This is a genomic window from Novosphingobium sp. GW835-FHT14H07, from assembly GCF_058793515.1.
Genome location: NZ_JBXAFX010000016.1, coordinates 1 through 57,671, shown reverse-complemented (window position 1 = coordinate 57,671; position 57,671 = coordinate 1). Strand labels below are relative to the sequence as shown.

Sequence of the window (57,671 nt, the reverse complement as noted above, 5' to 3'; positions counted from 1 at the left end):
ATGATGCATCGCCCCGCGCGAAACCTGCGCGCGCTCCGCCACCTGGGCGGTCGTCAGGCCCTGGTAGCCACCTTCGACCAGGCAATCGACGGCCGCCTCGAGCATCTTCAGTCGCGTCTGCGCCGACTTGCGTTGCTGCCAGCGCACCGGCTCGCCCTCGCCCAGCGAGGTCGGCCGCATCGCGGCAAGCATGCGCTTCTGCATCGTGGAGCCAGCCATCGTCATTGTCCTGTCATGCCCGGGTTTGCCGCGCAAGACCGCCTGACAAAACGGCCAGTTTAATCCGACGGGCGACGGAGAGCATAAAACCGGCAGACGCGCCGGTTATACCGAATCGCGCTGACAGGAGCGGCGACACGGCCATGCCGGCGCCTTTGGGAGGGATCGAGATCATGACAAAACGGAACAGGCCTTTCATGACGAGCAGCCTTGCGGCTCTCGCCATTGCCACGCTGCCCGCCGCAGTCCAGGCACAGGACGCACAGTCGCCTCAGGCGCAAGCCGATGAAGCCCCGGCAGGAGGCCTCGGCGAAATCGTCGTCACTGCCCAGAAGAAGGCCGAGAGCATCCAGTCCGTGCCGATTTCCATTGCTGCTGTCGGCAGCGAGACGCTCGCGGCCTACAATGTCACGACGCTGCAGGCACTTCAGGGCTCGGTCCCCAACGTCCAGATCGACAACTTCGCCAATACCCCCAACAATGCGGTGTTCACCATCCGCGGCATCGGCGTGATCGAGCCCGACCCCTATGCCGGCAACACCGTGTCCATCGTGGTCGACGGCGTGCCGCAGTTCTTCTCCATGGGTGCGCTCCTTGATACCTACGACACCAACCGCGTCGAGATCCTGCGTGGGCCGCAGGGCACGCTGTTCGGCGCCAACACCACCGGCGGTGTTGTCAACGTGGTGACCAACCAGCCTACCGGTGAATTCGGCGGCTATGTTCGCGGCACTTATGGCAACTGGAACCGCTTCGACATCAACGCTTCGGTCGAGGCGCCGCTTGCCAAGGATCTCGTCAGCGTCAAGGTTTCGGGCATCCACACCCAGCGCGATGGCTGGACCACCAACGTGTGGAACGGCGAGGACATGGGCCGCAAGAATGTCGATGCGGTGCGCGGCCAGCTCTATATCACGCCCAGCCCGGACCTGAAGATCACGCTGCAGGGGGAATATGTGGAAGCCCGCAACGGCGCGCCGATCGTCGTGAATGGCGGTCTGCCGGGAGAAGGCAACTACGTACCCGAAGGCACGTTCTGGAACGGCGCCAAGCTGCCCATGTACCGCAGCCCCTGCGCGGTCCCCAACCAGCCCTGCAAGGCGCCGGACAAGTACTTCTCGGGCAACAACGAAGTGCCCGACCGGTCGGACATGACGACGAAGTTCTTCATCGGCACGATCCAGTACGACAATACGCCGCTGGGCGATATCACGGCGATCACCGGCTACAAGAACTTCACCCTGTTCGAGTACACCGACCAGGACGGCACGGCGAAGACCAACAACGCCACGCGCCGCCGCACCCGTGGCTGGCAGTTCAGCCAGGAACTGCGCAGCGCGTTCTCGGCCGGTGACAGCTTCAACGCTGTGGCGGGTCTGTTCTACCTGAAGACTCATTACAACCACTACCAGATGTATCATCTGGACTTCGCCCTGCCCGGCCTCGTCCAGTTCAACCAGCAGTTCCAGGGCACCGAATCCTTCTCGGCCTTCCTGCAAACCTACACCCAGATCACCGATCAGCTGAAGTTTTCGGCAGGTATCCGCTACACCCACGACGAGGTCGATGCGCGCTCCACCCTCGATTACGGCGTCGGCGCTCCGGCGCTGACTTCGGACAACTTTGCCGTGATTCCCACCATCGTTGTCGGCGGGCAGACCGTGCAGCAGGGCCGCGACCTGCGCAACGATCCGCACGACATCGACGTTGGCGGCAAGAAGGGTTGGAGCAACGTCGGCTGGAAGATCGGTCTGGATTATGAAGTCGGCCAGAACCAGCTGATCTACGCGAGCTGGGCGCGCGGCTTCAAATCGGGTGGGTTCACCGGCCGCATCGGCGTGGCCGCTGACGGTGACACGCCGTACAACCCGGAGAAGGTGGATACCTTTGAAGTGGGCCTCAAGGCCGACTTCCTCGACCGTCGCCTCCGCACCAACTTCGCGGCGTTCTATACCAACTATCGCGACATGCAGGTGGCGCAGATCTACTTCGATCCGGCGACCAACGTGCAGGGCAACCGCATCCTCAATGCGGCCAAGTCCGAGATCAAGGGCTTCGAACTCGAAGTCCAGGCCATCCCGGTCGAGGGCCTGACCCTGCGCGGCTCGCTCGCCTACCTTGACACCAAGTACAAGAGCTTCCTGTACTATGATCCGGTGGCGGCGAAGTTCATCGACCTCAAGGGCTTTGCGCTGCAGAATGCGCCGAAGTGGGCCTCGACCCTGGGCGCCAATTTCACCCACGAGTTCGCCGGCGGGTCGAGCGTCATGGCCGACGTCAGCTGGATGTATACCGGGCAGAAGTTCTATACCGCCGTGGTCAACACCCCCCGCTCCTCGATCCAGCCGACCTATTACGTAGACGCCCTGCTGACCTATTACGGCCCGGACAAGCGCTACTCGATCGGCCTGTGGGGCAAGAACCTTTTCGACAAGCGCTATATCTCCACGGTCTACGACAGCCCCGGATACATGGGTCTCGTTGGCTATGCCCCGCCCCGCCAATTCGGCGTGACGGTCGGCTACAACTTCTGACCTGACGGAATCCTCCCTGGCCCCGGTCGTTCCACACAGACGACCGGGGCACTTTTTGTTTGCAGACACGAAGGACAGACAATGGCCAATGGCAAGATGGAAGGCCGCGTGGCGATCATCACGGGCGGCGCATCGGGGCTCGGCGCGGAAGATGCCCGCCTGCTCGCCCGCGAAGGCGCAAGGGTTGTCATCACCGACATGCAGGAAGACCTGGGCCGGGCAACCGCCGCGGAAATCCCGGGTTGTGTCTTCATGCAGCATGACGTGCGAGACGAAGGCCGATGGCACGAGGTCATCGCTGAAACCCTGCGCCTGTTCGGCAGGCTCGATACGCTGGTCAACAATGCAGGGCTCGTGCGGTTCGGTACGATTGAGGACCTGCCCTACCCGGATTTCCGTCTCCAGACCGAGGTCATGCTGGGAGGCACATTCCTGGGATGCCAGGCGGCGATCCCGCACATGAGCAAGGACGGTGCCGGTTCCATCATCAACATGGCGTCGATCGGCGGGATCAAGGGCATCAGCGCCATCCCCGCCTACGCCGGAGCAAAGGCCGGGATCATCGGCATGACCCGCTCGATCGCGGTCCACTGCCGCGAGCAGGGCTATCGCATCCGCTGCAATTCGATCGCGCCGGGCGGCATCGTCACGCCGATGACCGCACAGGCACTGGCCGAACTCCCGGCCGACAACGCCGGTCTGGAACAGGCAAACAACCACGGAATGGGTCAGCCCATCGATATTGCCAACATGGTGCTGTATCTGGCGTGCGACGATGGCCGCCACATCACCGGCACCAACATCGTCATCGACAATGGTGAGACGATGGGCTGATCGTTGTGAGGGGGCGGGGCAGAGGCATGTCTCCCCCGCCCCCGGCGGCTGATACACAAATCCTTTCCAACCATTTGTGGTAGCGCTATCGTCTGAGTAATCAGGCGGAAGAGTCTGGAGCAACCGGGAAAGGAAATACGTGAAAAGATCGAGCACCATGACTCGAAGGCAAGGCCTTGGCATCATTGCTGGCGGCGTTGCCATGCTCTCACGGCCCGTGGTCGGCCTGGCGGCGACGCCACCGCTATCCCTGTCCGCTCTGGCCGCCGCAAAGGGCATGCGGTTTGGCTCGGCCGTCGCCGGTGGTGGTGGCGGATCCTGGAGAAATCCCGCGCTTGCCGATTTGCTCAGGCGCGAATGCGCCATTGTGGTCGCCGAAAATGAGATGAAGTGGCAGGCCATCAGGCCCTCGCCCACTTCATTCGATTTTGCGGCGTTTGACGGGATTGCGGCCTTCGCTGCGCAGAACCAGATGAAGTTGCGCGGCCACACGCTGCTTTGGCATCGACCGAAGTGGATGCCGCGCTGGCTGGAAAGCCATGATTTCGGTTCGCGGCCCGCAACCGCCGCAGCGGCAATGATGACCAATCACGTCGAGACTGTCTGCGCCCGCTATCAGGGCCGGATCGTATCCTACGACGTGGTCAATGAAACCGTGCTGCCCGAGGATGGATCGCTGGCCGAGACAGCGCTTTCGAAGGCCATGGGCGGGACCGAGGCGCTGGTCGACCTTGCGTTTCGCACGGCGCGCAAGGCTGCTCCGGGCGTCGAGCTGGTCTATAACGACTACATGAGCTGGGAGCCTGGCAACGCCCTCCACCGCAAGGGTGTGCTACGATTGCTGGAAGGCTTTCGCAGACGCGGCACCCCGGTCGATGCGCTGGGCGTGCAATCGCATCTTATCGCACCCTTGCCCGATCCCGCCCACCGCCGGGAATGGCAGCGTTTCGTGGATGACGTGGTGGCGATGGACTACAAGCTCGTCATAACCGAGTTCGACGTGCGCGATCGCGACCTGCCTGTCGACATCCCCAGCCGGGACCGCACAGTGGCCGACACCACCAAAGCCTATTTCGAGATGATGCTCGATTATCCGCAGCTGAAGGACGTGCTCGCGTGGGGCCTGGTCGATGCCTACTCATGGCTGCAGGGCTTCGAGCCGCGTGCGGACAAGGCCGAGGCGCGCGGGTGCCTGTTTGATTCCGCGTTCAAGCCAAAACCGGTGCATGCTGCCTTGGCCCAGGCTTTCAGCGCGGCCAGACCCCGGGCCTGAACTGTTCACAGCCGGGGGACATTGCCCCCGGCCATTCACTCAGTGGTTGTCGCGCGGCAAGCCCATCGTCTGGGCAATGCGCTGGTACTTCTCTGCGCCTTCGAGAATGGCGCCGTGAGAGAGCTGACCGACGCGCTCACGCTGGATCTCCTGCCACGGCGTTTGCGAGGCCGGGTAGGCATAGCCTCCTGCCACCTCAAGCGCTGTCCGGCGCGCTGCCAGTTCTTCATCGGAAACCAGCATGTTGGCGGTGCCCTTGCGCAAGTCGATCCGCACGCGATCGCCGGTCTTGAGTATGGCAAGGCCACCCATTGCCGCCGCTTCCGGGCTGGCGTTGAGGATCGAAGGGCTGCCGCTGGTGCCTGACTGGCGCCCATCGCCAATGCAGGGCAGCGCGGTCACACCTGCGCTTATGAGATAGGAAGGGGCCCGCATGTTGACCACTTCGGCCGCGCCGGGATAGCCAATCGGCCCGGCCCCGCGCATGAACAGCAGCGTTTCAGGCGTGATACCCGTCGCAGGATCATCGATGCGCGCGTGATAGTCCTCCGGGCCATCGAACACGACCGCCGGGCCTTCGAAGGCATCGGGATCGTCCGGGTTCGACAGGTAGCGCGCCCGGAATTCGTTGCTGATCACGCTGGTCTTCATGATCGCGGAATCGAAGAGGTTGCCCGAGAGCACGATGAAGCCGGCATCCTTGACCAGAGGCTGGTCGTACGGACGGATCACCTTCTCGTCCTCGATCACCGCATCACGGCAATTCTCGCCCATGGTCTTGCCGTTCACGGTCATCGCGTTTTCGGCGATGAGGCCCTGTGCGATGAGCTGGCCCACCACCGCTGGCACGCCACCAGCGCGATAGTAGTCCTCGCCAAGGTACTCGCCGGCAGGCTGCAGGTTGACCAGCAACGGCACCTTGTGGCCGAGGCGCTGCCAGTCGGTCAGCGGCAGGTCCACTCCGACGTGACGCGCTATGGCGGCCAGATGGATCGGTGCATTGGTCGACCCGCCGATCGCCGAATTGACGACGATGGCGTTGTGAAACGCATCGAGCGTCATGATGTCCGAAGGCTTGAGGTCCTCGTGCACCATGTCGACGATGCGCTTGCCGGTGCGCCAGGCGCACTCCTGCCGGTCACGATAAGGGGCAGGAATGGCGGCCGACCCCGGCAGCATCATGCCCAGCGCTTCGGCAAGGCTGTTCATGGTCGTAGCCGTGCCCATCGTGTTGCAATAGCCGGTCGACGGTGCCGAACTGGCGACGAGCTTGATGAAGCCCTCCTCGTCGAGTTCGCCCTTGGCCATCAGTTCACGGCCCTTCCAAACGATCGTGCCCGATCCAGTACGCTCGCCCTTGAACCAGCCGTTGAGCATCGGGCCGACCGACAGCGCGATGGCCGGAATGTTCACTGTGGCCGCCGCCATCAGCAGCGCGGGCGTGGTCTTGTCGCAGCCAGTGGTCAGTACCACGCCGTCGATCGGATAGCCGTAGAGCGCTTCGACCAGGCCGATGTAGGCAAGGTTTCGGTCAAGCCCTGCGGTGGGGCGCTTGCCGGTCTCCTGGATGGGATGCACCGGGATTTCCAGCGCGATCCCGCCCGCCTCGCGAATGCCCTCGCGCACACGCTCTGCCAGCACGATATGGTGACGGTTGCATGGCGAAAGATCGCTGCCCGTCTGCGCAATCCCGATGATCGGCTTGCCCGAACGCAGCTCCTCAAGGCTCAACCCGAAGTTGAGATAGCGCTCAAGGTAGAGCGAGGTCATGTCGATATTGTCGGGATTGTCGAACCACGCGCGCGAGCGGAGCTTCGGGGCCTTTGGAGAGGATTCGGTCATTGCAGCTTTCAGCTATTCGAGTGGAGTTCAGCGCCGCTTCGGCGCGACGCTGACGCGGTAGATCATGGCGTGGCGATAGGGCTTGCCCGGATCGACACGTGTGGACACGAACTTGGCCTGGTTGGGGGCATCCGGAAACTTCTGCGGTTCAAGCGCGATCCCGTCTCCCATGCGGTAGACATGGCCCTGCTTGCCGAGCACCGTCCCATCAAGGAAATTACCGGTGTAGAACTGCACGCCGGGTTCGGTCGTCAGCACTTCGAGCACGCGGCCAGAAGCAGGGTCTTCCAGCCTTGCGGCAAGCTGCGGCGTCGCGGTAACGCCCTTGTCGAGCGCGAAGTTGTGGTCATAGCCGCGACCGATGGCGATCTGGTCGTCCCGTCCATCGCGCAAGCCGTTGGCAATGCGCTTGGGCCGACTGAAGTCGAACACCGTGCCCGCCACCTTGCGAAGCTCGCCGGTGGGGATCAGGGTGGCATCGACAGGGGTGTAGGTTGACGCCGGGATCATCAGCCGGTTGCCCATGGCACCCATCGGCGCCCCCTCCCCGGCCATGTTGAACAGCGCGTGGTTCGTCATGTTGACGATCGTCGGCTTGTCGGTCGCCGCTTCGAAGGTGATGCCAAGATTCCCGCGCTCGTCCAGCGTATAGGTCACCTTGGTATCGAGCTTGCCGGGATAGCCTTCCTCGCCATCGGCGCTGACGTAGGAGAGCACCACGCTCGCCACCGGGCCCGACTTGATCGAGACCACCTTCCAGTTGCGCTTGTCAAAGCCCTTCACGCCGCCGTGCAGCGAATTGCCGAGGTTGTTCTGGGCGAGCTGATAAGCCTTGCCATCAAGCGTGAAACGCCCCTTGGCGATGCGGTTGGCATAGCGGCCCACCGTCACGCCGAAGAAATTGGGCTTGGCCTCATAGGTCTGCACATCATCATAACCCAGCACGATGTCGGCTACCTTGCCATCGCGCGAGGGCGCCATCAGCGACTGCAGCGTGGCGCCATAGGTCAGCACGCGGGCAGAAACGCCATTGGCAGCCTTCAACGTGATTGCGAAAGCCTCGGTGCCGTCGGCCAGCCTGCCTGCGCTTTCCTGTTTCGCTTCGGCCGCGCTGACCGACTGGGCCAGCAGGGCAACCGGTGCGGCCAGTGCCAGCATCAGCAGGGTGCCGTTGTTCGGCTTTCCCGCAATCCTCATCCTCTCGATCCTTTCGGAGACGTGCATTGTCCTTGCGCCATTGACGGCAAGCGTTCGCGGATATAGTCCGACAAATAGAATTTGCGCAAGACGGTAAGCGTACCGCAGCGCGCACCGGGCAAGAGAGAGGAAGCGCAAGTCCATGCCGCCAGTGGCTTCACCCCAGGGAAATACCGCGATCGAAGGCGATTCCAACGTGCGCTACGGCCCTGCGCTGACCCTTCTGGCCAGCCTGTTCTTCATGTGGGGGTTCATCACGGTCATCAACAACACGCTGCTGCCACACCTGCGCAGCGTGTTCGACCTGAACTATACGCAGACAACATTGATCGAATCGGTGTGGTTCATCGCGTACTTCGTTGCCTCGATCCCCTCGGCAAAGCTGATCGAGAAGATCGGTTACCAGAAGTCGCTGGTGATCGGGCTGCTGGTGATGGCAGCAGGCGCGCTGGGCATGATGCTGGCGGCGTCGATCCCGTCCTATGGGGTAACCCTGGCGATGCTGTTCGTGATCGCCAGCGGCATTACGCTGCTGCAGGTTGCCGCCAATCCCTATGTCGCCGTGGTCGGCAGGCCGGAGACCGCGTCCTCGCGCCTGAACCTGGTGCAGGCGATGAATTCTGCCGGAACGATGCTTGCGCCGATGTTCGGCGCATACCTGATCCTCGGTCGCTCAAAGGGCGGCACGGCCACGTCCGATGTCGTACTGACACAGGCCGAGCGGCTGGCCGATGCGCAATCGGTGATCCTGCCTTATGGCCTCGTTGCCGTCGTTCTCATCGTTCTTGCCGCGATCATTGGCCGGTTCCCGCTCCCAGCCATGGGCAGCGCAACCCAGCGACTTGCGCCCGAGGAACGGGCAAAGCTTTCGCTGTGGAAGCACCGCAATCTCGTCTTCGGCATTCCGGCAATCTTCATCTACCTGATCGCCGAAATCGGTGTGGCGAACCTCTTCGTGAACTTTGTCAGCCAGCCGGAGATCGCCAACCTGACGCATGAGAAGGCCGGCCAGTATCTCACCTTCCTGTGGGGCGGCATGATGGTCGGGCGCTTCTTGGGCTCGGCCATCATGCAGAAGGTGGACGCAGGCCTGGTGCTTGCCGCATTCTCGGTTGGCGCCTTCGTGGTCATGCTCGTCACCGTCTTCACCACTGGCCCTGCCGCGATGTGGGCGCTGATCCTTGTCGGCCTGTTCCACTCGATCATGTTCCCGACGATCTTCACGCTCGGCATCAAGGGCCTGGGGCCCTTGACCGAGGAGGGTTCAGGCCTGCTGATCATGGCCATCGCCGGTGGCGCACTGGTCGTCGTGCAGGGGTGGCTAGCCGATGCCTATGGTCTGCAGACCTCTTTCCTGCTGACGGCTGCGTGTGAATTGTATGTGCTGTTCTATGCACTGTGGGGTTCAAAGACCACTGCCGATCCTGCCTGACGCATAGCTATGAACGCCCTTCGGCCGGATCGCACATGGTTGCGCTCCGGCCATTCTGATAATATGTCAGACTAAATCAGGAGATTTTCGATGACAGAATTCCGCTCCGTGGTAGCCGCCACGGGTGAGCCGACCGGTCCTGCCTTTGCGGTGCATGGCCCCGCTGAAGTCGATGCCGCCTGCGCCGCAGCTGCCGCCGCGTTCGACGTCTACCGCGCCACCAGCCGCGAAGAGCGCGCTGCCTTCCTCGAATCCATTGCATCAGAGATCCTCGCCATCGGCGATGATCTGATCGAAGCAGCAATGAGCGAGTCCGGCCTTCCCCGTGCGCGCCTCGAAGGCGAACGGGGCCGCACCGTGGGCCAGCTACGCCTGTTTGCAGACGTTGTCCGCAAGGGCGCCTGGCAGCAGTTGCGCATCGATCCGGCCCTGCCCGATCGTCAGCCCCTGCCCCGTCCGGACATCCGCCTGCGCATGATCCCGGTGGGGCCGGTCGCCGTGTTCGGCGCATCAAACTTCCCGCTCGCCTTTTCGACGGCTGGAGGGGACACCGCCTCGGCGCTGGCGGCAGGCTGCCCGGTCGTGGTCAAGGGACACCCTGCCCATCCCCGCACTGGCGAACTGGTCGCGGGGGCGATAGCCCGTGCAGTTGCTGCCTGTGGCCTGCCGGCCGGCGTGTTCGGCCATCTCGTGGGTCCGTCGAACGAACTTGGCGCGGCGCTTGTGCAGGATCCGCGCATTGCCGCAGTCGGCTTCACCGGCTCGCGCAGCGGCGGCCTTGCGCTCGTCCGCCTTGCCCAAGGCCGTGAGGTGCCGATCCCGGTCTACGCCGAGATGTCGAGCATCAACCCGGTGCTGCTCCTGCCCGAAGCGCTGAAGGCGCGGGGGGTGGCGCTCGGCACGGCGTTCGTCGGCTCGCTCACCATGGGTGCGGGCCAGTTCTGCACCAATCCCGGCCTTGTGCTGGCCATCGAAGGCGAAGGCCTCGAAGCCTTTATTGCCGCTGCCACCGAAGCCGTCAGGGCCGCGACTGCCCAGACGATGCTGACGGGCGGCATCTGCAAGGCCTATCAGTCGGGCGTCGCCGCGCTTGAAACCGCAACCGGCGTAGAAAAGCTGGCCGAGGGCGTTGCCGGCGACGCAATGCAGGGCCACGCCGCGCTATTCCGCACCACTGCGCAGGCATTCCTCGCCGACAAGGCTCTGGGCCACGAGGTTTTCGGCGCCTCTTCGGTCGTCGTCGTGTGCAGGGACGAGGTAGAACTCGCTACAGTCCTTGCCGGACTCGAAGGCCAGCTGACGGCCACCCTGCACATGGACGCCGCTGATGAAGCGCTCGCCGCGCGGTTGATGCCGGTGCTTGAACTGAAGGCCGGGCGCATCCTTGCCAATGGCTGGCCGACCGGCGTCGAAGTATGCCACGCCATGGTCCATGGCGGTCCCTTCCCGGCGACCTCCGACCCGCGCACGACCTCGGTCGGAAGCCTCGCGATCGACCGCTTCCTGCGCCCCGTCAGCTACCAGAACCTGGCCGCCGATCTGTTGCCGCGCGAACTGCGTGATGATGCGCGTGGCGACGGTGCGCCGCGCCTGATTGACGGCACGTTGACGCTCTGAGCGCCTGACAGGAGATCCCATCATGTCCCTCCGCCTCCTGCAGCACCGTGCCAGCGATGGAACGCGCAGTGTCATCCTGGCCAATGGCGCGGCCGCGCATGTCCTCGAAGGAGTTGCCCGCACCACGGACCTCGCCCGCCGCGCCATCGCCGCCGGAACGTCGCTGGTGCAGGAGGCGAAAGCCTGTCCGGTTGGCCCGTCAATAGATCTTGCGGCAGAGTTCGAAGCAGGCCGCTTCCTCGCGCCGATCGACCACGAAGATCCGGCGCATCTGGCCCTGACCGGCACAGGCCTTACCCACCTCGGCTCGGCCGAAGGGCGCGACAAGATGCATCGGGAGGCTGCAGCGGCTGCCCATCAGACCGATTCCATGCGCATGTTCCTCGAAGGGCTCGAGGGCGGCAAGCCGAGCGATGGCCGGGTCGGCCAGCAGCCCGAATGGTTCTACAAGGGTGATGGCAGCCAGCTGGTCGGACCCGGCGAACCGCTGGAGATGCCGGCATTCGCGCAGGACGGCGGCGAGGAACCGGAACTGGCTGGCATCTACCTGATCGGCCCGGACGGCACACCGTTCAGGCTCGGCTTCGCGCTTGCCAACGAGTTTTCGGACCACGTCACCGAACGCCACAATTACCTGTGGCTGGCGCATTCCAAGCTGCGCCGGGCCGCACTGGGCCCTGAACTGCTGATCGGCGAGGCCCCCACCGACATTCGCGGCACCAGCCGCATACTGCGCGATGGCGTGGTGCAGTGGGAAAAGCCCTTCCTTACCGGCGAGGACAACATGAGCCATAGCCTCGCCAACCTGGAGCACCACCACTTCAAGTACGAGTTGTTCCGGCGCCCCGGCGATGTGCATGTCCACTTCTTTGGCACCGCTACACTCTCATTCAGCGATGCAGTACGCACGCAAGTGGGCGACGTGTTCGAGATCGAGGCGGCGCCGTTTGCACTGCCGTGCCGCAATCCGCTGACGCAGACGGCAGGCGATGCTTCCGCGCCGCTCAAGGTGCAGGTACTCTAAAGGCATGGACCCGATCAGGATCGCCGTTATCGGCGTGGGCAAGATCGCCCGCGACCAGCACTTGCCCGCTATCGCTGGCAATGGCGCGTTCGGACTTGCCGCGACGGTCAGCCCGCATGACCCCGGCGTAGATGGCGTGCCCCATTTCGCCAGTCTGGACGAGTTGCTTGCGAGCGGTCCGGCCGTCGACGCCGTCGCGCTGTGCACCCCGCCACAGGTACGCTACGATCTGGCCAGCACCGCGCTTGCGCGCGGCGTCCACGTCTTTCTCGAAAAGCCACCGGGCGCGACGCTGGCTGAAGTCGCCGCGCTGGAAACGCAGGCAGACAAGGTCGGCGCCACGCTGTTCGCTGCCTGGCATTCGCGCTTTGCCGCCGGGGTTGCTCCAGCCCGAGCCTGGCTGGCCGAACGGCGCATCGACAATGTCGAGATCATTTGGCGCGAGGACGTGCGGGTGTGGCATCCGGGACAGGCGTGGATCTGGGAGCCGGGCGGCCTGGGTGTCTTCGACCCCGGAATCAACGCATTGTCGATCGCAACCCGCATCCTGCCCCGGCCGATCTTCCTGCAGTCCGGGACACTCGAAATCCCCTCCAACCGCGCCGCCCCCATCGCTGCCGACCTGAGCTTCCGCGATAGCACCGGCGCGTCAGTCCACATGGACCTCGACTGGCGGCAGACCGGCCCGCAAAGCTGGGACATCGTGGTGGAAACCGATGCCGGCACGCTCAAGCTGTCAAGCGGCGGCGCGGTACTGACGCTACCTTCGGGCACCAGCCATGACGAGGATCACGAGTATCCCGGCCTCTACGCCCGCTTCGCCACTCTGATCCGCACCGGCCGCAGCGACGTCGATGTAACCCCGCTGCGCCTCGTTGCCGACGCCTTCCTGCGCGCGACGCGGGTCAGCGTCGAACCGTTCGAGGATTGACCATGCCTGGCCCGGTGCGACGCGTTATCGGCGACTGGGGCAGCACCCGCTTGCGCCTGTTCCTCGTGGAGGACGGCGAGACGACCGCACGCTTGGATGGCCCCGGCGTGACCCAGCTGGTGGAACCGGCGGAGCGATCGCTGGCTCGCCTGCTCTCGGTCTGGCTGGCAGACGGTCCGATCAAGGCGATCACGCTGTGCGGCATGGTCGGGTCTCCCGCAGGCCTCGCCGTTGCTCCTTATGCCCCCTGCCCGGTCGATGCGGAGGGCTGGCACCATGGCCGCACCCGGCTGCGCGTGCTGGGCCACGATGTCGAGATCCTGCCCGGTCTCTCCTGCCGGACCGGCGATGGCGTGCCCGAGGTTATGCGCGGCGAGGAAACGCAGGTCTTCGGCGCAATGGCGCTGAATCCTGTCCTGCGCGATGGCGATCATCTCTTCGCCCTTCCCGGCACCCACGGCAAATGGGTCAGCACCAGCGACGGCACCATCACCGGCTTCCATACGGCTCCCACCGGCGAGGTTTTTGCCGCGATTACGGGCCACACCTCCCTGACCGGCCCGGACGCGCCCGGCGAGGGCAGCTTTGAGGATGGCTTCGGACGCGGGCTTTCCCGTTCGGCCGAAGCATTGCCGGGTGCTCTGTTCGAAGCTCGCGCGGCGCGCCTGCTCGATGGCCGCTCGCGCGATTGGGCCAAGGGCTATCTCTCGGGCGTGCTGATTGGGGCAGAGGTGGCGCAGTTCGGCAGAGGCGCGCGGAACGTGACATTGATCGGCGATCCCGCACTTGCCGCGCTTTATGCGACCGCGCTTGCACACCACGGCGGTTCATCGCAACTGGTCGACGGCGAACGCGCCGTCGTGGCCGGACTTGCCCAAGCCATAACACTTGCTGAAAGTCTGCGCCCGTGAAGGTCGAAGAAGTCCTCGCCGAAGGCGTTCCGCCCATCGTCGCCATCCTGCGCGGCATACGCACCGAGGAAGCGGTGGACATCGCCGCTTCCCTGGTCGAGGCGGGTGTGCGCCTGATCGAAGTGCCCTTCAACTCCCCTGATCCGTGCGGGTCGATCAGGGCCATGGTGAAAGCGCTGGGTGACCGCGCGTCCTTTGGCGGCGGCACGGTAACCAGCACGGATCTTGCCGAACAGCTCGCGGCGGCCGGCGGCACGTTCATGGTCTCGCCCAATACGGACGCCGCGGTCATTGCCCGGTCGCTCGAACTCGGCATGGACGTCCTTCCAGGGTTCCTGACGCCCACCGAAGCCTTCGCGGCACTTGGCGCAGGCGCGCGGGACCTCAAGCTCTTTCCCGGCTCCGTCCTGGGCAGCAGCTATATCAAGGCCATTCGGGAGGTCCTGCCGGCAGAAGCGCGCATATGGGCGGTCGGTGGCGTCGGCGCGGCCAATGTCGCAGAGTTCCGCGCGGCCGGGGTGTACGGGATCGGTGTCGGGGGCAGCCTCTACCGGCCCGGCGACGATGCGGCGACCGTGGCTGCGCGCGCAGCGTCCCTAGTGGCGGCCTGGAAGGCAGCTTCCTGATTTCTGCTTGAAGCAGTGCTTGCCAAGCGTTCACCTCGACGCTAATTAGAATGCATATTTCAGATTGCCGTCAGGTTTAGGTAGCGCTATCATCGCCGCAGCAATTACGCGAAAGGCCGGAAAACCGGCCTGCAAGGGGATGTCATGATGAAGGCGAGAATCACCACTGCTGCCCTGTGCCTGACCAGCGCGCTTGCGCTCGTCGCCTGCTCGAAGGCCGCGAACGAAGCGCAGCCCGCAAATGGTGGGGCACCTGCAAGCGCCTTCCGTGATCAACCTCTGGTCAACGAGATCTACACCGCTGACCCTTCCGCCCACGTCTTTGACGGCAAGATCTACATCTACCCCTCGCACGACATCGAAACGCCGACGCCTGACGACGATCTGGGCAACCAGTACGCCATGCGCGACTACCGGGTCTTGAGCATGGACAAGGTTGGCGGCAAGGTCACCGTCGGTCCTGTCGCGCTTGACGTAAAGGACGTGCCTTGGGCCTCACAGCAGATGTGGGCGCCCGATGCGGCCTACAAGGACGGCACCTACTACCTGTACTTCCCGGCGCGCGACAAATCGAAGGACAAGAACGGCCTCGGCGCGTTCCGCATCGGCGTCGCCACGTCGAAGAGCCCGATGGGCCCGTTTGTGGCCGAAAAGGACCCCATTCCCGGTTCGTTCTCGATGGACCCCGCGGTGTTCACCGACGACGACGGCACTGCCTACATGTACTTCGGCGGCATCTGGGGTGGGCAGCTTCAGCGTTGGGCCACGGGCAAGTATGATCCAAACGGCTCCGACACCGATCTCATGAAGGATGACCAGCCCGCGCTGTCCGGCAAGGTCGTCAAGATGAACCCCGACATGAAGACTTTCGCGGAGAGCCCTCGCGACGCGGTGATCCTGGGCGAAGATGGCAAGCCGGTACTGGGAGGCGACCACGAGCGCCGCTTCTTCGAAGCCTCCTGGGTCTTCAAAAAGGATGGCAAATACTACTACACCTACTCGACCGGCGACACGCACTTCCTCAACTACGCCATCGGCACTAGTCCGTATGGACCGTTCAAGTACGCCGGCCACATCCTCAAGCCCGTGCAGGGCTGGACCACGCACCACTCGATCATCCAGCACGATGGCAAGTGGTGGCTGTTCTACGCCGACACGCAGCTCTCCAACAAGAACCACCTGCGCAACGTCAAGGTGACCGAGCTGACCTTCAACCCTGATGGCTCGATCCAGACGATCGATCCCATGAAAGCGAAGTAAATCCCAATGTTCCTCGGCATCGATGTCGGCACCAGTTGCGTAAAGGCGGTCGTCACCGCCGAAACCGGGGAGGTCCTGGCGCAGAGCAGCTCGGACCTTACCGTTTCCCGGCCTCACCCGTTGTGGTCCGAACAGGCCCCTGCTGACTGGGTGGACGCAGCGCACAAGGCGGTGCTTGGCCTCGATGCCGCCTTGCGCAAGGGCGTGCGCGGCATCGGCCTTGCGGGGCAGATGCACGGCGCAACCCTGCTGGGCTCGGACGACAAGCCGCTGCGCCCTGCCATCCTGTGGAACGACGGCCGCAGCTTTGCCGAATGTGCGGAGATCGAGGCCGCCGAACCTCGCGCTCGCGAGATCACCGGCAACATCGCCATGCCTGGTTTCACGGCTCCCAAGCTGGCGTGGGTCCGCAATCACGAACCGGACGTTTTCGCCGCCACGCGGACGGTCCTGCTGCCCAAGGACTACGTCCGGCTCGCCTTGACCGGTGAAAAGGCAAGCGACATGTCCGACAGCGCCGGCACTCTCTGGCTCGACGTCGCCAAGCGCGCCTGGTCTCCGGAAATGCTCGCCGCCACTGGCCTTGACGAAAGCCACATGCCGCGCCTTCATGAAGGGCCTGACGTGACGGGCGTGCTGCGCGAAGATGTTGCCAGGGCCTGGGGAATGGACCGCGTGCCGGTGGTCGCAGGCGCTGGAGACAATGCCGCGGGCGCATTGGGCGTCGGCGTGCTGTCAGACGGGCAAGGCATGCTTTCGCTGGGTACATCGGGCGTGATCTTCGTGGCCAATGCGGCATTCCGGCCCAACCCGGCCGAGGCCGTCCACGCCTTCTGCCACGCCTTGCCGGGCGTGTGGCACCAGATGAGCGTGCACCTGTCCGCCGCCTCGTGCATCGACTGGGCAGCCAAGGCCTGCAACGTGCCGGGCCCTGCGGAGTTCTTCGCCCTTGCCGAACAGTCCGGCGCCGCCTGCGGGCCTGAGCTATTCCTGCCATACCTCTCCGGCGAGCGCACTCCGCACAACGATCCGCACATTCGCGCGGCGTTCCTCGGCCTCGGTAACGAAAGCACCACCGGACGCATGGCCGCCGCCGTGCTTGAGGGCGTGGCCTTTGCCCATGCCGACGGGATCGATGCCCTGCGCAACGCCGGTACGCAGATCGACGAGTTGTGCGTGATCGGCGGCGGCTCCCGCTCGGCGCACTGGGGGCGCATCCTGTCGAGCGTCCTCGGCGTGCGGCTCGTCTATCTCCACGGTGGCGAAGTCGGCCCGGCGCTGGGCGGCGCCCGTCTCGCGCAGATCGCCGTGACCAAGGCTTCCGCCGCCGAAGTCTGCACCCGCCCGCCGGTTCGTGCCGTGATCGAGCCTGATCTCGCCCTCGCCGCATCATTAGCGCCCAAGCGCGCCCGTTTCCGCGCAGCCTATGCCGCGCTCGCCCCGATCAAGGAGTAACTTGTATGTCCGCAGCCTATTTCGATGAATTCGCGACCGTCCGCTACGAGGGTCCTGACAGCACCAGTGATCTTGCATATCGCTTCTACGACAAGGACCGCATGGTCTTCGGCAAGCGCATGGAAGACTACCTGCGCTTTGCCGTGTGCATGTGGCACACCTTCTGCTGGCCCGGCAGCGACGTGTTTGGCGCTGGCACGTTCGATCGCCCCTGGCTCAACGGTCCGCAGGACGAAAGCGCCGCCCGCGCCAAGCGTGAAGCCGCTCTCGCCTTTGTCGAGAAGCTCGACCTGCCGTTTTACTGCTTCCACGATGTCGACGTGATGGCACCGGCCGAGAGCATCGGCGAATTCCGCGCCAGCTTCGCTCGCGCCGTCGATCACCTCGAAGAGCTGCAGGCCAGGCACGGCCGCAAGCTGCTGTGGGGAACGGCCAATCTGTTCGGCCACCCGCGCTACCTTGCCGGCGCCGCCACCAGCCCTCGCCCGGAAGTCTATGCGTGGGGTGCCAGCCAGGTGCGGGATGCTCTTGAAGCGACCCATCGTCTCGGCGGCTCGAACTATGTTTTGTGGGGCGGGCGTGAAGGTTACGACACGATCCTCAACACCGATCTCAAGACCGAGCAGGAAAACTTCGGTCGCTTCCTCAGCCTCGTGGTCGAACACAAGCACAAGATCGGCTTCAAGGGCACGATCCTGATCGAACCCAAGCCGCACGAGCCAACCAAGCACCAGTACGACTTCGATACCCAGACCGTGTACGGCTTCCTCAAGCGCTTCGGCCTCGAAAACGAAGTCAAGGTCAACATCGAGGCCAACCACGCAACGCTTTCGGGCCATACCTTCGAGCATGAAATCGCCATGGCCGGCGCGCTCGGGGTGTTCGGTTCGATCGACGCCAACCGCGGCGACCCGCAGAATGGATGGGACACCGACCAGTTCCCCAACTCGGTCGAGGAACTGACGCTGGCCTGCATCGAGATCGAGCGCGCTGGTGGTTTCACCGACGGCGGCTTCAACTTCGATGCCAAGGTCCGCCGCCAATCAGTTGATGCAGCTGACCTTTTCCACGGCCACATCGGCGGCGTCGATGTCATCGCCAAGGCCCTGCTGCGTGCCGAGGCGATCATCGCCGATGGTCGCATCGATGCCTTCCGCGCCGAACGCTATGCTGGTTGGAATGGCGAGCTGGGGGCAACCATCCGCAAGTCAAGCCTCGCCGAAATCGCGGACCTCGCCGTGGCGCAGGATCTCAAGCCGGCCCCGGTCTCGGGCCGTCAGGAATGGCTGGAGAACATGCTCAACCGGTTCTGATCAAACTGGTCTGAGTAAAAGCAGAAGCCCGCGGCACGAATGCGAGTGCCGCGGGCTTTTTACGCCTTCGACGTTGATAATTATCGTTGAAACCTCATCTTCTTTAACTCATACAATTGTAAGAATATGAGAGGATGACATGATTCGGACCTCCGCCTTTCTTGCGGCGGTGGGCGCAGTACTTTGCGCGTCTGCCACACCCGCAATTTCACAACCGGCCCCTTCGCTCGCCCCATACTTCGTGCCAGCCACAACCGGCAGCACGTCGGTTGACGAAGATGGCTTCATTCGCCGCTGGCTGCTGCTTGAGCCGATCACAAAGCCTAATCGCACCAACCAGCTCTTTACCAGCGACTACGTGCGCAAGGCCTTTGCTGAAGACCGACCCGCAGGTCTCGACCGCAAGCTGCCCAGTGAAGGCCAGACCGTTTCGCACAAGGGCGCTGCCCTCACCTGGCATGCGCTTGACGCCACGCAGTGGGACGCCAAGCTGTTCTACTTCGCCGCCGCCTACGGCAAGCCGACTTACGGCGTAATCTTCTGGGCAACGACGGTGATCGACGCGCCACGCGATATGCCCCAAGCTCACCTCGCCGTCGGCTCCAACTCCGCATCGATGTGGTGGCTGAACGGGAAGGAAGCCGCGGCCTTGTTCGGCGACCGTCGCATGGTCATGGACGATGTCGTCTCGCCCGCGCTCGGTTTGAAAAAGGGTCGTAACGTGCTGCACGGCGCGGTCATCAACGGCCCCGGCCTGTCCGATTTCGCGGTCCGATTCGTCGACGACAAGGGACAGCCGATCCGCGATCTCAAAGTTACCCTGCGCTGAAAGGCCTGTGATGAACACCAAGCTCCTCGCCGCCGCAGCTCTCGCCGGCATTGCCGCCCCGCTTCTCGCGCAGAGCAACCCCGTCGCGCAGATGGAGGGCGAGCCTTACATCCATGATCCCTCGACAATTGCGCATTCAGATGGTCGCTTCTACACCTTCGGCACCGGCAAGGGCGGCCTGGTGTCGTCTGACGGCTGGACCTGGAAAAGCGGGCCAGTTCGGCCCGGCGGCGGCGTAGCGCCCGACGTGATCAATCTGGGGGATCGCTACTACGTGGCCTGGGCCGTCGGCGGCGGCGGCATGAATGGCGGCCACAAGAGCGACGTGAAGATCATGTGGACGAAGTCGCTCGATCCCGCGTCCAGGGATTTCGGTTTCCACGAGGTCGGCACCGTGGCTTCGAGCGATGGCTTCGAGAACAACGATGCAATCGACCCGGCCTTCCTGCTCGCCGAAGGGCGCCTTTGGCTCAGCTACGGCACCTACTTCGGCGCGATCCGGATGGTCGAACTTGATCCAAAAACTGCCGAACGCCTGCCCGGCAACCAGCCCGTCGATATCGCGATCGACATGGAGGCAACCGCACTGCTTTATCGTGATGGCTGGTACTATCTGCTCGGCACCCATGGCACCTGCTGCGACGGGCCCAACTCGACCTACAATATCCGCGTCGGCCGTTCGAGGAGCCCGCTCGGCCCTTATGTCGACAACTTCGGCGTGCCCCTGCTCAAGGGTGGCGGCAAGCTGGTCTGGGGATCGAACGGCCGTGGTCGCGGCGCTGGCCATTTCGGCCTGGTTGAGCTCGGCGATGGCGTGGAAAAGTTCTCGTTCCACTACGAGGCCGATATGGACCGCTCCGCGCGCAGCGTTCTCGCAATCCTGCCGCTGACCTGGAAGAACGGTTGGCCAGTGGGACAGGAAAATCTGCGCCCCGGCACTTACGAGATCCAGTCCGAGCGCGGCGGCGCGCTGCAATTGGCGGTGGACGAAGTGCGCTTGCCCTGGTCGTGGACCGGTTTCGGCCCGCCCAAGGAGCCGGTCAAGCCCGTGCCGGATCAGACTCTGGAGCAGAACCAGGCCGTGTGGTCCAAGGGCACGATCGCGGTCGACATGGGTACGTACCAGGTCCGTCCCAATCAGCATTGGACAGTCGAACCTGCGACCGGTGCCGGGGGCTGGTTCGGCGCGCCGTATATGAAGATCGTCATCGCCGGAACGAACCGCGCTCTTGCCGCCACGCCGTCGGGCGATGTCGTGACAGTGCCGGAATACACCGGCGCACCCGAACAGCTCTGGCGGATCGACATGCTGCCGGATGGCACCTATCGAATCGTCCCGAAGACCACGCCCGATCCCATGAAGCCCCTGGCCTTGGCCGCTGTCGGGGCCAGCACGCCGCGGCTCGTCCGCTTCGACACGGCGTCCGAGGCTGGCAAATGGACCTTCCGTAGGCCATGACGGCAAAGGACTGACAGTTCGATAAGGGTGACCCCCCGACCATCGAACTGCTGGACTTTGCCGAAATTGCGCCCAAATAGGGCACAGGGGCGCAAGGAGCTGAAAGTGTCGCGAAGCAAGGAACAGGGCGGGGACGCGATCGACAGGTCTGACAAATCTTTACGCCTACACGGCAGCATCGCGCGCGATCTTGGTATTGCCATTGTCACCGGTAAATACGCCCCCGGCCACGTGCTGACGAGCGAGGTCGATTTTGCCGAGCGCAACCACATTTCGCGCACCGCCTATCGCGAGGCAATCCGTATCCTCGCCGCCAAGGGCCTGGTCGAAAGCCGCCCGAAGGCAGGCACCAAGATCACCGATCCGTCGCGCTGGCACATCCTCGATCCCGACGTTCTTGCCTGGACCTTCGAGGGCGAACCCAGCCAGGCCGCGATTGACGACCTGTTCGAGCTGCGACTGATCATCGAACCGGCGGCCGCCGAAATTGCTGCCACCCGCCGGACCGGTGCGCAACTGGCGCAGATGGGCCACGCGCTTGAGGAAATGGCCAAGCACACGCTGGCTTCGCCGCTCGGTCAGGCCGCGGACCAGTCGTTCCACACCACGCTGCTGAAGGCGACTGGCAACATGGCGCTGATCTCATTGGCCAGCACCATCTCGGCTGCGGTGCGATGGACCACGATCTACAAGCAGCGCAAGCGCAAGCTGCCGCGCGATCCCTTGCCAGATCACCGCGTGCTGTTCGATGCCGTGGCCGATGGCGACGGCCCTGCCGCCCGTGCTGCCATGCAGAAACTGATCGAACTGGCACTTGCCGATATCGATCCGCCGGCGCGCGCCTGAGGTATAGCCGTCTGCAGCTTTTCGCTGGACAGCCCAGTATTTAGTCATACTTATTATCCGGCGGCCTTACGCTGCCGGATATGGCTCTTGCACGCCGATCCGAGATCCAGAAAACACCATCGTACGATGGTCATCGGACTACGGGAAGCGGGATGCCAATCACACGCAGGCAGGCAATCGCAGCGGGTGCTGCTGTTGCTGGACAGGGAATTGTCGGACTTCCTGCCAAGGCTGCGCCCCCCGCGCCCCGGCAGGATGTGCTGTGGTATCGCCAGCCTGCCTCGATCTGGACCGAAGCCCTTCCGGTGGGCAACGGCAGGCTCGGAGCAATGGTCTTCGGCGGCACCACGTCAGAACGGATCCAGCTGAACGAAGACACGCTGTGGAGCGGCGGCCCTTATGATCCGTTGAACCCGAAGGCTGGTCCTCAAGCGGTGGAGCACATCCGCAAGCTGATCGCGCAGCGCCGCTTTGCCGAAGCGGAAGCCCTCGCCAACGACTGCCTGATCGCACGGCCTGTCTCGCAGATGTCCTATCAGACCTTCGGCGATCTCTTCATCGACATGGACCTTCCCGGCACGCCAAGGACCTATCGCCGCGAACTTGATCTCGACAAAGCCATCGCCACAACCCACTTCGCCACCTCCACCGGCACCATAACGCGCGCGGTACTGGCAAGCCCCGTCGATCAGGTCATCGCCATCCACCTCTCGGCCAGTCACGGCGTCACGCTGAATTTGGCCGTTCGTTTTGACACGCCGCAAGACGCGACGGTCCGCGCGGCCGGCAATGCAATCCACGCAGAGGGCCGCAATCGGGCAGATCACGGCATCCCCGCCGGCCTGGGCCTCGCCGCAAGGATCACCGCCAGCGCCCAAGGCGGAAGCGTCCGGACGGAGGGCGCCACGTTGGTCGTCAGTGGGGCCTCGCACGCGACCATCCTCGTCGCGCTCGCGACCAGCCACGCAGGCGATCCTGTCGCCACCGTCGCCCGCCAGATCGCCAATGCCAGCGCCCGGCCATGGGTGGCCTTGCGCGATGCTCACATCGCCGAGCATCGCCGCCTCTATCGCCGCGCAGCGCTTCACCTCGGCCCCGCCAGCCCCCTGCCTACCGACGAGCGCATCAAAGCCAATGTCGAAAGCGACGAACCCGCCCTCGCCGCGCTCTATTTTGCCTATGCCCGCTACCTGATGATCTGCTGCTCGCGCCCCGGCAAACAGCCCGCGAACCTGCAGGGCATCTGGAACGAGAGCACCAAGCCGCCGTGGGGATCGAAGTACACGATCAATATCAACACCCAGATGAACTACTGGCTGGCGGACCCAGCCAACCTCGGCGAATGCGCCGAGCCGCTGCTGCGCATGGTCCGCGAACTTGCGGTCAGCGGGGCGAAGACCGCCCGCGCCATCTATGGGGCAAGGGGCTGGGTTGCCCACCACAACACCGATCTGTGGCGCGCCTCCAGCCCGATCGATGGTGCCGCATGGGGCATGTGGCCGATGGGCGGCGCATGGCTCTGCAACGCGCTGTGGGACCGCTGGGACTATGGCCGTGACCGGGCATGGCTGGCCGCAATCTACCCCCTCATGCGCGGCGCGGCAGAGTTCTTTCTCGAGACCCTGCAGCCCTCGTCCCAGGGCCTGATCACCTCCCCCTCGATCTCGCCCGAGAACCGCCACCCGTTTGGCGCTTCGGTCTGCGCCGGCCCAGCGATGGACCGCCAGATCCTGCGAGACCTGTTCGATCGCACCGCAGCTGCCGCCACCGTTCTGGACCGCGACGCCGATTTCGCCGAGCAGCTGCGTCACGCCCGCTCCGCCCTCGCGCCTGACCGCATCGGCAAAGCCGGGCAGCTGCAGGAATGGCTCGAAGACTGGGACGAAGCTGCGCCCGAACAGGACCATCGCCACGTCTCGCACCTCTATGCGCTCTATCCCGGCCACCAGATCAACCCGGACGGCACGCCAGAACTGGCGAGGGCAGCGCGCGTCTCCCTCGACCGACGCGGTGATGAATCAACCGGATGGGCCACCGCCTGGCGGATCGCCCTGTGGGCGCGGCTGCGGGATGGCGAGCGGGCGCACAAAATCCTGCGCAGCCTGCTTTCGCCCGCGCGCACTTATCCCAACATGTTCGACGCGCATCCGCCCTTCCAGATCGACGGCAACTTCGGCGGCAGCACCGCAATGATCGAAATGCTGATGCAAAGCCGGGGCAGTTCGCTTCATCTCCTTCCCGCGCTTCCCCGGGCCTGGCCTTCTGGCAGTGCCCGAGGGCTGATTGCGCGAGGCGGGGTGGCAGTCGATCTTAAGTGGACGGAAGGACAACTCGTTCAGGCCGTGCTGCAACCGATGGAAAGTGGCACGGTCGAGGTGCGCCTGGGCGAAATCCGCCGCACCATCACTCTCTCTGCCGGGCGTCTTGTGACGCTGAAAGGCTCCACACTGGCGATAAGCTGAAACCGCTTGCGAACCCATGCGTTGCGCTGGCACTTGGGTGCATGCGGGTTCGGCCGCAGGATGGGGGAATGATGCTGGAGCGTAGCAAGATCGAAAAGGGCGGATTCGTCCTGTTTCTGGTACTTGTCACCGTCGGGTTGACGCTTGTCGTATCGCACTTTCTTGGCGCGATGCTGTGGGCGGCGCTGGCCGCGATCATGTTTCATTCGCTGAACGAGCGCCTGCTCGAACGGTGGCCGGAAAGGCGCAGTCGCGCTGCTGCAATGACGCTGCTGATCATCACCTTTGCGGTGATCATCCCTGCCATGCTGATCGGAACCATGGTGGTGGAACAAGCTTCCGGCGTATTCGCGCAACTGCGCACCGGTGAGCTGAATTTCTCCTCCTATTTCAAACAAGTACACGACGCTCTTCCGGTTCGGCTTCAGGACCTGCTCGGCAATGCCGGTTTTGGTACGTTCGAGACCGCGCAGAGCCGCATTTCCGAAGCCCTCGGCAACAGCGCCAGCGCAATCACGCAGCGCGCACTGGCCTTTGGCGCAAATGCGGCATCCTTCCTTCTTGCTTTTGCTGTAGGCCTTTACGTCACGTTCTTCATGCTGCGTGATGGATATGTGCTGGGTCCGCAGATTGTCCGCGCCCTGCCTCTTGCGGATTCGATCGCCGCCCAGATCGTCGAGCGGTTCGTCGCCGTGGTACGTGCCACGATCAAGGGCTCGGTGCTTGTTGCCTTGGCACAGGGCGCACTTGGCGCGATCACTTTCGCAATAGTCGGTCTGCCCGCCTCACTGCTCTGGGGTGCGCTCATGGCCATTGCCGCACTGCTACCCGCGATCGGCCCTGCCATCGTCTGGGGCCCGGTCGCGATCTACCTCTTCGCCACGGGTGCGATCTGGCAGGGCGCAGTCGTGATCGGATCGGGCGTCATGGTCATCGGCCTTGCCGACAACGTCCTGCGTCCGATGCTGGTCGGCCGCGATACCGGCATCCGCGACTGGCTGGTTCTGGTGACAACGCTGGGCGGGATCGAGTTGCTAGGCCTTTCCGGCATCGTTGTCGGCCCGGTGGTCGGGGCCCTGTTCCTCACCGGCTGGCAGATCCTGACCGAACAAAGACTGGCGCTTCACCCTGCCGAGAGACAAGGCGAAGCGCCGTGATCTTCACTTCGGCAGATCGACCACGCGGTCTACGCTGAAGGTCGTCTCGGTCCCCGGCAGTCCGCTGTCGGGCTGGCCCCCGCCCAGGTTGAGGCGATAAGTCCCCGCAAAAACCTGCCTCACTCCGTCCGGCCGCACGGCCGAAAGGTCACGCGGCGAAAGCTCCAGCGTCACCGCCTTGCTCTCGCCCGGCTTCAGGGAAACCCGCTGAATCCCGCGCAGCGCAACGCGCGGGGCACCGGGCTGATCGGGGAAGCGCAGGTAGGCCTGCACCACTTCCTCGCCTTCGCGCGCGCCGGTGTTGGTCACCTGCGTCGTCACGCGAATGCCATTGGCCGTGTTGCCGCCAACCGGATCGACCTTCGCAGGGCCATAGCCGAATGTCGTGTAGCTCAGGCCATAGCCAAAGCCATAAACCGGCTTGCCGGTGAAGTAGCGATAAGTCCGCCCCTTCATCGAATAATCGGTGAATGCCGGCAGGTCCGCCGTGTCCTTGTAGAACGTCAGCGGCAGACGACCGGATGGATTGGTCTTGCCTGTCAGCACATTGGCCACGGCAAGCCCCCCGGCCTGACCTGGATACCACGCCTCTACCAGTGCATCGGCATTGTCCCTGGCCCATGACAGGTTGATCGGGCTGCCGTTCATCGCCACGACGACGAGCGGCTTGCCGAGCGTGCGCGCCCGGATCAGCAGTTCGCGCTGATCCATCGGCAGTTCCAGACTGGTCTTGTCACCGCCGTCGAAGCCCTCGATCTTGAGCGGCATTTCCTCGCCTTCAAGGTCCGCCGTCAGGCCGACCACGGCGACCAGCACATCGGCCTCGGCCGCGCCGCGCGCCAGATCGCCCCAGGGGTCCTTGCTGATGCGCTTCCAGAACAAGCCCGGCCCCGCCGCGCCGCCTCCTTCGATATCGAAGTGCAGCGGATAGCGCTCGCCCTTCTTCAGTTCGACCTCGACGTACTTTGGCGGCTCACCCCACAGCGAGTAGTGATCGGAGGTGATCACGGGCTTCCCGCCAATCTCGATTGCGCCCTTCACCGCGGTCACGCCCATCTTGTACAGGCCGCTTTCCGGCGCCACGAAGAAGCCGTCCCACACCACCTTGTGCGCCGGGCTCACCTCTTTCAGCTGCATCGCGCTGCTTTTCAGGTTGGTCTCGATCCGCGTGACCACCGGCTTTGCCGTGAACGTCCGTTCGCCGCGCGGCTTGTCGGGATCCACCGCGTTATAATAGACTGCCTTCAGCCCCGGCTTCCCGTCAGGCGTCAGGAAGTTGCCATCCGTCACCAGATCGCCGTCGACGATCGAAGGAGAGAACGGCACATAGTTGACCTGCGCTCCCGGCATCGCGCGGCGCAAGCCCTCGACAACCGAGATTGGCGGCGCGGAATTGGCGGAGGAGTAATTGCCCCGCAGCACCCGCGTCGCATCGCCCAGGGGTCCGATCACCGCCACCCGCGCGCCGGCCTTCAGCGGCAGCACGCCCGTGTTCTTGAGCAGGACCAGGCTCTTCTCGGCAGACTTGAGCGAAAGGTCCCAACCTGCCTGCGTGCCCACTGCGCTCACCGGCGTGGCATTGGGCTTGCGCGCGCTCATCCCGCCCAGGTCGCCATTGCGATAGCGTGCCGAGAACAGCCGCACCAAAACGCGGTCAAGGTCGCCTTCGGTCAGGTAGCCCGCCTTCAGTGCCGCCTTGTAGCGGTCGGCCAGCCCCTTGGCCTCACCAATGGTGCCGGTGTGGCATTCGTTGTCGACGCCCGCCAGCAGGCCTACCGCCACGCCCGAGGCAGCATCGGGCGCATACTTGTGGCGATCATAGATATCGACCACCGCATCGCAGTCCGAAACGACATAGCCTTTGAAGCCCCACGCCCCGCGCAGCCTGTCCTTCAGTAAGAGATCGCTCGCGCAGGCCGGCTGCCCGTCAACGCGGTTGTAGGCGCACATGATCGATCCGGCCTTGCCCTCGACGATCGCGGCGCGGAACGCGGGCAGATAGGTGTCTTCCAGATCGTGGCGCGAAACCATGATATTGTCGGTATGCCGGGTCGGTTCGGGCCCTGAATGCACCGCAAAGTGCTTGGGGCTGGCGATCACGTCGGGCAGATCCGGGCTCGGCCCCTGGATGCCCTTCACGTAAGCGACGCCCAGTTGCGCCGTCAGGTACGGGTCCTCGCCATAGGTCTCCTGCCCACGGCCCCAGCGCGGATCGCGGAAGATGTTGATGTTGGGCGCCCAGGTGTCGAGCCCGGTGCCGATCTTGCCGAGATGCCCGGTCTGCCGAGCCAGCGTGTGCAGGCCCTGCAGTTCGGTGCTGATCACCCGTGCCACGTCATGGATCAATGGCGGGTCGAACGTGGCAGCAAGCCCGATGGATTGCGGGAAGTTCGTGGTCGGGACGGCACCGCCCGCGCCATGCAGGCTCTCGGTCCACCAGTTGTAGGCCGGCACGCCAAGGCGCGGGATGGCCGGCGCGACATTCAGCAATTGCTCCACCTTTTCGTCGGTGTTCATCTTCGCCACCAGCGCTGAAGCCAGGCGGTCCGCCTCGGCCCGCGGATCAACCTCCTGCGCGTTGGCGGTGGACAGAGTTAGCGTTACCACGCTGACGGACCCAAGCAGCAGTCGCGCGAGGCCGCGCGTTGGCAATGAACTGGCGATCACGATTTTCCTCTCAAGTATCCCGTGCCGATGCGACCCGGCAGGGCTGGTCGTTGCGGATCAGACTGGCTGCAATCCGTATTTCACGATGCGGTCGATCAGGTCGCGATGCCTGGGCAGTCCACTCAGCATTCGCGCAGTGACGTCGGCATTCTCTGCCCGCGCCCGCCGCGCCTCACGCACTTCCGGTTCGAGCGTCCGCGCGGAGACCTCGGTTCGGAAACCCATTCCATAGAGCACGTACTGATAAGATGCCGAAGGGAACACCTCGTCCACCCGGTCAAACTCCTCGTGCATATAGGGGCCCTGATACTGCCACAGCGCCATCAGCTCCTGCAGCCTCTCGGGAATGGAGGCCGGGTCCATGTTGTCCCGCCAGAACGCCGTATCGCGTCGCTGGCTCAAGACGTAATGCAGCTTGAGAAAGTCGATGATCCGGCCCCAGCGGTACAGCGTCTTCTCGTTGTAGCGCCGCGCCACCACGTCCATAACCTCGCGCACCGGGGGCATCTGGTCTGCGATCATCTTGGCCGAAAGCTCGATCAGCACGATGGCGGAGGCTTCCAGTGGCTCGAGGAACCCTGCCGCCAGCCCCACGGCAACGCAATTGTTCTTCCAGAACAGTTCGCGGTGGCCCGAACGGATATCGATCTTGCGCACCGCAAGACCTTCCGCCGCCGGACCCACATAAGCGCGCAGTTCCGCCTCGGCATCCTCGCGGCTGATATGGCGGCTTGAATAGACGTGCCCAACACCCCGTCGCGTCGGCAAACCGATGTCCCAGATCCACCCCGCCGATTGCGCGGTCGAGATCGTGTGCGTTGCCACCGGCGCATCGGGGGCGGGATATGGCACCTGCATGGCGAGCGCGGTGTCGCAGAAGAGCACGTCGTTGCAGTCCTTGAAGCCGACGCCGAGCGTCTGCCCGAGCAGCAGGCTGCGCATGCCGGTGCAGTCGATGAAAAGATCGCCGCTGACTTCGCCTGCCTGCTCGGTCGCGATCGCGCGAATGTCGCCGCTTTCGTCCTGAAGCACTTGGCGCATGTCTGCCAGCACGTGGCGCACGCCCAGCTTTTCGGTGCAATGCCGCTGCATGAACGGCGCGAACTTGCCGGCATCGAGATGGTAGGCGTAATTCGCCTGCCCCTCGTACTCGGCATTGACCATCGACTTGGGCGCCAGGTTCTCGTCGCAGAGCCGCCCTTGCGGACATACCGCGTCGCAGAAGGTCTCGCCGTTGTCGCCACCCTCGTTCAGCGTGCCCGCCAGCCAATGCGGCGCAAGGTTCAGTTGCCCGAAGCGCTGGGGCAGGACCAATGGATGATAATAGGCGTCGTCCTCGGCGCCGGTGGTCCACTTCGCAAACAGCGCGCCTTGCTTGAAGGCGGCATCGCATTCGCGGAAAAAATCGGTTTCGGAAATGCCCACGCTCTTGAGCGTCGAGCGCAGCGTAGGCCAGGTCCCTTCGCCCACGCCTATGATCGGCACGTTGGGGCTTTCCACCAAGGTGACGGAGAAGTCGTGTCCGATCCGGGCCTTGTGCTTTGCGGCAATGATCGCTGCGGTCAGCCACCCGGCCGTTCCGCCACCGACAATCACGACATCGCGCACTGCACGAACCATCCGCGCACCTCTCCGTCCTGCTTTTGCAGCAGTGCCGGGGCACGAAGCTCCGGCACCACCATCACGTCTTGTCAGTAGTTGAAACGTGCGCCGAAGACAAAGCGGCGACCGTAGTTGAACGTGTCGAGCGACATGTTCGAAAAGCGACCATAAGTGCTGTAGTTCGAGTTGTTGAGGTTGGTGCCCTCGACAAAGACCGACAGCTCCTTGGTCACTTGGTAGCTTGCGCTGGCATCGATCTGGAACTGACGGTTCACGTTGACCGGTTCCGCACCGAAGGTGCCGCCCTGCTGCTGGCCAAGGCCAAGCAGGTACTTGTCGCGCCAGTTACCGGCAACGCGCACTTCCAGACCGTTCTTGTCATAGAACGCCACGAGGTTCGCGGAGTTGGCAAGGCCGGTGATGGCAAAGGCCGAACCCGAGATGTCCGCCGTGTTGAAGGTGCGGTTGGTATTGACCAGCGTGGCGTTGGCGTTGAACCCGAAGCCGGTTTCGCCGAAGACCTGCTGCCAGGCGATTTCCACGCCGCGCACCACGCCGTCCGGACCGTTTACCTTGCTGTTCACCTGGAACTGCGCGGGCTGGTTCGTGAACGGATCGACCACGCCGTTGATCGTCTGGGTGCTCACGCCGCCGACGATGAAGTTCGAGATGAACTTCATGAAGCCGTTGACCGCGAAGTACGAGTTGGAACCGTAGTACCATTCGACACCGAGATCGAGGTTGTCGGCAAGGTAGGGCTTGAGGCTGGCGTTGCCGCCCGATGCCGCAAGGCTGCCCCTGCGCAGCGTGCCGAGGTTGATCGTCGGGCGCAGATCACCCAGCGCCGGGCGGGTCAGCGTGCGCGATGCATCGAAGCGCAGGATCAGGTTCGGCTTCACCTCCAGCTTCACGTCAAGGCTGGGCAGGACGTAGTTGTAGGAAATGCTGCGCTCGATCAGCTGCTGCGGCGTGAAGGTATCGACCTGGATCAGCGTCGGGTCGGTCGGCACCGTGATCAACTTCACCGGATTGCGGCCAAGCGCGCCCGAAGTCAGCTTGGTGTACTCGTCGCGTACGCCGGCGCTGACCTTGAACGGCATATCACCGATCTCGCTCTCGAAGTTGATGCGCAGATAGGCCGCAAACGTCTGCTCCTTGACGTTGAGCACGCTGTCCGGGTTGAACGCAGGCGCAGTCGTGCCGCGTCCGGTCGCCTCGAGCACCCGGTACACCGCCACCGGATCGTACTTGATGATCGCAGGGGCGAGGTTGCCTTCGTAACCCGGAATGAAGTTGTTGGTGCTGATGATGCCCTGATAGACACTGTCTGGCAGCGGTGCGACGGCGCCGGTGCGGCCAGACGGAGCGCCGTAACCACCGTAGCGGAAGAACGTGCCGTTCACGAACGGGCTTTCGCCTTCCTGATGATACTTGTTTTCCTGGAAGCTGCCGCCGAAGTGGACCTTCAGGTTGTCGCCGTCCCACTTGCCGCCGATCTTCACCTGCTTGACGAGGTTGGTGAAGTAGTTGGGGAAGCCGGCAATCACGTGGCTGCCGATCAGCGACTTGTCGGTAAAGCGCGAAACGTCGCCACCCGGCCCCACGTCGTGGATGCTGGGCAGGAAGTTGTTGCTCGGCCCGCCGATCTTCACGCCGGTATTGGCGCCAAGGATCGTCGAATAGCGGCTGCACGAAGTCGGCGCGGTCGTCGGGCCCGCACCGGCGGGATACGTGCAACCCGTCGACAGGAACGGCCCGTTCGGATCGGCATTGGTGCCGCCGTAACCGATGTCCATCGCGTTCTGGTAGCCGTTGCGGCCGGGATTGAGGACCGAGCGCGAGAGCGATGCGTCGAAGTCGAAGCTCAGCTCGTCGGTCGCATCCCACTTCAGGTTGCCGCCGAACATGTAGGTCTGGTTGATCGTCCGCGCCAGGCTGGCGTTGAAGTCCATCGGCGTGCCGAACTGGTTGAAATCAACCACCGTGCCGTTGCTGTCCTGCTTCACATTGCGCAAGTCGTCACCGTTGAACCATGCGCCGTAGCCATAGGTCGCGGTGTTCAGCGTCTGGCGGGTGAAGTTGCCGTCCAGCGTCAGCAGCACATCGTCACCGGCCTGCCACTGATAGGCAAGACGGCCGTCGATGCGCTCGTCCTTCGTGGTAATCTGGTTGGCGCCAACCTGCTGCGGGAACCAGCCCAGCACGTTCTTCTTGGCAGGCGTGAAGTCGTTGGTCTGACAGGCCGCCTGCGCCTGGCACTGATAGAAGTAGTTGCCGATCCACCCCGGGATGAAGACCTGGTTGGTTTCGGTATCGACGCGGCGATAGGCGGCGTAGGCCAGGATGCCCATGGTGTCGTCGGCAAAACGCGTGCTCGCGAGGGCCGCACCCGAAGGCGTAACCTTGCCGCTGCGGTCCTGAACGGCACCGGAAGCCTTTACCGCAAACTTGCTGTCTGCGCTGTCGAAGGGCTTGGGCAGGGCAACATTGATCGTCGCACCGATGGCGCTGGCGCCCAGTTCGACGTCGGGAGTCTTGAAGACCGAGATGTTCGAGACGAAGTCCGAGCCGATCGTCGTGAAGTCGACCGCACGGCTGCCCGAAGCGGTCGAAAGGCGACGCCCATCGAACTGCGTGTCGTTGAAGTCACCGCCAAAGCCGCGCACGGTCACGCCATTGGCTTCGCCGCGAGCGCCAGAACGCTGGATCGAGATGCCGGGCAGGCGCTGCAGTGCGTCAGCCACGTTGGCATCCGGGAACTTGCCGATGTCTTCGGCCGAAATCGCATCGACCACGCCCGAAGCCGTGCGCTTGATCTCCATGTTGCGCTGGAGCGAGCCACGAATGCCGGTGACGATGATTTCGGCGTTGCTCGGCTCGTCGTTCATGACCGAGCTTTGCGCTTCCTGCGCCGCAACCGGCATCGCCATGGCAAGCGCGATCGCGCCTGCTGCACTTCCGATAAGGAAGCGTGAATTGATGGACGTCCTCATACCCTCTCCACTGCTACTCTGACGGCCCCCCCGCCCGGGAAGGTGATCTGCATCCGGCTGCCCCACACGACAGGACCGGCAGCCATGACGAAGCACGCGCAATCGGAGAAGCATCGCGCAGGCGAACTGCGATTTCCCTTCAGCCTCTCAACCCTGCAGGCGCTCTGTCAGCGTCACCTTGCGAGACCGGTGTAGCTGATCTAGGTAGCGCTATCAATACCAAATTGTCTGCGCAATGGCACCTTGGTTGGATAGTGTTGCAACAAGGCCGCGGATGGCGTTAGATCAGCCATGTTAGCGCGCACATGAAGTACCGGGCATAACCGCGATAAGCTGCCTGAAAGACAGGGAAAGACGGGAGAGGACGAATGGCTGAGCAACTCGAGATCCTGAACAGCGAGGTCCATCGCAACCTGGCCATGCACCCTCTTGCTGGCGCGCATCCGCACATGGTGCAGATCTCGCTGCCCGAAGTCGAAGCGGCCGCATCCTGCTGTCCGGTCATGCTGGCCAAGTCCCCCGAAACAGGGCGATTCGCCATCGTCGCGTTGTTCGGATTCTCGCCCGAAGAAGTCCTCGTGGAGGGTGCGGGCACTGGAAACGCTGCGTTTCTTCCGCTCGACCTGCAACGGCAGGGATTTTTTGCCTCTGACGACAACATTGCCGTCGATCTTGCTCATCCCCGCTTCGCGCCCGGTGGCACGATTCCCCTGTTCGACGCCATGGGCGGCCCGACCGACGAGATGCGTCTCGTCCAGCGCGCCATCGGTACGTTGATGGGCAACGCTGCAAGGACGGAAAGATTCATTGCCGATATCGTCGAGGCGCGGCTGGTCGAACCGGTCGACATTTCCCTGAAGTTCGACGATGGCCAGACCGTCGCCCTGAATGGCCTCTACACGGTCAGCGGCGATGCGCTTGCAGATCTCGATGATACTAGAATCATCAGACTATTTAGAGACGGCTCCCTGGCTGCTGCATTGGCGATCCGCGCGTCGCTGCGCCAGATCGGCCAGCTTGCCCGCAGGCGGAATGAACGTCTCGCCATGCCTGCCAGCGGCTGGGCATGACATGACCGGACAGGCCCGGCCAGAACTGACAGAAATCTCGAAAGACCACACCGCGCTGGTCAGCGCGGAGGCGTTTCGCGTTCAAGTTATTGAAACGGGTCGGCCCGCGGTCATCAGAGGCCTCGGCGCGGCTTTGCCAGCGACACGGGCCGCAAGCGCAGAGCCAGGCGCAGTGCTGGACTATATGCTTGGATTTGCGAACGAACGCCGACCACAAGTCTTCCAGAGCGATCCGATCAACGCGGGCCACTATTTCTATTCGGACGATCTTTCCGGCTTCAACTTCACGCGCAGCGAAATGGCGCTCAGAGATGCCTTCCACGCGATGCTGGCCCACGCGGCCGATCCCTCGGCGCCGACGACCTATGTCGGTTCGCTTGTCGCGCACGCCTATCTTCCCGGCTTTGCCGAGCCCAATCATGTTGCCATCGTGCCCCGATCTGTCGAACCACGCCTGTGGATCGGCAATCCGTCCACCGCTGCGGCTCACTACGATGCTTATGAAAATCTGGCCTGCGTGATCGCCGGAGAGCGCACGTTCACGCTCTACCCGCCTGATGCCATTGGCGATCTCTACGTTGGTCCGATCGACAATACGATGGCCGGCCAACCCGCGAGCCTCGCCGCCGGCAATCCGGACCCAGCGCGCTTCCCCCGCTTCGAAAAGGCCCGCGCCCGTGCCATCGCCGTTACCCTGCAGCCGGGCGATGCCCTCTTCCTGCCCAAGTTGTGGTGGCACCAGGTTGAAGCCAAGGCCCCGATCAACGTCATGCTCAACTACTGGTGGGACGCCACTGCCACCGGGCCTGACGCGCCCTCGCTGTCTATGCTCCACGCCATGATCGCCATAGCCGAACGCCCAGAGGCAGAGCGCATGGCCTTCCGCGCCTTCTTTGATCACTACGTCTTCCGCACCGAAGGCCACCCCCTTGCCCATTTGCCCGAAGACCAGCGCGGCGTCCTCGGCAATCTCAAGGCCAACTACGGCCAGATCCGCGCCATGCTCCTCCGCGCACTGCGCGGCAGCTGACAACAACCAGAACCAACCTCGGGAGATTGACCAATGCGCCTTTTGCCTATGCTGGCCCTCTCAGCCCTCACGATGGGAGCGCTACCTTCAAGCGCATACGCGCAAGTGCAGACGCCTGCACCCGCTGCCATTGCTGGCGCACCCAAGACCACGGTCCAGAAGATCTCTGTTCACGCCACGGCCCTCGAAGGCGCGCTTGAAGGCGATAGCGCCGATCGTGACGTCTTCGTCGTCCTGCCGCCCAGCTACGCGAAGAATCCGAAAGGCCGTTATCCGGTGGTCTATGCGCTCCACGGCTATTCCATCGGCGCGCAGCAATGGATGGGCGAGATCCACGTGCCGCAGGTGATCGAAGGCGGCATGGCCCAAGGTGCGCGCGAGATGATCTACGTCTTCCCCGACAGCAAGACCGTGCACAACGGCTCGATGTATTCCTCGTCTGTCACCACCGGCGATTTCGAAACCTTCATCGCCCGCGATCTTGTGACCTACATCGACAGCCACTTTCGCACCCTGCCCACGCGCGAAAGCCGCGGTCTCGTCGGCCATTCGATGGGCGGTTACGGCGCCAAGCGCATCGGCATGAAGCATGCCGACGTGTTCGGCGCGCTCTACCTGATGAGCCCGTGCTGCCTCTCCGCGCGCGGCCTGTTTGGCGTCACGCCCGAGACGATGAAGGCCTATGCCGCGATGAAGAGCCCGGCCGACTCGGCCAGCCTGCAATGGGCACAGCGCGGCACCCTGGCGGCTGCCGCCGCCTGGTCACCCAACCCGAAGAACCCGCCGCTCTATCTCGACCTGCCGTTGACCGCCGACGGCAAGACCCGCGATGACGTCATGGCGAAATGGGCCGCCAACGCCCCGCTCTCCTTCGTAGACCAGTACATCCCGAACATGCGCCGCTACGCTGCGATTGCCATGGACGTGGGCGACAAGGACGGCCTCAAGACCGATACCGAAACCCTGCACAAGGTCCTCGAAACCTACGGCATCGCCAACAGCTTCACGCTGTACGAAGGCGATCACACCAATCGCGTCGCCTTCCGCTTCCAGGAACAGGTCGTGCCGTTCTTCAGCAAGCACCTCGCGTTCGGAGCAACGAAGTGAAGCGCCTCACTGTCGCCGCCCTGCTCGCAGCAACCACCCTCGCATCCTCGGCCAACGCCGCCGACAAGCCGCTCGAGGCCCGTGGCACCTGGAGCGTAACGACGCGTGGCTCCGCCCCGCTGCCGCCGATGGGCTGGAACAGCTGGAACGCCTTCGGCACCGACATCGACGAGGAAAAGGTCATCGCCTCGGCGCAACTGATCGTTGATTCCGGGCTCGCCGCCAAGGGCTACCGCTACGTCAACATCGACGATGGCTGGTGGGCGAAGCGGCGGCAGGCTGATGGCCGTGTGCTGATCCGCACCGACAACTTCCCTTCGGCCCGAACGGCTGATGGCAACACCAGCTTCCGCCCTTTCACCGACCGGCTTCACGCCATGGGCCTGAAAGCCGGCATCTACAGCGAGATCGGCCGAAACAGCTGCGGCCAGATCTACGGCGATCCCGCCGGCCCCGGCCAGCCCGCGGGCACCATGGCCGAACGCGAGATCGGCCTCTACGGCCACATCGATCAGGACATCGCGCTCTATTTCGGCGAATGGAACTTCGACTATATCAAGGTCGACGGCTGCGGCATCCGGGCGCTCGCGGCGGATAGCCCGCAGGTCAAATCCGGCCGCCTGCGCGCGCTGGATCCGCTGATCGACTACGACACGATCCCGCGCACCAATATCCCCGCAGTGAAGGGCCTGTTCGATCAGGTGGGCCAGGCGCTGTCGCGCAACAAGCCTGGCAACGATTTCGTCCTGTCGATCTGCCTGTGGGGTTCGGCCGACGTCCGCTCATGGGCGCGTACCCTCGGCAACCTTTCGCGCACCAGCGAGGACATCTCCCCCAATTGGGAGCGGATGCTGCACAATCTCGATTCCGCCTCCCGGCGTGAACTTTACGCCAAGCCCAACAGCTGGAACGATCCCGACATGCTGTTCATCGGCAGCGGCGAGTTCGACGATGCGCACCTCACCGAGGCGCGTTCGCACATGTCGCTGTGGGCGATGCTCAACGCACCTCTGATCATCGGCTTCGATCTGCGCAAGGCCTCGCCAGCGATGATGGGCGTGCTCGGCAATGCGCAGGTCATCGCGCTCAATCAGGACGCGGCCGCGCATCAGGCCGTGCTGGCCTATGATGGCGACAGCGTTCAGATCTTCACCAAGACGCTGGCCGACGGCACCAAGGCTGTCGCCCTGTTCAACCGCACCGGCAGCCCGATCGACGTGAAGCTTATCGCGTCGCACCTCAAATACCGCGCCGATAAACCGATTACCCTCACTGATTTGTGGGACGGCGACACGAAATCCTTCACCAATGAAATGCCGGTCCATCTCGAACGCCACCAGACCCTGCTGTTCAAGGCCAGCGGCACGCGCGAGCACGCGCAAGGCCTTTACCTGTCCGAGCAACCCGGCAACGTGAACCCGGCGGTCGACGGCATCGTGCATCCCATGGCCGACCCGATGGTCTATCGCGGCCTTCTGCCCTGGCGCTCGACCAAGGCCGATGGCGAGCATCCCGTCTATGGCGGTTGGGGCGGTGCGCGGGCAGATGCGACCCCCTTCGCCCAGACTCCGAAGATCGCGGGCAAGACCTATCACAACGCCATCGGCACCCTCGCCAACTCTCGCCTCGAAGTCCGCAACACCGGCTTCTCGACCTTCACCACCCTCGCCGGGATAGACGACTCCGTCGCCGACCCCACCGCTCGCGTCCGCTTCTCGGTCCACGCCGATGGCAAGCTGCTGAAGCAGACCGGGTGGATGAAGCCCGGCGACGCGCCTGCCGCCATTGCCGTGCCGGTCAAGGGCGCGAAGATCGTGGAACTGGTCGCCGAAGGAAACCGCCCGGAGATGCAAAATGTGGCGGTCGACTGGGCCGAAGCGGCGCTCGACCGCTAGGCTTGGCGCCGCACAAGGCGCCAGACCCGCATCACGCCCAGCACCACCAGCGCCCAGAAGCCAAGATCCGCAAGGAACGGGCCGGGCCGGAAGTCATCCTCCGGCCCGATCTGGTGCGGCACGGAAGTGGCCGTGCTGTCCGCCAGAAACGGCGCGGGCCACCCCGCCACCTCGCGCGGCAACCAGTTCTGCTCGAGCGGCCCCTCGAACCCATACATCGCCCGTTCGTCGGACGCGGGATGGATCAGCGCGCTTGCGCAGGTGAGGAGCAAAGCGAAGGCGGCAACGAGGATCGATCTCAGCATCACAGCCAAAACGCGGCAGCAAACGCAAAGTGCCGCCCCCAGCGGACGGTCTACGTTCCGCTGTTCAGGACCGCGTTTCTGGTGGCGAGGTCTTCAGCCAGAATAATTGGTTCGGCGCCAAACGGCAGTGATCTCCAGCGTCTCGGCAAGGACCGCTCTGGCAACTTCGTACTGTCTGAAAACGGTTTCGCCGGACATTCGCCTCATCGTACTGACTTCGGCGGGCAACGTTGATCTTGTGACACCCTCCGGTCCTTTTTGATGAGGTCCTTACTTTTCGGATGTCGGATCATCTTCTGCTGACATTCGCTGGATGAAGCTTGGCAAGGCTCGAGCGTCTCCTGCCGCGCAAGCATAGCCCAGATCTATACCCGCATAGGGAATCATTTCTTTTTTTGAGGGATAACTTTCGGCATCTCCGCGCCTTGACTGGGTCAGGTGGGAGAACCGCAGCGAGTGCCGGAAAAGACGATCGCTCGACGGGAAGGTCTCAGGCCGTGTCCACGAGTTCGACACGAGAGGTGTCCTTCTGGCGCAGCGATAGTTTCGGCCCCGATTGGACCACAGCTCAACGTTGGGCCGAATTGGCAGCACCAGACGTCTTCATCCAAGAATACTCGTCATTCACGATGATTACCACGTACGAATAGGCGTGGAACTCGAAGAAAATAGGCGTCTCTTCTTCATAAGTTCGACAATCGAGAGACATTATTCCGATAATTCAATTTCAGGGAGATAAAGATGAATAGATACAGATTGATGGCACTGGCGGCGTCGACTGCGATTGCTTCATATTCATGGTCAGCGAATGCCCAGGATACAACTGAAGGCGCTGGCACCGATGCGAATGCCGACGTGTTCGGGGACATCGTCGTGACAGCCTCGCGACGGGCAGAGCGCTTGCAGGAAGTGCCGTTGGCCGTGTCAGCACTGGGAGCTGAACAGATCGCCAAGGGAGGATTCCAGCGCCTGCCCGACTTGCAGTATCAGGTTTCTGGCCTTCAGTTTGGCAGTTCCCCGAACGACAGTGGTTTCCGTCTGCGTGGCGTTGGCTCGGCAGGCGGTTTCGCCTCGTCGTCCGAACAGAATGTCGGCACCGTCGTCGACAACGTCGTGATCCCCTTCGGCAATCCGCTCAACAGCCTGGGGGATCTCGAGCGGGTGGAAGTGCTCAAGGGCCCGCAGGGTACCCAGTTCGGCAAGAACGCTTCTTCCGGCGTCATCAACATCACGACGGCCAAGCCCCGGTTCGACAAGGTCTCGGGCAAGGCGTACGCATCGTACGGTGAATTGAACGAGGTCAACGCCAACGCCTCGGTCAACCTGCCATTGTCGAGCAATGCCGCTATGTCGGTGTTCGGCTTCTACCGTCGGAATGATGGCTTCCTCGAGAACGTCCTGCGCGATGAAATGTGGGGTGGTGAACGCAGCTATGGCGCGCGCGCCAAGCTGCTTTGGGAGCCGTCCGAAGATCTCAGCGTCTACGTGATCGGCGACTATTCCAAAATCAATCGTACAGGGCCGGGGCAACTCTGGACGCTTAACTCCCTGCCAAACAGCGCCAAGCCGGGAACCGGCTTTAATCCGCTGATGGCATTACGCTTCGCCAATCTGTCAGCCTTGGGCGTCACGCCGGGCTTCGAGAACGGCAAATCGGTTGAAGACTATCCAGGGTACAGCTCGGAGCAGAACTTCGGAGCCTCGATCGAAATCAACAAGGAGCTGGGGAGCGGCTATAACCTTACGTCCGTCACCGCCTACCGTGGCCTGAACGAAGGTCCGCAGGCATTTGCCATCGATGGCAGCAGCTTGCCGATCTTCAGGGCCCAGCCAACCGGTGTCGATCAGACATTCTTCAGCCAGGAACTGCGCCTGTCCTCGCCCAAGGGCTCGCAGCTCGAGTTTACCGGTGGCTTCTACGCATCGGTTCGCAAGGTAGGCGACGCTAACGACTTCAATCGCGCCCAGTTGCGCCCGGCCTTCCCGTTCACACCGATTGCTCTTGGACCGACGCTGAGTGCCACACCGATCATCAATATCTCGGCAGGGCAGAGTAACACCCAGACAAAGTCTGATTCTTACGCCGGATTTATTGACGGCAAGTTCCACGTGAGCGAGCAGTTCGCCCTTCTCGGCGGTTTCCGGGTCCAGAATGACAAGGTCAAATCGTCGTCGTTCTCGATCGTCGATCCGGCCGTCGCACCCGCAACGGTCGATTTCTCGACAACGCCGCCAGGATTCGTTGTCCCCTATGCACCGCGTGCACTGCAAACGGGCAGCGTGTCGAAGACAGGATGGTCAGGGCGAGTCGGTGCCGAATACAAGCTGGCGCCTGATGTCATGGTGTTCGCGACCGTTGCCCGTGGTTACCTGGGACCGACCGTGACGTTCTCCGGGCTCACGGGTGCAAAGTCCAGCGTCAATCCCCAGACGGTCCGCGACGTGACAGTTGGGCTCAAGAGCCAGCTGTTCAATCGGACAGTCACCTTCAATGCCAACATGTTCTTCGATCAGTACAAGAACCTCCAAACCTCGGTCTTCAACGGAACCGAGTTCCTGACGGAGAACGCCGGTGGTTTCCGCGCGAATGGCTTTGAAGTGGATGCAGCTTGGCGCGTCAGCCCCGAGTTCAGCCTGAATGGAGGCTTCACTTATTCGGACACCAAGTTTACCGATTACGTCACGGCCTGCCCAAGTGTCGTCAAGGCCGGCTACACGTGCTTCACCCAGAACGGAACCAGTCTGATCCAGGCGAAAGGCGAGCCCTTGTCCGGAGCACCGAAATACAGCGCTACGTTGGGGGCAAATGTCACCCTGCCAATCAGCGATAGCCTGCAGTTCGATTGGGCAGCAAACGGGTACTATCGAAGCAGGGTTCAATATGACGTGGCAAGCGCGATTGCTTCCCAGCCAGGATTCGTGACCATCGGTCTCAATGCCGGCATCGGTCACCCGGACGGGAATTGGCGCCTCGGCGTGTTCGCCCGCAACCTGCTGGACAAGCGCTTCCATGCATCAGTGATCGGATTGCCCTTTGCAGATGCAGGCGGCGCCGTGAACTGGTTGACGCGTGAAGGGCGTCGCACCTTGGGGGCAAGCCTGGAAGCTAAGTTCTGACAGGCTACAGGTCCCGCCTTGCTGCCTCGCTTTCTAGGTTAGCGAGGCGGGACGCCTTGCAACTGCTAAGACACTGGAGGCTAAGCCAGACAGAACTCGGCTTGGTATCGAATTTGGGCAAACTCGTAAGATTCTGATCGACGTATGGGAGAAGTATCGTGAAGCGAGTTTCACGGCGAGAGTCCTTCAAGCTGGCTGCCATCGGAACTGCGGGCTGCCTTCTGGGCGGTCTGAGCGAACTGGCGCGTGCCAGCGAGCCAGAGGAATTTGCCTACGTTCACCCTCAACTGCGCCCCTTTGCCAAGCAACTCATGGCCATGCTTGAACCCATGCCCGAGCTTTCCGAAAAAAGCTTGTCATTCACCCGGAAGGCAATGGGCGGATGGGCGCAGCCTCCCCTCCAAGCCCCCGCCTGGACCAGACAATCTGTACCTGGTTTGACGGGCCACCCGGCGGTCACCGTGTACGTCGTCAACAGCGACGCGTCGAAACGCCGTCCGGCAATCCTTCACACGCACGGCGGAGGCTTTGTCAGCGGCACAGCTATCAGCATGGTTGCTGACCTGCAGCGTCTGGCTTTGGAATTGGACTGCACGATCGTCACAGTCGATTATCGTCTCGCGCCGGAAACACGATATCAGGGATCCATTGCAGACAACTATGCAGCTCTCGAATGGCTTTACGACAATGCGACATCCCTTGGCGTCGATGCAGGCAGGATCGCCGTTATGGGCGAGAGCGCAGGCGGCGGGCACGCGGCGCTGTTGGCCCTCAAAGCGCGTGATGTCGGCAAGGTCCCGATCGTCGCACAGGTTTTGATATACCCGATGCTGGATGACCGCACCGGAACCGTGGAGACGCCAAAGGCTCCGATCGGCACGATTGTCTGGACTGCTGCCAAGAACCGGTTCGGGTGGGGTGCGTTTCTGGGGATGGAGCCAGGCATGGATGCTGCTCCTGTGGCGGCAGTGCCAGCACGCCGATCGGATCTGGCTGGCCTGCCGCCAACCTTCATCGGCGTCGGAGCTATCGACCTTTTTGTCGATGAGGACATAATGTACGCCAAGCGTCTGATCGCTGCCGGCGTTCCGACCCGGCTGGAAGTCGTGCCTGGGGCGTTCCATGGATTTGACGGGATCGCTGCTTCAACCCAGGTGGCGAAGAACTTCCATGCGTCGAAAGTAGCTGCTTTGCGGAGCGCTTTCGCTTGACAGACTTACTCACCTCAACAGGCAGTATGAGCACCCAGCTGTCCCCGCTTCGGGTGAATTGTTACATCCAGCCCAAGTGAGAACATTGCCTCCAGAGCCAAGCTTTGGGACGGGTTCGGCACAAGGGGGGAATGAGATGGTTGGTACAACTGTGGCTGGCAGGTGGGGACTGTCGCTGGCAGCGCTTGCATCGTCGATGCTGGTTGCTCCTGTTCATGCCGAGGAGGCTGAAGACCAGGCAGCTTCCGGCACGATCCAGGAAATCACCGTCACTGCTCAGAAGCGCAGGCAGTCTGTGCAGGACGTCGGGATCACCCTTTCGGTCGTCAGTGGCGACAGCCTGGCCCAGGCCGGCGCCAGCTCCGTCACCGACCTGACCTCGCTGGTTCCCAATATCCAGGCGAACTACGGCGCCGGGCAGGTTGCGTTCAACGTCCGCGGGATCGGGACCAACGAATTCTCCGCCAACCTCGATTCACCGGTCGCGATCAACGTCGACGAGGGATACCTCGCCAAGACCTTCATGAGCGGTCTCCTCCTGTTCGACATCGATCGCGTGGAAGTGCTCAAGGGTCCGCAAGGCACGCTATTCGGGCGCAACGCCACTGGCGGCGCGGTCAACTTCTTCACGCGCCGCCCGACGAGCGAACTCGCTGCCGGAGGCACCGTTTCGTTCGACAATTACCGCACGCTTCGCGCGGAAGGCTATGTCAGCGGCCCGCTCAGCAGCACGATCTCGGCGCGCCTTTCGGGCATGGTCACGGACCAGGGCCGCGGGACCTATCGCAATCTCACGCTCGGTCGGCGCGAAGGCTTCGAGAAGAAGTGGGCCCTGCGTGGCCAGCTTCTTTGGGAAAGCGGGCCCGACAGCGTGCTGGTGACCGTGTTCGGCGGACAGCAGAACGGCGAGCTTCAGCCTTACGAAGGCGTCGGCGTATTCACCCCCGGCTTCGGTAGCGGCAGGTGCCCCGGTGTTCTGCGGCGCTTATCTGGCGGGGCGTGCCACCGGCGGCAACAGCGGCTGCGTCAGGGGCACGGACGGCCTGTTTCCGGGCGACAACGACCCGTTCACCTCGAACAACAACCAGACTCATACCGTCCGCAACCGCTCGATCGGCGCAACCGTGCGCTATGAGCACGAGTTCGACGGCGCGACGCTGACCTCGCTGACGTCCTATCAGACCTTCACCCGCCGCCAGCACGAAGACTCCGACGGAAGCCCGGTCAACACCATCGACGTCGACTATTACAACCGGATCCGCCAGTTCAACACGGAGCTGCGGCTGACCTCGAACGGGCAGGGCCGCTGGAACTACGTGCTCGGGCTCTATTACCAGCGCGACGCCTATCGCAACGGCGATTACCTGCAGATCGCGCGAGGCGCAGCACCCGGATTCTACAGCCCCTTCACCCAGACGAGCGACGCGATCGCCGCGTTCTTCCACAACGACGTCCAGCTGACCGATCATCTCAGCCTGACCGCCGGTGTCCGTTATTCCTGGGAGAAGGTCGGCCTGAAGGGCGGCACGTTCGCCGGAACCGGACTTGGCGGCAATCCGCTGGCCCCGACGACGATCGTCGCTACCCTGGCCCAGGCGGACACCAGCCGCACCGACGACGACGCCAACTTCAAGCTGGGCATCGAGTGGAAGCCAGACGTGTCCGGCATGTTCGACAAGTTCATGCTTTATGCGAACGTTTCGACCGGCTTCCGGTCAGGCTCCTACAATGCGGAGTTCACCGCCACCCAGTCTGCGCTGACTTCGCTCGGCCCCGAAAAGATCACCGCATACGAGGCAGGGTTCAAGTCGCTCCTGGCCAATCGCACCATGCAGCTCAACGCCGCAGTGTTCCACTACGACTTCCGCGATGGCTTCATCAACGTCGACAGCGCAACCTCGCCGATCCCGGTGACCATCAACGCAGCCGCGATCAACACCTGGGGCGCGGAGCTTGACTGGCAGTGGCGGCCCATCAACGACCTGTCGGTGGGCATGGTGCTCGGTTGGCTCGACTCCAGGATCGACAGCGACATCACTTCGGGCGGCGCCAGCCTCAAGGGTGCCCGCACCGTGCAATCGCCGCGCTGGACCTTCACCGCGCAGGGCAGCTACATGCCCGCCATCGGCAACGGCCTGAAGCTGATCCTTGCAGCCGACGGTAACTGGCGCTCGTCGCAGTTCTTCGAGACGGTCAACTCTCCCTCCAGCCTTGAGCCGGGTTTCTGGCTGGTCAATGCGCGCGCCGGAATTGGTGCCGAGGACGACCGGTGGAGCCTCTCCGCGTTCGCCCGCAACCTTACCGACACCCATTATCGTACCTACGTCAATGACTTGCCCGGATTTGGCTGGGTGCTCAACATCTACGGGCAACCCCGGACTTATGGACTTGCCGCAAACTTCAAATTCTGAGGTTGGAAATGGCCACCTTGACTCCCCGTATCGAAGTGCGTGAGGCTCCTCCGATCATACGGAGCGGCCGCGTCATGAAGCCAACGATCCTCTCATCCGGTTACGTCGTCGATCAGGAAGAGGGGCCGCTCGCGCGTCTCACCGATGGTCTCGACCGCGCCAGCGGACTGGAAGAGCGTCTCGATGTCCTTCACGACTTTCTGCAATCGTTGGGTTGGAAGCAGTTTGTCTACGGGTGGTCAAGCGGACCGCTTGGAGGCCAGTGTGGCAATGTGCCTGTCCTTGTGCGGGCGTTCCCGACGAACTGGGACCGGCAATGGGACCGGCACAGCCGCCACGATCCATACTTCCTTTCGGCTGCCAACAGCCGCCGCCCGGTTCGCTGGAGCGACGTGCAGAACAGCGCGGACCTGCTGACCGCACCGCAGCGCGATTGCATGCATTATATCTCAGATCTCGGCCTGACGGACGGGATTACCGTGCCAGTCCATGTCCACGGCCGCCGGTTCGCCTTTCTCACGGCGCTGGGCACCGAATGCAGCGCCCAGGACGCCTGCCGCCAGGAAATGACCGCGCTGCTGACCATGGTCGCGCACTACTTCGATAACCACCTCTGGGCCACGACAGAACAGATGGTTGCCGGCCAGATCGCGCTCAGCCCGCGCGAGCATCAATGCCTGGTCTGGTCTGCCTACGGCAAGACGATCGAGGACATCGCGGCCATCCTCGATATCTCGGCCGAGACGGTCAGGGTCTATCTGAAACGCATCAACCAGAAGCTGGCGGCAGCGAACCGGACCCATGCCGTCGCCAAGGCGCTGCACATGGGTCTGATCTCGCTGAACTAGGCTTCGCGACACACCCCAGTCCGACAACGTGCTCCCGTGCGGCTGCCCAGCCTGCGCGAGAGCCAAGCCGTGCCGTCGAAGGAGGCAGGAAATCATGCAGTACCCACAAGCCATCAGGGACCGGCAGGCTGATTACGTTTTCATGTTCGAACGTCGGCTTGCCCAGAAGCTCGCCACGACGATCACCGAGAGAATGATCGAAGAGCATCGACGCAAGCCTTTGGGCCAGCACGGCGATGCCCTGGAGCGGGTGCTCAATTTCTTCCGGCGCGGCGGCCTTGCCGGGAAGGTCGGAATCTTCCAGCCCGATCCTGCCCGACCTGTCTATCGCCTCATCCGTTTTCCCGGCGTCCGCGGCGGCTCGGCCACGATCATCGATGGCGAGCCCGCGACCAGCCTCGCAGAGGCGCATCACGCGGCCTTCCTCCAGCGGATCGCGGACCTGAATGCACAGCTTGCAGGGGACGAGGCATGAGCGCGCCCGGCAACCTCACCGGCTATGCTGATCCGCTCAACGCCCGCTGCGGTGGTAGTGTCGATTTCATGCTGCACGATGCAAAGCCAGGCACGGCGGAGATCAGTCTCGTCCGGCTGCTGCACGGCGATACCAACCCGCTCGGGCCGGGTTTCGTCGAGAAGGAAGTAACCGTCGTCACGCTGCCCCGGACCGTGGCGGTCGGGCCGCAATATGTCCCGCTCGGCAGCTGGGCCAGGGCCCGGGACCCTGACGGAGTGCTCAGTGCTTCCCTGCCCTCGGCCACCCTCTTCGCCTTCATCAAGCCGACGACGCCCGGAGCGCGCGAACAGATCATTGCCGGAACGTGGGACCCGGCAACGAAGCGGGGTTTTGCGCTGCTCCTGACCGAAGGCGGGCAGGTTGCTCTCAGGCTTGGCGATGAAGCCGGAACGGCCGAGATCGTCTGCCCCAAGCCGGTTGCAGCGCACGCCTGGCATCTCGTCGCCGGTGGCTGGGACGAGACAGGCAAGCTGCTGATCTGGCAGAAGGGCCTGATCTCGCGCTGGAACAGCCTCGTCGGACCGGCACCCGGCTATGATCTCGATGCTGCTGCCACGGAACAGCTGGAGCGGCCGGTGCTGCCATGTGGCGGGCAGTTCACGCTGGCAGCGGCGCTGACCGGCGATGACCGCGCCGTGGCGCACTACAATGGCAAGATCGACCGCCACGGCATCCTCAACGCGATGGCCGGGCATGATGAACTTGCGAGCCTTGCCGCAGGCGAACTGCCCGCCGCCGAGCGATTGCTGGCGTACTGGGACACGACCGCGGGATACACAGACAAAGGCATCGGCGACGTGATTCGGGACGTCGGACCCCATGGCCTCCATGCCCACGGCATCAACCGACCGATCCGGGCCATGACCGGCTGGAACTGGGACGGCCGCAACGACAGCTTCCGGCTCGCGCCGCATCAGTACGGCGGGATCGCATTCCACGACGATGCGCTTGTCGATTGCGGCTGGCAGGCAAGTGTTTCGATCGAAATCCCGCCCGATCTGCCGAGCGGCGTCTATGCCCTGCGCGTATCCAAGGACGGCAGCGAAGACCACGTGCCGTTCTTCGTGAGGCCGGACAAGGCGCGCGCGGACATGGCCGTGCTTATGCCGACCTTCACGTATCTGGCCTACGCCAACGAACATCTCAGTTTCGAGGCGCCGATTGCCCAGGCCATCTGCGCCAATACGCCGGTGGTGAGTGAAGCGGATCTCACTTGGAAGCAGCAGGAAGCCTTCGGTCTGTCGACTTACGATGTCCATTCGGACTACGCGGGCGTGTGCTACTCCTCGTGGCGCAGGCCGATACAAAACATGCGCCCGAAGTACCGGATGCCGGCAATCGGTGCGCCGTGGGCTTTCCCGGCAGACCTTTCGCTGATCTGGTGGCTGGACGCGGCGGGCTATGAAGTCGACGTGGTGACCGACCATGATCTCGCCGCCGGGGGCCTGGAGCTGATCTCGCCCTACCGCGCGGTGCTGACCGGGACTCACCCTGAGTACTACTCGCTGGGCATGCTCGATGCGCTCGAGGACTACGTGGCCGGTGGCGGTCGCGTCGGATACCTCGGCGGCAACGGCCTCTACTGGGTCACCGAAGTGCGTGACGAGGAGCCGTGGTGCATCGAGGTCCGCAAGCTCGATACCGGCTCCCGTGCGTGGCAGGCCGCGCCGGGCGAAGGCTATCTCGCGACGACGGGGGACCGGTCGGGTCTGTGGCGGGCGCGGGGAAGGCCGCCGCAGAAGCTCGTCGCGCTGGGCTTTACCACCGAAGGTATGGACGAAAGCCAGCCGTTCGAGCGCATGCCCGACTCCTTCGAACCCGAGGCGGCATGGCTGTTCGAAGGCGTGGGCCACGATGAACTGATCGGCAACTTCGGGCTGGGTCTCGGCGGCGCCTCCGGGCTCGAGATGGACCGCTACGACCTCACGCTGGGCACGCCACCGCACACCCTGTTGGTCGCGTCCTCGTTCAATCACTCGGACAACTACCCGCTGGTGTCCGAAGACATCACCTATGCCTTCCCCGGCAGGGGCGGCACGCAGGACCCGCAAGTGCGCGGCGATATTGCATTTTATGCCAACGCCAAGGGCGGCGCAGTGTTTGCCGCCGGGTCGATCGCGTGGAGCCAGGCATTGCCATGCAACGGCGGCCGGAACAACGTCGCGCGCATCATGACGAACGTGCTCGATGCGTTCCGCTCGTCGGACCCGCCATTTCTGCCGCGCACATGACGCGAAGGTCCGGCCCTCCCTTGCACGTCGCCCAGTTGACCCTGCCCGACAGGATGGGCGGTTACGCCAAGGGAGACCGGACGCGCCGCGTAATCCTGCAGGCGGCGCATGATCTTTTGCTTGAGCATGGCTACGCCGCCCTTACGCTGCGCGGCGTAGCCACGGCCTGCAACTTGCGCATGGGTAACCTGACCTATCACTTCCCCTCGCGCGAAAGCCTCGTCTCTGCCTTGTTCGACGCGATCATCCGTGGATACGAGGACGCCTTCGCCGAGATCATGGCAGACCAGAAGCTCCCTCCTGTTGCGCGCCTGATGGACGTGTGCCGGCTCATCATGGACGATATCGGCACGCGGCGCACCACGCGGCTGTTTCCGGAGCTCTGGGCGCTGTCCAACCACGATCCGTTCGTGGCAGACCGCATGTACGAGATGTACGACAGGGCCCGCGCCGCCATCGTATCCGCCGTCCGCTGCGCTTACCCTGCCGCCCACGAACGAAGCGTGGACCTGACCAGCATCTTCATCACTTCGGCGATGGAAGGCATGAGCATCTTTGCCGGGTATGGGAAACCCTATCAGGACGATCGCGCCGAGATTGCCGAGATCGCGCTCGATGCCTTCCTGCACGCAAGCCAGGCCCATGCAGACGAATGGCCGGCCGGCTGACGCCGAAGGGGGTGACCGTGCATCCTATTTGGAATGTTTCCCTGGGGAAACATTCCAACATGGCGCGCCGTCGATGAGCGGTGAATTGGCAACGGTGGGCGGATAAAAGGCCGCCGAGATAGCCCGACCGCGCCCATCCGTGCGGTAGACAGTGGAACGACCGGGCAAGGGCCACCGTTCTCCCAGCCAGGAGAACATATGAAACTCGATCTTCTTTCGCGATATACCTCTGCAATCGACAGCGTGCCGACCATTCTCGACTGGCGCATCAGTGGCGAGACCGACCTGCTTACCGACGTCGTCCTGTGCCCGCCGGACTATCTGGCGCCGGTACCTTGCTGCACCGTTACACGCGACAATCTCGAGCAGGGCTTTGCGGTCGATGTGCCGGCGGCCAAGCGGCAGCATGAGGCACTGTGTGCAGCCCTGCGCCGCAACGGCGTAACCTGCCACTTAGTGACGCCAGAACCGGACCTTCCGGATATGTGCTTCACCCGGGACATCGCCGTAGCGACCCCTTTCGGACCGATGCTGACGGCCCCCGCCATGCCGCATCGTCGTGGCGAAACCGAGGCTTTGGCGCGCCACGTCAGAGCCTGGGGGCTTAACTGGCCGCGCGTCACCACGGGCACGATCGAGGGTGGAGACATCTGCATTGCCCGTGAGGGCCTCCTCCTGATCGGGAGTTCGGGCGAGCGGACTTCGCGGGAGGGGCTCGAGGAGTTCGCCGCGCCGTTCCACGATGCCGGCTGGGAAGTGCTGGTCTGCCCGTTCCATGCAGACCACCTCCATCTCGACACCCTGTTCTGCATGGTCAGCCCGGACGAAGCCTTGGCCTGTGTCGAACTGCTCGATGCAAGCTTTGTTGCGCGGCTTCGCGAGCTTGGCATTGCGCTTATCGACATGCCAGCCGCCAGCGTGCCGCAGCTCGGCTGCAACATCCTTGCACTGGGTGGCAAGAAGATCATCGCCAGTGAGGACGACGAGGCCGTTTCACGACTCCGCGCCCGCGACTATCACGTTGAAACATTTGACGTTTCGCAGTTCACCCGCTGCGGCGGCGGCATACACTGCCTGACTCTTCCAGTCCGGCGCGTGCCAGGCGCGCGAGGAGGATAGACAGGGTCAGCAGGAGCGTGGTTGGAGCTACCTTCATCCCATTTGCAGTTTTGCCATCGCTGTTGACAGATCTCGACGTCAAACGGCTGGCAAGGACTTGCCTTGGGCTGCGCCGATGACCGAAAGGAGCCAGTCCCTGCATTGGTCCCTGGCGTCACTCGGATGATGGTCGAAGCAACGGGTAGGGAGTGCCCCTTTCAATGACGCTCGCGTGCAGCGCCTCGCTTGCCAACGCGCCTCAAACGGCTGCTGGAGCGAGCCGCGGGCTGAGTATATGCACGACAGCCAGGGCAAGCAGGTAGCTGCTGGCGCAGATGGCGAAAAGAACCTCGTACGAGCCGCCGGTCTTGTCGAGGATGTAGCCGGTGAACAGGGCCATGCCCATCCCGCCGAGAGCCCCGACCGTGCCGCCAATGCCGACCACCGAGCCTACCGCCCCACGGGGGAACACGTCTGAAGGCAGCGTGTAGAGGTTCGCCGAGAAGGCCTGATGCGCCGCAGTGGCAAGCCCGATGATGAATACGGCAGCCCACACGCTGTCGAGGCTCTGCGCGAACCAGATCGGCAGTACCGCCACGGCGCACAGAAACATCGTGGCCTTGCGCGCGAAGTTCGGAGTGCGGCCAGCCTTGATGAGGCGGGAGGACATCCATCCGCCGAAGATCGAACCACCATCGGAAATCAGGTAGATCGCCGCGAGCGGCAGACCGAATGTCTTGAGGTCCATGTCATAGCGCTCGAACAGGTAGCCGGGCAGCCAGAACAGGAAGAACCACCAGACCGGGTCGATCAGGAACTTGCCAAGCGCATAGGCCCAGGTCTCGCGCACGGTCAGAAGCTTTGCCCAGCCGATCTGCTCCACCGGGTCTGCCGGGTCCTGCTGTATCCAGGCAAGTTCGGCCGGCGAGACGCGCGGGTGTTCGGCAGGATGGCGATAGATCAGCCACCATGCGACGAGCCATGCCACACCGAAGATGCCGGTGATGAAGAATGCGGCGCGCCAATCGAACCACAGCACAAGCGCCGGGACCAGCAGTGGCGTGATGATCGCGCCCACATTGGCACCGGCGTTGAACAGGCCGATCGCATAGGCGCGCTCGCGCTGGGGGAACCAGTCGGTGACGGCGCGAATGCCAGCCGGGAAGTTCCCGCTTTCCCCGACGCCGAGACCGAAGCGCGCGGCGGCAAAGCTGACAAGACCGGTTGCGAAGCCGTGCGCCACGTGCCCGGCAGTCCAGATCACGATTGCGATGGTATAGCCAAGCTTCGCGCCGACCACATCAACGATGCGGCCAAAGCCAATGTAGCCGATGGCATATGCGACCTGGAACCAGAACACGATCTGGGCGAAATCGGTCTCGCTCCAGCCGAACTCGGCCACTAGCGTCGGCTTGAGCACGCCGATCATCTGGCGGTCGATGTAGTTGACTGCCGTGGCCGCAAAAAGCAGGGCAACGATGACCCAGCGGTAGCGCCCGGCCTTGGCAGAGGCGGCTGCAGCCGGGTTGAAGTTCTGGTCCATTGCTTCTCTCCCGAAGCGGCCAACCCGTTACGGGCTGTGCCGCCAAGTGCAATTCAGCGGGGGCCCGCCGCGATGATCGAGCAGGTCAATTCGCCGTGGCCCTCGAAGATCGCACGAAATTCCTGGCCGACGGCGATCTCGTGCACGCCGGTCACGGCACCGGTGGAGACCCATAGGCCCTGCGACACATCGAAGCCTCGAGCCAGCAGATTGCCAAGCAGGAAGCGCACCGCACCGTAGGGCCCGTCGAGCATGGCGGCAGCGGTTGCCGACCCGACTTCGACTCCGTCAATCTCGCTCCTGACCCTCATGGAGCAGAGGTCGGTCGACTGCCAGTTGGGCAGAGCGGCGCCACGCACCAGGCCAGTGTTGTTGCCGAAGTCGGACACGGTAACCGCCGGACCATCGGCATTGATGCCCGGGTAGGGCGAACTTGCGATCTCGATCCCGATGCGGACATCATCAACTATCGCGATCGTGCCGGCGTCGTCAGCAGGAACCGGACCCTTGAAGCCCGGCGCGACGTGGACAAGGAACTCGGCCTCGCCTGCGGCGAAGCCTCCTGCATAGACGGGCATCGTTGGAGTATCGCCGGCATTGGCGTCGACGACGCTGTCCGCAAAGATCGGGCCCGCAAGGCGGTTTGCGCCAAGCGACGCGTCGAGAGGGGGATTGATGCGCCCGACTTTCCAGCCGACGACCTCACGCCCGTCGATCGAAATGGCACGACCCTGTATGCCATAGGCATCGTCGAGACCCTGCGGCGCGGTGCCGGGGTAGGTTTCGAGGACGCGGGCCTCGCGGCGGGCGCTGACGAAGGCCGCTGCAACCTGATCCGCATTCTCGTTCAATTCGGTCCCCATCCCTTGGTCCTTCATTCGTCCGGCTGCCTATAGGAAACCGGTGTCAATCACAAGTCTCAGCCATCCGGTCGCGTTATACAATTAGAGCGTTACGCCCTTCTTCCAGATTGCCATTTCGCGCTGGTCGCTGCGTTCTGCGGCCGTTCGGCGACCGCTGGCGATAGCGACCAGCGTTTCGAGAAAAGCCGCATCTGCCGCCTGCTCGCCTTCATCGAGCACGCGCGAGGCGTCGAAATCGATCCAGTGGGGCTTGGCCAGCGCCAGGGCCCGGTTCGAGGCGACCTTGACCGTGGGCACCGGAAATCCCAACGGCGTGCCGCGCCCGGTGGTGAACAGCAAGAGCGTTGCACCTGCTGCGGCAAGGGCCGTGGAAGAAACCGCATCGTTTCCGGGCGCTTCGAGCAAGGCGAGGCCGGGTTCGACCGCCTGACCCCCGTAATCCAGCACCGAAGCGAGCGGCGCGGTCCCGGCCTTCTGCACGGCGCCGGCAGACTTTTCCTCTAGCGTGGTAATCCCGCCGGCGATGTTGCCGGGCGACGGATTTTCCGACACCGGCAGGCCCTGATCGAGGTAGTAACGCTTGAAGCGGTTCACCAGCGCAGCGGCAGACGCGAACGTCCGAGCATCGACGGCGCGATCCAGCAGCGCCTGCTCCGCGCCGAAGATTTCCGGAATCTCGGTGAGGATCGGCGTGCCCCCGGATGCGGCCAGGCATTCGCTGAAGCGGCCGAGCATCGGATTGGCGGTAAGACCTGACAAGCCATCGGACCCACCGCACTTCAGCCCCACGATCAGCGCGGAGAGCGGCAGATCCTCGCGCTGCGCGGAGACTGCGAGTTCGACCAGTTCGTCTACCAGCGTTGCCGCTTCCACCAATTCGTCGCCGGCGGATTGCGAGGACAGCGTCCGTACCTTGGGCCGCGCCGTTTGCGGCAGGGCGGCCAGCAAAGCGCTCAACTGGTTGGATTCACACCCCAGACCGAGCAGCAAGACGCCAGCCGCATTGGGATTGGCGGCCAGCCCAGCCAGCAGCGCGCGGGTCGCGTCGAGATCGTCTCCCAATTGCGAACAACCGTGAGGATGATTGAACGCGTGAACACCGTCGATTCGACCCTCCGCAATCAAGGCGGCATGGCGTGCTTGTGCAGCACGTGCGACCTGCTCCGCAGTGCGACCGACGCAGCCCACTGTTGGCAGGATCCAGATTTCATTGCGCGTCGCGGCACGACCATCGGGGCGTCGGTAGCCCTGCCAGGTCCGTGCAGCGCTGGTCGCCGTGGCCAATCCGCCGCGTGCGACTTCGGCAGAGTAGACCTGTTCGCCGTCAAGCGCGGTCTTCACGTTGTGGACGTGGACGTGTTCGCCAACCTGGATGTCCTGGGTGGCAACGCCGATCGGCAATCCGTACTTCACGACCCGATCACCGACGGCGTGGGCGCGCGTGGCGAACTTGTGCCCCTGCGGAATGTCTTCCATGATCGCAAGGGCGACGCCGCCGACTGTGACCGCCGCCTCGCGGGAAAGCGGACGCAGCGCCACCGCAACGCTGTCCATCGCGTGAACGCGCAGCACGTCCGGCATGGCAACGACGACCGACAATCCGCGACTCTCCCAAAAATACGCCCGGCAGGGCACCGTCTTTGGATAGCTTCTAGGTAACCGGTGTCAATGGCCAAGACTCGCGGCCCATTGCAAAGTCTGACAAGAACCGGCTAGTAACGCTGCAACGCCTTGACACCGGTGTAAGTCACCGTGAACCGGGCTGGGATCGACGGGACGACGTGTGAAGAAGTCGAAGGACGGCAAGCCGACAATCAACGACGTGGCGCGCCTTTCGGGCGTCTCGAAGAAAACCGTCAGCCGGGTAATCAACCGCTCGCCGCTGCTCAACGATGCAACGCGCGAGAAGGTCGAGGCGGTGATCGCGGAGCTGGGCTATGTCCCCAACCCTCAAGCCCGGGCCCTGGCCCTGCGCCGCAATTTCCTCATCGGCCTGATCCACGATAACCCCAACGCGCAGATGGTGCTGGGCGTGCAGGAAGGGATCCTTTCCGCAATCCGCGATACCGAGTTTGCGCTTGTCGTTCGTCCTGTCAATCGCCGCTCGCCTGACATGCTTGACGACGTGCGGGCCTTTCTCGAACAGCAAAGGCTGTTCGGCGTCATGCTTCTGCCGCCAATTTCCGAGAATGATGCGCTTGCCGAACTGTGCGACGAACTTGGCGTCACCTACGTGCGCATGGGCTCGGTCAAGCTTGACGAAGACGAGCACATGGTGGCGTCAAACGACCGCGAGGCGGTTTCGCAAGCGATAGACTACCTGATCCGTCGGGGCCACCGCCGCATCGGCTTCGTCGCCGGTCCCGAAGGTTTCCGCTCCGCTGCCGAGCGGTCGCTGGGCTATCGCGATGCGCTGGAGATGGCGGGGATCCCCTTGGACGATGCCATCATGGCCGAGGGCAACTACACGTTCGAGACGGGAATTGCCGCAGGCAGGAAGCTGCTCGCCGCAACGCCCCGCCCCGGCGCGATCTTTGCGAGCAACGACGAGATGGCCGCAGGCGTTCTGCACGCAGCGCGGACGCTCGGCCTTTCAGTACCGGAGGACCTTTCGATCGTCGGCTTTGACGACACTGCCATCGCCGCCCATATCTGGCCCCCACTCACCACCGTGCGCTGGCCGATCCAGGCCATGGCCAGAGCCGCGGCGCTCAAGCTGATCGACCCGGCAGAGGCGCGCAAGCAGCCCTCGCACTTCCTTTCCGACCTGATCGAGCGGGCGTCGGTCGCCACCTGCTGATACCTGCAAAAATGGCGCACAAATGGGCTTGCTTCGACTAATGACACCGGTTACCTAAGGGTCAAATTCGCGTCAAACTGCTCGGTCAAGCAAGCCGAAGCGAGAGGAATTCCCATGAAAATCGCATTGATCATCGAGAACAGCCAGGCCGCAAAGGCCAGCCTCGTCCACGAATCGCTGGCCGCCGTGGCAGAGCCGCTTGGCCACGAGGTTCATCATTACGGCATGTACACGCCCGAGGACAAAGCCTCGCGGACCTACGTGATGAACGGCCTGCTTACCGGCATCCTGCTCAACTCCGGGGCTGCCGACTTCGTGGTTACTGGCTGTGGCACCGGGATGGGTTCGATGCTTGCTGCAAACAGCATGCCGGGCGTGTTCTGCGGACTGGTGATCGACCCGACCGACGCGTTCCTGTTCGGCCAGATCAACGATGGCAACGCGATCTCGATGCCCTACTCCAAGGGCTTCGGCTGGGCAGCCGAACTGAACCTGCAGGACGTGTACCGCAAACTGTTCGATGGCGAACGCGGCCTTGGCTATCCCAAGGAACGCGCGGCGATCATGAAGACCAATCGTGGCATCCTCAAGAGCCTCAAGGAAGCTTCCTGCCGTGATATGCTGACCGTCCTCAAGACCGTTGACCAGGACCTGCTCAAGGCCGCCATCGCTGGCGAGAAGTTTGCCGACCTGTTCTATGCCAACTGCAAGGACGAAGCGATCTCCGACTACCTGCGCGGCCTTTCGGCCTGACCCCTGATCCAGGGGAGAGGATAACGATGAACCTGTTCGACCTATCGGGCCGCATTGCGGTCGTCACTGGTGCCAACACCGGTATTGGCCAAGGCATTGCCGTGGCGCTGGCACAGGCGGGGGCAGACATTGCCGCAGTCGGCCGCACGCCTGCCGAGGAAACCGCAGCCAAAGTTCGCGCACTGGGGCGCAATTGCGAAGTGGTTGGTGCCGATCTTTCGACGATCGAACCGGTGCAGGCTGTGGTCGAACAGGTGATCTCTTCGCTCGGCGGGCTCGACGTGCTGGTCAACAACGCGGGCATCATCCGCCGGGCCGATGCGGTGGACTTCACAGAGGAGGACTGGGACGCGGTGGTCGATACCAACCTCAAGTCCGTGTTCTTCCTCTCGCAGGCGGCGGGCCGCCACATGATCGCCAACCGCGAGGCCACCGGGCGGCGCGGCAAGATCATCAACATTGCTTCGATGCTGAGCTTCCAGGGCGGCATCCGGGTGCCGAGCTACACCGCAAGCAAGAGCGGCGTCGCCGGCCTCACCAAACTGCTTGCCTGCGAGTGGGCGGCCAAGGGTGTGAACGTCAACGCGATTGCACCGGGCTATATCGCCACGAACAATACCGCCGCTTTGCAAGCGGACGAGACGCGCAATCGCCAGATCATGGAGCGTATACCGGAAGGACGCTGGGGTGATCCGGCGGACATCGGCGGTGCAGCGGTGTTCCTTGCCAGCAGCGCGGCAGATTACGTGCAGGGACACGTGCTGGCCGTCGACGGCGGCTGGCTGGCCCGGTGACCCCTAGCGCCCTGATGGCCGGTCACCTCGTATGCTTTGGCGAATTGCTGTTGCGGCTCTCGCCACCCGGCGCGCGTCTGATGGTCCAGGCGCAGAGCCTCGAGATGGTTGTCGGCGGGGCGGAAGCCAATGTGGCCGTCGCGCTCGCCTCGCTGGGCCACGCCACCCGCATGGTGACGCTGCTGCCCGACAATCCCCTTGGCGACAAGGCGCGGGCCGAACTCGGCGCGGGCGGAGTCGATACCCGCTTCGTCGCCCGTGGTCCCGGGCGCATGGGGCTCTATTTCATGGAGCCCGGCGCTGGGCTCAGGCCCTCATCGATCACATACGATCGCGCCGGGTCCGCATTTGCGCATGCTGACGCTTCGGCGTTCGACTTTGCAGGAGCGCTTGAAGGGGCGAACCTGCTGCACTTGTCGGGCATAACCCCTGCGCTCGGGCCCAATGGCGTCGCGCTTGCCCGAGCCGCCGTGGCTGCAGCGCAGAGCGCGGGCGTACCTATCTGCCTCGACGGAAACTACCGGGCTCAGCTCTGGGAAAGCTGGAACAGCGATCCGCGCGCCGTGCTGACCGAACTGGTGGGTGCAGCGACCGTGCTCATCGGCAACCACCGCGACATATCACTGCTGCTCGGCGAAACGTTCTCGGGCGATGGCGCCGAACGGCGGCGCGTGGCGGTGGAAGCGGCCTTCGCCGCGTTCCCCAACCTGCAACTGATCGCCTCGACTGCACGCCAGGTGGTCAGCAGCGACCACCATCGCATCGCGGCGCGCGTCGACGCGCGCGAGTCAAAGCATCAGACATCCGAGATCGACGTTACCGGCATCATCGATCGGATCGGGACCGGGGACTGTAGCGCGACAAACTGGATGAGGATTGCGCGTCAATCAGGATGAGAATGTGATTGTCGCGGCGCGTCGATCAGTG

At 63.5% G+C, this 57,671-nt stretch carries 45 protein-coding genes (1 of these 45 running past the window's edge); 34 read left to right on the top strand and 11 right to left on the bottom strand.

Translation table 11 applies throughout. The annotated features are described in order from the left end of the window. Nucleotides 1-219, bottom strand: partial view of a TetR/AcrR family transcriptional regulator gene (locus tag AC1Q5P_RS14760; RefSeq protein ID WP_039336028.1) — the 5' end (the start) only. The gene continues 456 nt to the left of window position 1, outside the view; the window shows 219 of its 675 coding nt (coding positions 1-219); its start codon is at nt 217-219; its stop codon lies off the left edge, out of view. Between the two features lie 13 nt (nt 220-232). After that, nucleotides 233-418, bottom strand: a complete 186-nt coding sequence (locus AC1Q5P_RS14755) for a hypothetical protein (protein WP_427467105.1) — start codon at nt 416-418, stop codon at nt 233-235. Here AC1Q5P_RS14755 and AC1Q5P_RS14750 point away from each other — a divergent pair. The 3 genes from AC1Q5P_RS14750 (at nt 417) to AC1Q5P_RS14740 (ending at nt 4,860) form a co-directional block, all read left to right on the top strand. Continuing rightward, nucleotides 417-2,753: a TonB-dependent receptor gene (locus tag AC1Q5P_RS14750; RefSeq protein ID WP_492478303.1), complete on the top strand. Its 2,337-nt coding sequence runs from the start codon at nt 417-419 to the stop codon at nt 2,751-2,753. The genes AC1Q5P_RS14755 and AC1Q5P_RS14750 overlap by 2 nt on opposite strands. Before the next feature lie 81 nt (nt 2,754-2,834). Further along, a complete protein-coding gene (locus AC1Q5P_RS14745; protein ID WP_039335915.1) occupies nt 2,835-3,587 on the top strand; it encodes an SDR family oxidoreductase in 753 nt (250 codons plus the stop codon). Nucleotides 3,588-3,744: 157 nt separating this feature from the next. Then, nucleotides 3,745-4,860 carry an endo-1,4-beta-xylanase gene (locus AC1Q5P_RS14740; RefSeq protein WP_492519324.1) on the top strand — a complete coding sequence of 372 codons (1,116 nt, stop codon included), beginning with the start codon at nt 3,745-3,747 and terminating at the stop codon, nt 4,858-4,860. A 39-nt stretch (nt 4,861-4,899) separates the two neighbouring features. Here the strand turns inward: AC1Q5P_RS14740 and AC1Q5P_RS14735 are convergent, their stop codons facing one another. After that, a complete protein-coding gene (locus tag AC1Q5P_RS14735; RefSeq protein ID WP_492519323.1) occupies nt 4,900-6,702 on the bottom strand; it encodes an IlvD/Edd family dehydratase in 1,803 nt (600 codons plus the stop codon). Nucleotides 6,703-6,729: 27 nt separating this feature from the next. Next, complete coding sequence (locus AC1Q5P_RS14730) at nt 6,730-7,860, bottom strand: aldose epimerase family protein (protein WP_062345246.1); 1,131 nt, start codon at nt 7,858-7,860, stop codon at nt 6,730-6,732. Between the two features lie 181 nt (nt 7,861-8,041). Here AC1Q5P_RS14730 and AC1Q5P_RS14725 point away from each other — a divergent pair, with 181 nt between their 5' ends. The 14 genes from AC1Q5P_RS14725 to AC1Q5P_RS14660 all read left to right on the top strand — a co-directional run bounded on the left by AC1Q5P_RS14725 (nt 8,042) and on the right by AC1Q5P_RS14660 (nt 25,221). Then, nucleotides 8,042-9,331: a sugar MFS transporter gene (locus AC1Q5P_RS14725; RefSeq protein ID WP_062345168.1), complete on the top strand. Its 1,290-nt coding sequence runs from the start codon at nt 8,042-8,044 to the stop codon at nt 9,329-9,331. Nucleotides 9,332-9,421: 90 nt separating this feature from the next. After that, entirely contained in the window at nt 9,422-10,948 is a 1,527-nt protein-coding gene (locus AC1Q5P_RS14720; protein WP_492519322.1) for an aldehyde dehydrogenase (NADP(+)), read from the top strand. Nucleotides 10,949-10,970: 22 nt separating this feature from the next. Continuing rightward, nucleotides 10,971-11,972, top strand: a complete 1,002-nt coding sequence (gene araD1 / locus AC1Q5P_RS14715; protein ID WP_492519321.1) for an AraD1 family protein — start codon at nt 10,971-10,973, stop codon at nt 11,970-11,972. A 4-nt stretch (nt 11,973-11,976) separates the two neighbouring features. Further along, nucleotides 11,977-12,903, top strand: coding sequence for a Gfo/Idh/MocA family protein (locus AC1Q5P_RS14710; RefSeq protein ID WP_492478297.1), 927 nt, complete (start codon nt 11,977-11,979; stop codon nt 12,901-12,903). A gap of 2 nt (nt 12,904-12,905) precedes the next feature. Further along, nucleotides 12,906-13,814 carry a 2-dehydro-3-deoxygalactonokinase gene (locus AC1Q5P_RS14705; RefSeq protein ID WP_492478296.1) on the top strand — a complete coding sequence of 303 codons (909 nt, stop codon included), beginning with the start codon at nt 12,906-12,908 and terminating at the stop codon, nt 13,812-13,814. Beyond that, complete coding sequence (locus AC1Q5P_RS14700; RefSeq protein ID WP_492519320.1) at nt 13,811-14,440, top strand: 2-dehydro-3-deoxy-6-phosphogalactonate aldolase; 630 nt, start codon at nt 13,811-13,813, stop codon at nt 14,438-14,440. The genes AC1Q5P_RS14705 and AC1Q5P_RS14700 overlap by 4 nt, the downstream gene beginning before the upstream one ends. 147 nt (nt 14,441-14,587) lie before the next feature. Continuing rightward, nucleotides 14,588-15,700, top strand: coding sequence for a glycoside hydrolase family 43 protein (locus AC1Q5P_RS14695; protein ID WP_427467158.1), 1,113 nt, complete (start codon nt 14,588-14,590; stop codon nt 15,698-15,700). A gap of 6 nt (nt 15,701-15,706) precedes the next feature. Continuing rightward, nucleotides 15,707-17,155 carry a xylulokinase gene (gene xylB, locus AC1Q5P_RS14690; protein WP_492519319.1) on the top strand — a complete coding sequence of 483 codons (1,449 nt, stop codon included), beginning with the start codon at nt 15,707-15,709 and terminating at the stop codon, nt 17,153-17,155. A gap of 5 nt (nt 17,156-17,160) precedes the next feature. Continuing rightward, nucleotides 17,161-18,468: a xylose isomerase gene (xylA, locus tag AC1Q5P_RS14685; RefSeq protein WP_039335900.1), complete on the top strand. Its 1,308-nt coding sequence runs from the start codon at nt 17,161-17,163 to the stop codon at nt 18,466-18,468. Nucleotides 18,469-18,709: 241 nt separating this feature from the next. Then, on the top strand, nt 18,710-19,297 hold the full coding sequence (locus tag AC1Q5P_RS14680; protein WP_236727160.1) for an acetylxylan esterase: 588 nt from the start codon (nt 18,710-18,712) through the stop codon (nt 19,295-19,297). A 10-nt stretch (nt 19,298-19,307) separates the two neighbouring features. After that, nucleotides 19,308-20,756, top strand: coding sequence for a family 43 glycosylhydrolase (locus tag AC1Q5P_RS14675; RefSeq protein WP_492519318.1), 1,449 nt, complete (start codon nt 19,308-19,310; stop codon nt 20,754-20,756). Between the two features lie 105 nt (nt 20,757-20,861). After that, nucleotides 20,862-21,602 (top strand): FadR/GntR family transcriptional regulator, encoded by a 741-nt coding sequence (locus tag AC1Q5P_RS14670; protein WP_052242544.1) that lies wholly within the window; start codon nt 20,862-20,864, stop codon nt 21,600-21,602. A 152-nt stretch (nt 21,603-21,754) separates the two neighbouring features. After that, nucleotides 21,755-24,064 carry a glycoside hydrolase family 95 protein gene (locus AC1Q5P_RS14665; RefSeq protein ID WP_492519317.1) on the top strand — a complete coding sequence of 770 codons (2,310 nt, stop codon included), beginning with the start codon at nt 21,755-21,757 and terminating at the stop codon, nt 24,062-24,064. 71 nt (nt 24,065-24,135) lie between these two features. Next, nucleotides 24,136-25,221 carry an AI-2E family transporter gene (locus AC1Q5P_RS14660; RefSeq protein ID WP_492519339.1) on the top strand — a complete coding sequence of 362 codons (1,086 nt, stop codon included), beginning with the start codon at nt 24,136-24,138 and terminating at the stop codon, nt 25,219-25,221. A 3-nt stretch (nt 25,222-25,224) separates the two neighbouring features. On the opposite strand, the gene AC1Q5P_RS14655 is transcribed toward AC1Q5P_RS14660, so the two are convergent. The 3 genes from AC1Q5P_RS14655 to AC1Q5P_RS14645 form a co-directional block, all read right to left on the bottom strand. After that, nucleotides 25,225-27,885 (bottom strand): glycoside hydrolase family 3 C-terminal domain-containing protein, encoded by a 2,661-nt coding sequence (locus AC1Q5P_RS14655; protein ID WP_492519338.1) that lies wholly within the window; start codon nt 27,883-27,885, stop codon nt 25,225-25,227. A 60-nt stretch (nt 27,886-27,945) separates the two neighbouring features. After that, nucleotides 27,946-29,508 carry a tryptophan halogenase family protein gene (locus tag AC1Q5P_RS14650; protein ID WP_492519316.1) on the bottom strand — a complete coding sequence of 521 codons (1,563 nt, stop codon included), beginning with the start codon at nt 29,506-29,508 and terminating at the stop codon, nt 27,946-27,948. Nucleotides 29,509-29,579: 71 nt separating this feature from the next. Continuing rightward, on the bottom strand, nt 29,580-32,483 hold the full coding sequence (locus tag AC1Q5P_RS14645; protein WP_492519315.1) for a TonB-dependent receptor: 2,904 nt from the start codon (nt 32,481-32,483) through the stop codon (nt 29,580-29,582). 368 nt (nt 32,484-32,851) lie between these two features. On the opposite strand from AC1Q5P_RS14645, the gene AC1Q5P_RS14640 reads away from it, so the two are divergent. From AC1Q5P_RS14640 to AC1Q5P_RS14625, 4 genes are read left to right on the top strand one after another with little or no spacing between them, the layout of a single operon-like run. Then, nucleotides 32,852-33,553, top strand: a complete 702-nt coding sequence (locus tag AC1Q5P_RS14640; protein WP_492519314.1) for a SapC family protein — start codon at nt 32,852-32,854, stop codon at nt 33,551-33,553. Then, nucleotides 33,516-34,583: a cupin-like domain-containing protein gene (locus AC1Q5P_RS14635; protein ID WP_370584374.1), complete on the top strand. Its 1,068-nt coding sequence runs from the start codon at nt 33,516-33,518 to the stop codon at nt 34,581-34,583. Before AC1Q5P_RS14640 ends, AC1Q5P_RS14635 begins: the two co-directional genes overlap by 38 nt. Before the next feature lie 33 nt (nt 34,584-34,616). Continuing rightward, complete coding sequence (locus tag AC1Q5P_RS14630) at nt 34,617-35,690, top strand: alpha/beta hydrolase (RefSeq protein ID WP_492519313.1); 1,074 nt, start codon at nt 34,617-34,619, stop codon at nt 35,688-35,690. Continuing rightward, complete coding sequence (locus tag AC1Q5P_RS14625; protein WP_492519312.1) at nt 35,687-37,585, top strand: NPCBM/NEW2 domain-containing protein; 1,899 nt, start codon at nt 35,687-35,689, stop codon at nt 37,583-37,585. Before AC1Q5P_RS14630 ends, AC1Q5P_RS14625 begins: the two co-directional genes overlap by 4 nt. On the opposite strand, the gene AC1Q5P_RS14620 is transcribed toward AC1Q5P_RS14625, so the two are convergent. After that, a complete protein-coding gene (locus AC1Q5P_RS14620) occupies nt 37,582-37,890 on the bottom strand; it encodes a hypothetical protein (protein ID WP_039335882.1) in 309 nt (102 codons plus the stop codon). The two genes, AC1Q5P_RS14625 and AC1Q5P_RS14620, sit on opposite strands and share 4 nt — an antisense overlap. A gap of 741 nt (nt 37,891-38,631) precedes the next feature. Between AC1Q5P_RS14620 and AC1Q5P_RS14615 the strand changes: the two genes are divergently transcribed. The 9 genes from AC1Q5P_RS14615 (at nt 38,632) to AC1Q5P_RS14575 (ending at nt 50,012) form a co-directional block, all read left to right on the top strand. Continuing rightward, the gene (locus AC1Q5P_RS14615) at nt 38,632-41,007 is read left to right on the top strand and encodes a TonB-dependent receptor (protein ID WP_492519311.1); all 2,376 of its coding nucleotides are present in this window, start codon (nt 38,632-38,634) and stop codon (nt 41,005-41,007) included. 158 nt (nt 41,008-41,165) lie between these two features. After that, nucleotides 41,166-42,218: an alpha/beta hydrolase gene (locus tag AC1Q5P_RS14610; protein WP_492519310.1), complete on the top strand. Its 1,053-nt coding sequence runs from the start codon at nt 41,166-41,168 to the stop codon at nt 42,216-42,218. A 136-nt stretch (nt 42,219-42,354) separates the two neighbouring features. Then, on the top strand, nt 42,355-43,353 hold the full coding sequence (locus tag AC1Q5P_RS14605; protein ID WP_492519309.1) for a TonB-dependent receptor plug domain-containing protein: 999 nt from the start codon (nt 42,355-42,357) through the stop codon (nt 43,351-43,353). Continuing rightward, nucleotides 43,262-44,629: a TonB-dependent receptor gene (locus AC1Q5P_RS14600; RefSeq protein ID WP_492519337.1), complete on the top strand. Its 1,368-nt coding sequence runs from the start codon at nt 43,262-43,264 to the stop codon at nt 44,627-44,629. Before AC1Q5P_RS14605 ends, AC1Q5P_RS14600 begins: the two co-directional genes overlap by 92 nt. A gap of 74 nt (nt 44,630-44,703) precedes the next feature. Next, nucleotides 44,704-45,477: a LuxR family transcriptional regulator gene (locus AC1Q5P_RS14595; RefSeq protein ID WP_492519308.1), complete on the top strand. Its 774-nt coding sequence runs from the start codon at nt 44,704-44,706 to the stop codon at nt 45,475-45,477. Nucleotides 45,478-45,571: 94 nt separating this feature from the next. Next, complete coding sequence (locus tag AC1Q5P_RS14590; RefSeq protein ID WP_492519307.1) at nt 45,572-45,952, top strand: N,N-dimethylformamidase alpha subunit family protein; 381 nt, start codon at nt 45,572-45,574, stop codon at nt 45,950-45,952. After that, nucleotides 45,949-48,225, top strand: a complete 2,277-nt coding sequence (locus AC1Q5P_RS14585) for a N,N-dimethylformamidase beta subunit family domain-containing protein (protein ID WP_492519306.1) — start codon at nt 45,949-45,951, stop codon at nt 48,223-48,225. The genes AC1Q5P_RS14590 and AC1Q5P_RS14585 overlap by 4 nt, the downstream gene beginning before the upstream one ends. After that, nucleotides 48,222-48,893, top strand: a complete 672-nt coding sequence (locus tag AC1Q5P_RS14580; RefSeq protein ID WP_492519305.1) for a TetR/AcrR family transcriptional regulator — start codon at nt 48,222-48,224, stop codon at nt 48,891-48,893. Before AC1Q5P_RS14585 ends, AC1Q5P_RS14580 begins: the two co-directional genes overlap by 4 nt. A 198-nt stretch (nt 48,894-49,091) precedes the next feature. After that, nucleotides 49,092-50,012, top strand: a complete 921-nt coding sequence (locus AC1Q5P_RS14575) for a dimethylarginine dimethylaminohydrolase family protein (RefSeq protein ID WP_492519304.1) — start codon at nt 49,092-49,094, stop codon at nt 50,010-50,012. Nucleotides 50,013-50,250: 238 nt separating this feature from the next. Here AC1Q5P_RS14575 and AC1Q5P_RS14570 read toward each other — a convergent pair whose 3' ends face one another. From AC1Q5P_RS14570 to AC1Q5P_RS14560, 3 genes are all read right to left on the bottom strand, one after another. Next, complete coding sequence (locus AC1Q5P_RS14570; RefSeq protein WP_193828752.1) at nt 50,251-51,534, bottom strand: MFS transporter; 1,284 nt, start codon at nt 51,532-51,534, stop codon at nt 50,251-50,253. Between the two features lie 53 nt (nt 51,535-51,587). Then, on the bottom strand, nt 51,588-52,397 hold the full coding sequence (locus AC1Q5P_RS14565; protein WP_062344801.1) for a 2-keto-4-pentenoate hydratase: 810 nt from the start codon (nt 52,395-52,397) through the stop codon (nt 51,588-51,590). Nucleotides 52,398-52,478: 81 nt separating this feature from the next. Then, on the bottom strand, nt 52,479-53,978 hold the full coding sequence (locus tag AC1Q5P_RS14560; RefSeq protein WP_492519336.1) for a UxaA family hydrolase: 1,500 nt from the start codon (nt 53,976-53,978) through the stop codon (nt 52,479-52,481). A gap of 202 nt (nt 53,979-54,180) precedes the next feature. On the opposite strand from AC1Q5P_RS14560, the gene AC1Q5P_RS14555 reads away from it, so the two are divergent. The 4 genes from AC1Q5P_RS14555 (at nt 54,181) to AC1Q5P_RS14540 (ending at nt 57,640) form a co-directional block, all read left to right on the top strand. Continuing rightward, entirely contained in the window at nt 54,181-55,197 is a 1,017-nt protein-coding gene (locus AC1Q5P_RS14555) for a LacI family DNA-binding transcriptional regulator (protein WP_039335866.1), read from the top strand. A gap of 114 nt (nt 55,198-55,311) precedes the next feature. Continuing rightward, a complete protein-coding gene (locus tag AC1Q5P_RS14550; RefSeq protein WP_492519303.1) occupies nt 55,312-55,950 on the top strand; it encodes an RpiB/LacA/LacB family sugar-phosphate isomerase in 639 nt (212 codons plus the stop codon). A 26-nt stretch (nt 55,951-55,976) separates the two neighbouring features. Next, nucleotides 55,977-56,744: a 2-dehydro-3-deoxy-D-gluconate 5-dehydrogenase KduD gene (gene kduD, locus AC1Q5P_RS14545; RefSeq protein ID WP_492519302.1), complete on the top strand. Its 768-nt coding sequence runs from the start codon at nt 55,977-55,979 to the stop codon at nt 56,742-56,744. 14 nt (nt 56,745-56,758) lie between these two features. Then, nucleotides 56,759-57,640, top strand: a complete 882-nt coding sequence (locus tag AC1Q5P_RS14540) for a sugar kinase (RefSeq protein WP_492519335.1) — start codon at nt 56,759-56,761, stop codon at nt 57,638-57,640. The last annotated feature ends 31 nt before the right edge of the window (nt 57,641-57,671 follow it).

Coding starts and splice junctions, on each gene's coding strand:
- AC1Q5P_RS14620 (WP_039335882.1), bottom strand. CDS start 37,890: ATGCTGAGATCGATCCTCGTTGCCGCCTTCGCTTTGCTCCTCACCTGC.
- AC1Q5P_RS14645 (WP_492519315.1), bottom strand. CDS start 32,483: ATGAGGACGTCCATCAATTCACGCTTCCTTATCGGAAGTGCAGCAGGC.
- AC1Q5P_RS14725 (WP_062345168.1), top strand. CDS start 8,042: ATGCCGCCAGTGGCTTCACCCCAGGGAAATACCGCGATCGAAGGCGAT.
- AC1Q5P_RS14660 (WP_492519339.1), top strand. CDS start 24,136: ATGCTGGAGCGTAGCAAGATCGAAAAGGGCGGATTCGTCCTGTTTCTG.
- AC1Q5P_RS14605 (WP_492519309.1), top strand. CDS start 42,355: ATGGTTGGTACAACTGTGGCTGGCAGGTGGGGACTGTCGCTGGCAGCG.
- AC1Q5P_RS14720 (WP_492519322.1), top strand. CDS start 9,422: ATGACAGAATTCCGCTCCGTGGTAGCCGCCACGGGTGAGCCGACCGGT.
- AC1Q5P_RS14570 (WP_193828752.1), bottom strand. CDS start 51,534: ATGGACCAGAACTTCAACCCGGCTGCAGCCGCCTCTGCCAAGGCCGGG.
- AC1Q5P_RS14730 (WP_062345246.1), bottom strand. CDS start 7,860: ATGCTGGCACTGGCCGCACCGGTTGCCCTGCTGGCCCAGTCGGTCAGC.
- AC1Q5P_RS14560 (WP_492519336.1), bottom strand. CDS start 53,978: ATGCCGGACGTGCTGCGCGTTCACGCGATGGACAGCGTTGCGGTGGCG.
- AC1Q5P_RS14735 (WP_492519323.1), bottom strand. CDS start 6,702: ATGACCGAATCCTCTCCAAAGGCCCCGAAGCTCCGCTCGCGCGCGTGG.
- AC1Q5P_RS14665 (WP_492519317.1), top strand. CDS start 21,755: ATGCCAATCACACGCAGGCAGGCAATCGCAGCGGGTGCTGCTGTTGCT.
- AC1Q5P_RS14580 (WP_492519305.1), top strand. CDS start 48,222: ATGACGCGAAGGTCCGGCCCTCCCTTGCACGTCGCCCAGTTGACCCTG.
- araD1 (WP_492519321.1), top strand. CDS start 10,971: ATGTCCCTCCGCCTCCTGCAGCACCGTGCCAGCGATGGAACGCGCAGT.
- AC1Q5P_RS14740 (WP_492519324.1), top strand. CDS start 3,745: ATGACTCGAAGGCAAGGCCTTGGCATCATTGCTGGCGGCGTTGCCATG.
- AC1Q5P_RS14695 (WP_427467158.1), top strand. CDS start 14,588: ATGAAGGCGAGAATCACCACTGCTGCCCTGTGCCTGACCAGCGCGCTT.
- AC1Q5P_RS14675 (WP_492519318.1), top strand. CDS start 19,308: ATGAACACCAAGCTCCTCGCCGCCGCAGCTCTCGCCGGCATTGCCGCC.
- AC1Q5P_RS14595 (WP_492519308.1), top strand. CDS start 44,704: ATGAAGCCAACGATCCTCTCATCCGGTTACGTCGTCGATCAGGAAGAG.
- AC1Q5P_RS14590 (WP_492519307.1), top strand. CDS start 45,572: ATGCAGTACCCACAAGCCATCAGGGACCGGCAGGCTGATTACGTTTTC.
- AC1Q5P_RS14550 (WP_492519303.1), top strand. CDS start 55,312: ATGAAAATCGCATTGATCATCGAGAACAGCCAGGCCGCAAAGGCCAGC.
- xylB (WP_492519319.1), top strand. CDS start 15,707: ATGTTCCTCGGCATCGATGTCGGCACCAGTTGCGTAAAGGCGGTCGTC.
- AC1Q5P_RS14615 (WP_492519311.1), top strand. CDS start 38,632: ATGAATAGATACAGATTGATGGCACTGGCGGCGTCGACTGCGATTGCT.
- AC1Q5P_RS14540 (WP_492519335.1), top strand. CDS start 56,759: ATGGCCGGTCACCTCGTATGCTTTGGCGAATTGCTGTTGCGGCTCTCG.
- kduD (WP_492519302.1), top strand. CDS start 55,977: ATGAACCTGTTCGACCTATCGGGCCGCATTGCGGTCGTCACTGGTGCC.
- AC1Q5P_RS14710 (WP_492478297.1), top strand. CDS start 11,977: ATGGACCCGATCAGGATCGCCGTTATCGGCGTGGGCAAGATCGCCCGC.
- xylA (WP_039335900.1), top strand. CDS start 17,161: ATGTCCGCAGCCTATTTCGATGAATTCGCGACCGTCCGCTACGAGGGT.
- AC1Q5P_RS14575 (WP_492519304.1), top strand. CDS start 49,092: ATGAAACTCGATCTTCTTTCGCGATATACCTCTGCAATCGACAGCGTG.
- AC1Q5P_RS14585 (WP_492519306.1), top strand. CDS start 45,949: ATGAGCGCGCCCGGCAACCTCACCGGCTATGCTGATCCGCTCAACGCC.
- AC1Q5P_RS14705 (WP_492478296.1), top strand. CDS start 12,906: ATGCCTGGCCCGGTGCGACGCGTTATCGGCGACTGGGGCAGCACCCGC.
- AC1Q5P_RS14750 (WP_492478303.1), top strand. CDS start 417: ATGACGAGCAGCCTTGCGGCTCTCGCCATTGCCACGCTGCCCGCCGCA.
- AC1Q5P_RS14630 (WP_492519313.1), top strand. CDS start 34,617: ATGCGCCTTTTGCCTATGCTGGCCCTCTCAGCCCTCACGATGGGAGCG.
- AC1Q5P_RS14745 (WP_039335915.1), top strand. CDS start 2,835: ATGGCCAATGGCAAGATGGAAGGCCGCGTGGCGATCATCACGGGCGGC.
- AC1Q5P_RS14755 (WP_427467105.1), bottom strand. CDS start 418: ATGAAAGGCCTGTTCCGTTTTGTCATGATCTCGATCCCTCCCAAAGGC.
- AC1Q5P_RS14565 (WP_062344801.1), bottom strand. CDS start 52,397: ATGGGGACCGAATTGAACGAGAATGCGGATCAGGTTGCAGCGGCCTTC.
- AC1Q5P_RS14650 (WP_492519316.1), bottom strand. CDS start 29,508: ATGGTTCGTGCAGTGCGCGATGTCGTGATTGTCGGTGGCGGAACGGCC.
- AC1Q5P_RS14640 (WP_492519314.1), top strand. CDS start 32,852: ATGGCTGAGCAACTCGAGATCCTGAACAGCGAGGTCCATCGCAACCTG.
- AC1Q5P_RS14635 (WP_370584374.1), top strand. CDS start 33,516: ATGAACGTCTCGCCATGCCTGCCAGCGGCTGGGCATGACATGACCGGA.